Genomic DNA, 47,131 nt, shown 5'->3' with positions numbered 1-47,131 from the left:
AGCTGCCGTTCTTGACGGGCGATTGACTGTCGCTCACAGGAAACTGGCCGCCTGACCACCAGGTTTTGCCCACTCCCGAATTAAAGGCAAAATCTCATGTTTAAGGGCAAAGCACAGCCGTTGATTTGGTTGGATTTCTCATCTCACAATTAAGGGCTACGCGACAGCTCCGGATGCTCTCGCCCGCGTGCATCATCTCGAAGCCCTTGTTGATCTCTTCCAGCTTCAGAATATGCGTGATCATCGGGTCGATCTCGATCTTGCCGTCCATGTACCAGTCGACGATCTTGGGCACGTCGGTGCGCCCGCGCGCGCCGCCAAAGGCGGTGCCTTTCCATGTGCGGCCCGTGACCAGTTGGAAGGGGCGCGTGGCGATTTCGGCGCCGGCGGGGGCGACGCCGATGATGACGCTCTCGCCCCATCCCTTGTGCGATGCCTCGAGGGCGGTGCGCATGACGCCGACATTGCCGGTGGCATCGAACGTATAGTCGCCGCCGCCGGTCAGCTCGACCAGGTGGCCGAGCAGATCGCCCTTCACCTCATTCGGGTTGACGAAATCGGTCATGCCGAAGCGCTTGGCCATCTCGACCTTTTGCGGGTCGATATCGACGCCGACGATCTGGCTGGCCCCCGCCATGCGCAGGCCCTGGATGACGTTGAGGCCGATCCCGCCGAGACCGAAAACGATGGCGCGGCTGCCGATCTCGACCTTGGCGGTGTTGATGACCGCGCCGATGCCCGTCGTGACACCGCAGCCGATATAGCAGACCTTGTCGAACGGCGCATCCTTGCGGATCTTGGCCAGCGCGATCTCGGGCAGGACGGTGTGGTTCGAGAAGGTCGAGCAGCCCATGTAATGCAGGATCGGCGTGCCATCGAGCATGGAGAAGCGGCTGGTCCCGTCGGGCATAACGCCCTTACCCTGCGTCGCGCGGATCGACTGGCAAAGGTTCGTCTTGGGGTTCAGGCAATACTCGCACTCGTGGCATTCGGGCGTGTAGAGCGGGATCACGTGATCGCCCACTTCCAGCGAGGTGACACCCTCGCCCACCTCGACGACGACGCCCGCGCCCTCATGGCCGAGGATCGCAGGGAACGCGCCCTCGGGATCGGCGCCCGACAGGGTGAAGTTGTCGGTGTGGCACAGGCCCGTCGCCTTGATCTCGACCAGAACCTCGCTCGCCTTGGGGCCGTCCAGGTTCACTTCCATGATTTCCATGGGTTTTCCGGCCTCAACGGCTACGGCGGCGCGTGTTCTCATTGCAGATGTCACTTGAATTTATGTATAGACATATAAGGCGTCACCACGTTGCAGAAAGCGTGACTGGCCCCGTCAAGCATTTGGCGTCATCTGGGATGAAAGGAAGAAATCATGCAGCTGCTGAAGGGCGTCGATCTGGTGGAGGTGCCGTGGAAGAACGGCGGCGGCATCACCCGCAATATCGCAGAAGGCAAGACGGCGCTTGGCCCGACATGGCGACTGAGCCGGGCTGATGTGGCCGGGGATGGGCCTTTCTCGAATTTCGCGGGGCTGCGGCGGGTACTTACCGTTATCTCCGGCGCTGGCATGGACCTTTTGCACACGGATGGCACCTTGCGCGCCGATCCGCTAAAGCCGGTGGCGTTCGATGGGGGCCTGCCCGTCACGGCGCGCCTGCTGGACGGGCCGCTGACCGATCTGAACCTGATGTTCGACCCGGCCCATTGCGACGGTGCCGTGCGCCTGTTGCGCGGCGCGGCCGTGCAGGACGTGGACCCCCCGTCTGGCGGGCTCACGGCAATCCACGTCGTTCAGGGCCGCCCGCGGATCGCGGGCGACGCGCTGGCTGTCGCGGATACCGCGTTCTTGACCGGGCCTGCTGATTTGCAACTGGCCGAGAGCGACGCTCTGCTGGAGATATCCTTGCGGTATCTCGATCAGAGTGCTGCCATCACACTGTCCATTGCGGCCCGATAGCGCGCGACGATACCCTCGCGCGCGACATGCCTGCCGCCCTGAACCATGTGGCGCCCGGCGGACCAGACATCGGTCACGGCGGCGTCCGTCGCGGCAAAGACCAGACCATCGAGCAACTGGTGGCGCGGCAGCGCCATCAACGCGGTATCATGGCTGTCGATCGCAACCAGATCGGCCAGCTGGCCCACCGCGATCGTGCCCGCCTTGCGGCCCAGGGCCTGCGCCCCGCCGCGCGCCGCGCCGGTATAGAGCATGTGACCGACCGACCCTTCCTCGACGACCATGACATTGCGCGCCATGTCGCGCAGGCGCTGCGAATATTCCAGGGTGCGCAACTCCTCGGTCAGTGAGATCCGCACGTTGGAGTCCGACCCGATGCCGAAGGCCCCGTGCGCCTGCAGATAGGCGGGCCCGTTGAACGGGCCATCGCCCAGATTGGCCTCGGTGATCGGGCAGAGGCCCGCAACCGCGCCTGAATGGGCCATCGCCCGCGTTTCGGCATCGGTCATGTGGGTGGCGTGGATCAGGCACCATTCCGGCGTGACATCGGCATTCGCCAACAGCCAGTCCACAGGGCGCGCGCCCAACCACGCCTCGATATCGGTGACCTCCTTGGGCTGCTCGGCGATGTGGATATGGACGGGGCCGCCCTCATGCGCGACCAGCGCGGCCGCCAGATCATCCGGCGAGGTGGCGCGCAGAGAATGGGGCGCGATGCCGACGCGGCAATCCTCGGGCAGATCTGCCACCGCTCGGCGCGCATGCGCGACCAGATCGCCGAAACGATCCACCGAATTGCCGAACCGCGCCTGCCCCTTCTGCAAGGGCATCTGCCCGGCGCCGCCATAAGTATAAAGCACCGGCAGATGTGTCAGGCCGATACCCGATACCTGCGCGGCGGCAGCGATACGCGCCGAAAGCTCCGCCAGATCGTCGTAAGGCGCTCCGTCCGGCTGGTGGTGCAGGTAATGAAACTCGCCGACGCTGGCATATCCCGCCTCTTGCATTTCGAGGAAAACGAAAGCCGCGATCGCCTCGATGTGCTCGGGCGTCAGATGCGCGGTAAAGCGATACATCAGATCACGCCACGTCCAGAAACTGTCCTTTCCGGCTGCGCGATACTCGGTCATGCCTGCGATCGCTCGCTGGAAGCTGTGGCTGTGAAGGTTGGCGAGCGCGGGCAGAAGCGTGTCGACGCACTGGTCATCCGGCGCCGCGCTGGCACCCACGCTCAGCCCAGTGATCGCCCCCCCATCGACGCTCAGCCGGACATCGCTGGCCCATCCATCCGCCAAGAGTGCCTGTTTTGCGAAAATCATTTGACTGCCTTTCCAAAGTTTATGTATAGACATATATAGCGCTTCATCCGGTTGGAAAAGCGAAACCTCAGCCATATCGGACAGATTATGACAGATAGCAAAACTCTCTACGTCGATTTGACCGCCGCGACGATGAGGCAGACCGATGAGGCCTACGGCCTGATCCCGAATGCCGCCATCGCGGTCGAAGCGGGACGAATCGCATGGACGGGGCCGCTGGACGATCTGCCCGGCGAATATGAGGCTACCTCGCGCACACCGCTCGGCGGCCGCCTTGTCACGCCGGGCCTGATCGATTGCCACACGCATATCGTGCATGGCGGGGACCGCGCGGGCGAGTTCGAGATGCGCCTCAACGGTGCCAGCTACGAAGAAGTCGCGCGCGCCGGGGGCGGCATCGTCTCGACCGTGACCGCGACCCGCGCGGCGGATGAAGCGGCGCTGATCGCGAGCGCCCTGCCCCGTGTCGACACGCTTCTGGCCGAGGGGATCTGCACGCTCGAGATCAAGTCGGGCTACGGGCTCGACGTCGAGACCGAGCTTCGGATGCTGCGCGCCGCGCGGGCGATCGAGCGCGAGCGCCCTGTGCGCGTGCGCACCTCCTTTTTGGGCGCGCATGCCGTGCCGGCGGAATATGCGGGCCGCGCCGATGCCTATCTGGACGAGGTCTGCATCCCGGCGCTACGCGCCGCGCATGAGGAAGGTCTGGTCGATGCGGTCGACGGTTTCTGCGAAGGCATCGCCTTCTCGCCCGAGCAGATCGCCCGCGTCTTCGATGTGGCTCAGGAGCTGGGCCTGCCGCTCAAGCTGCATGCCGAGCAGCTGTCGAATCTCGGCGGTGCGAAGATGGCGGCAAGCTATGGGGCGATGTCCGCCGATCATATCGAGTATCTGGACGAAGACGGCGTCATTGCGATGGCTAATGCCGGAACCGTCGCCGTCATCCTGCCCGGCGCCTTCTACACCATCCGCGAGACGCAAACGCCGCCCATCGAGAGCCTGCGTAAGCATGGCGTGCCGATGGCCCTGTCCACCGACAACAATCCCGGCTCGTCGCCGCTGACGTCGCTTCTGCTGACGATGAACATGGCCTGCACGCTGTTCCGCATGACCCCCGAAGAGGCGCTGGCCGGCGCGACCCGCAATGCGGCCGCCGCGCTGGGGCTGGATGATTGCGGAACCATCGCCGAGGGCATGCGCGCCGATCTGGCCGTATGGGACATCAAGGCACCGGCCGAACTGAGCTATCGCATCGGGTTCAACCCGCTTCATTCCCGCATCTTCGGAGGCAATTCGTGACCACGCTCACCCTGACACCCGGCGCCGTGACGCTAAACCACCTGGCACAGATCTATTGGGACGAATGCGCCGTGCGCCTCGATCCCGCGAGCCATCCGGATATCGAGCGCGCCCATGCGCGCATCGCCCGCGCCGTCGCGGGGACGGATGCCGTCTATGGCGTCAATACCGGCTTTGGCAAGCTGGCCTCCGTCAAGATCGCGTCCGAGGACACGGCTACGCTGCAGCGCAACCTGATCCTTTCGCATTGCTGCGGCGTCGGCCCCGCCATTCCGCGCCGCATGGCGCGGATGCTGATGGCGCTCAAGCTGCTCAGCCTCGGGCGGGGCGCCTCGGGCGTCCGGCTGGAGCTGGTCGCCCTGATCGAGGCGATGCTGGACAAGGGCGTGACGCCCGTGATCCCGGCGCAAGGCTCGGTTGGGGCCTCTGGCGATCTGGCGCCGCTGGCACATATGGCAGCCGTGATGATGGGGCATGGCGAGGCCGAATTCGGTGGTGATGTGATGCCCGGCGGCAAGGCGCTGGCCGCGGCCGGTCTCAGCCCGATCGAGCTTGGCCCGAAGGAAGGCCTCGCGCTGATCAACGGCACGCAATTCTCCACCGCATTCGCGCTGGCGGGCCTTTTCGGCGCATGGCGCGCGGCACATTCCGCGCTGGCCACATCGGCGCTGTCGACCGACGCCATCATGGGCTCGACCGCGCCGCTGCAGCCCGAGATCCACAGCCTGCGCGGCCATCGCGGCCAGATCGAGGCAGGCGAGACGATGCGCGCGCTTCTGGAGGGCTCCGAGATCCGAGAGAGCCACAGGGACGGCGATGCGCGCGTACAGGATCCCTATTGCATCCGCTGCCAGCCGCAGGTGACCGGCGCCGCGATGGATGTGCTGCGGCAGGCCGCGCAAACCCTCGAGATCGAGGCAAACGCGGCGACGGACAATCCGCTGGTCCTGACCGAAGCCGATCTCATTGTATCGGGCGGAAACTTCCACGCCGAGCCGGTCGGCTTTGCCGCCGACATGATCGCGCTAGCGATTGCCGAGATGGGTGCCATTGCGCAACGCCGTGTCGCGCTGATCGTCGATCCCGTGCTCAGCCACGATCTTCCGCCCTTCCTGACGCCGCGCCCCGGCCTCAACTCGGGCTACATGATCGCCGAGGTCACGACAGCGGCATTGATGAGCGAGAACAAGCATCTGGCAAATCCCTGCGTCACCGACAGCACGCCCACCTCCGCCAACCAGGAGGACCATGTCAGCATGGCCGCGCATGGCGCGCGACGCCTCACGCAGATGCTGGAGAACCTCAATCGCATCCTCGGGGTCGAGCTTCTCTGCGCGGCGCAAGGTGTCGATTTCCGCGCGCCGCTTGCCACCAGCAGCGCCCTGCAACGCATCGTGACGCGTGTGAGGCAAGAGGTCGAGACGCTGGGCGATGACCGCTACATGGCCCCCGATTTGGAGCGCGCGGCGCAGCTGATCGCCACGGGCGCCATCATCGACGCGGCAGGCACCCCGATGCCGGAGTTGGGCGCATGAGTCCGGTCGAAATCACCCGCGGCGATAGCCCCATTGTTCTCGGACTGCCGCATACCGGCACCTACGTGCCGGATGCCATCGCGGCAGATTTGAATGACCGCGGCCGCGGCCTCGACGATACCGACTGGCATATTCACCGGCTTTACGAGGGACTGCTGCCGGATGCCACGATCGTGCGGGCAACCTTCCACCGCTATGTGATCGACGCCAATCGCGATCCGTCGGGCGCGTCCCTCTATCCCGGTCAGAACACTACCGGTCTCGTGCCGCTGACGGATTTCGACGGGCATGACATCTGGAACCGCGCGCCTGACGAGACCGAGATCGAGGAGCGGCGCATTGCCTACCACGCGCCTTATCATGCGGCGCTCAAGGCCGAGCTGGACCGCGTCAAGGAGATCCACGGCGTCGCGATTCTTTACGACTGCCACTCGATCCGTTCGGAAATCCCGTTCCTCTTCGATGGCGTGCTACCCGATTTCAGCATCGGCACGAATATGGGTGAGACCTGTGATCCGGCCATCGAGCGCGCCGTGCGCGAGGTCTGCGGGGCCGCAGACGGCTATACCAGCGTGCTGAACGGGCGGTTCAAGGGCGGCTGGACCACGCGCCATTATGGCCAGCCGCCGACCGGCATTCACGCAATCCAGATGGAGCTGGCGCAGTCCGCATATCTCGGGGCCGAGGCCGCGCCCTGGCCCTATGACGATGCCAAGGCCGCGCGCCTGCGCGCCCATCTGACAGACATCCTGACCAAACTGGCTGACCTGGCCCCCACACTGAAAGGCAAAGCATGAGCGATCCCCGCAAGAACACGCGCGACATCTACCCCGCCACCGGCACCGACATCACGGCGAAAAGCTGGATGACCGAAGCGCCGATGCGCATGCTGATGAACAACCTGCATCCCGATGTGGCCGAGAACCCGCATGAGCTTGTCGTTTATGGCGGCATCGGGCGCGCCGCGCGCACATGGGACGATTTCGACACCATCGTGGCCAGCCTCAAGGATCTCGAAGAGGAACAAACGCTGTTGGTGCAATCGGGCAAGCCCGTGGGCGTATTTCAGACGCACAAGGACGCGCCGCGGGTGCTGATCGCCAACTCGAACATCGTGCCGCATTGGGCGACTTGGGATCATTTCAACGAGCTCGATAAAAAGGGTCTGGCGATGTATGGCCAGATGACCGCCGGCAGCTGGATCTATATCGGCAGCCAGGGCATCGTGCAGGGTACATACGAGACCTTTGTCGAGGCAGGCCGCCAGCATTACGATGGCAACCTCAAGGGACGCTGGATTCTGACCGGCGGCCTCGGCGGCATGGGCGGCGCGCAGCCTCTGGCGGCCGTGATGGCCGGCGCCTGCTGCCTCGCGGTCGAATGCAACCCCGACAGCATCGATTTCCGCCTGCGCACCCGCTATGTCGATGAAAAGGCCGAGACGCTGGACGAGGCGCTGGAGATGATCGAGCGCTGGACCAAGGCGGGCGAGGCCAAGTCGGTCGCCCTTCTGGGCAATGCCGCCGATGTCTTCCCCGAGCTGGTCCGCCGCGGCGTGCATCCCGATATCGTCACCGATCAGACCAGCGCGCATGACCCCGTGAACGGCTATCTGCCGCAGGGCTGGACGATGGCCCAATGGCGCGACAAGCGCGAGAGCGATCCCAAGGCCGTCGAGAAAGCCGCCCGCGCCAGCATGAAGGTGCATGTCGCCGCGATGGTCGATTTCTGGAACGCGGGCGTGCCCACGCTCGACTATGGCAACAACATCCGCCAGGTCGCGCTGGAAGAGGGGCTGGAAAACGCCTTTGCCTTCCCCGGTTTCGTGCCCGCCTATATCCGCCCGCTTTTCTGCCGCGGCATCGGCCCCTTCCGCTGGGCCGCCCTGTCGGGCGATCCGGAGGATATTTACAAAACCGACGCCAAGGTGAAGGAGATCCTCTCGGAGGACACGCATCTGCACAACTGGCTGGACATGGCGCGCGAGCGGATCAGCTTCCAGGGCCTGCCGGCGCGCATCTGCTGGGTCGGCCTCGGCGTGCGTCACAAGCTGGGCCTCGCCTTCAACGAGATGGTCCGCAATGGCGAGCTGAAGGCGCCCATCGTTATCGGCCGCGATCACCTCGATTCCGGCTCGGTCGCCTCGCCGAACCGCGAGACCGAGGCGATGAAGGACGGCTCGGACGCCGTGTCCGACTGGCCGCTGCTCAACGCGCTGCTCAATACAGCGTCGGGCGCCACCTGGGTATCGCTGCATCACGGCGGCGGGGTCGGCATGGGCTTCAGCCAGCATTCGGGCATGGTGATCTGCTGTGACGGCTCCGAAGATGCGGATCGCCGCATCGCGCGCGTTCTCTGGAACGATCCGGCCACCGGCGTCATGCGCCACGCCGATGCCGGCTACGACGAGGCGCTGGACTGCGCCCGCGAACAGGGCCTGAACCTGCCCGGCATCCTCTGAGCCAATGCGCCGCCGGGGCCCTCCCCGGCGGCGGTCCCGCTACCAGCCCCCGAAGCGCTCCCATTGCATGAGCGGACCGCCCTTGGCGGGAATGACATTATAGTGCCCATGCTGCGACGCGGTCGCGCAGGCATGGTTGGGCAGGATGCGCAGGCGCGTGCCGATGGGAAGAGCCGGCATCGCTGCGCTTGATCCGGGCCGCAGTGCGATCGTCCCATGCTCCTGACTTGTCTGGGTGACGATCAGATCGGGGATCGGGCGCCCCGCCTCGTCGCAGACCAGACCATAGCCTTGATCCACCTCCTGTGCCGCCGTGCCGCGATCGCGCGACATGGCCATCCATCCCGCATCGACCATGATCGAGCCGCGCGCGGGCTGATGGCCGATCACCGTGGTCAACACCGACAGCGCGATATCATCCACCGCGCAGGCGCCGATACCCGCCATCACCAGGTCGAAAAAGACATAGACGCCTGCGCGCAGCTCGGTCACGCCGGTCAGATCCTGCGCCGCATGGGCCGTGGGCGTCGATCCTGCGCTGACAATGGGGCATGGCAGGCCCGCCGCGCGCAGCGCCTCGGCGGCCCGCACCAATGCGGCGCGCTCGACCTCGGCAAATTCGGCCTGCGCGGCATGGCCCAGGGCACCATAGCTCTGGCCCGCATGACAAAGGACGCCCGCCAACTCGGCGCCGCCCTGATGCAGGATGCGCCCGATCTCGATGATCTCGGGATCGTCTGGCACCAGCCCGCTGCGATGGCCGTCGCTGTCGATCTCGATCAGCGCGGGAATGGCGATGTCCGCCTGCGCCGACGCCTCCGCAACCGCGCGCGCCTGCATGGCGGAATCCACCAGGACAGTCAGGCGGCATCCGGCGCGGTGCAGGTCCAGAACCCGGTCCAGCTTGTTCAGCGCGATGCCCACGCCATAGGTGATGTCGCGGATCCCGGCCGCGGCGAACACCTCGGCCTCGGCGAGGGTCGAGACCATGGCAGACCCTGTGCCGCCGGCCAGCATCCGGCGGGCCACCTCTATCGACTTGCCAGTCTTGAGGTGCGGGCGCAGCGGCACTTCAAGGCTGGCTGCGTGACCCTCAAGCCTCTTGATGTTGCGCATCATCCTGGCCTCGTCGACGATCAGACAGGGCGTCATCAAGGGCGCGAGCGGCTGAATGCTCATGGCGGATCCTTTCGTTTCAAGGAGTGCGTTCAATAGCGCGTGGTCATGCGATGGCCGGGGCGATAGGCCAGCTTGACGAAGGTGTTCGCGCTGCCTTCAAACCATGTGGCCCGCTCGACCGTAAAGAGCGGATCGCCCGGCTGGCAGCCGAGATGCCCGGCCATACCGGCATCGGCCAGCGTGGCGGAAAAGCTGATCTCGGCCGTCGAGAAGGGAATGGTCGAAACCAGCCATTCATTGGGCCCGACCTGCGAGAAGTCGGCATCTCGCGCCTGCGGCAGAACCTCGAGATTGATCCAGCGATCCTCGTGCTGGAACGGATCGCCATCGGCGTAATGCATGCAGACGAGGTGCAGCGCGTCGGCCCCCTGCCCCAGCTGAAGCCGCGTGCGCAGCCAGTCGGGCGCAGTCTCGATGCTGCGCGACGCAAGGCTGTAGCGATATTCGGCGCCCTTGTCCTCGATCTCGCGGCGCACAAGCGGAATGTCGAAACGCGCCTGCCGGATCGGACTTGCGCGGACTCGCGTGCCTGCCTTGCGCCGCCGCTCGATCAGGCCGTCATCCGCCAGCTCGCGCATAGCGCGGTTCACGGTCGCGCGGACGCAGCCATAGGTTTCCGCAAGCTCGATCTCGTTCGGGATAAGGCTGCCGGGCTGCCAATGGCCGCTGGTGATCTTGGACAGGATGTCCGATTTCACATCCTTGTAAGTGGTATTCATCGGGCAAGCCTTCGCATAAGTTCGCGCTATTGCACTTATAGTCTATATCTTATCCCACACCAAGCCTGCGGCGCGACCTTGTAGATATTCTAAACGACGGCGCTTCAAGCCTGCGCTTGCGGGGCTAGGCGACCTCAATCACCCTATATATAGTCTAGACATAAACGGAATCCCTTGGACAAGAAGCGGTTTAGATGCGGACTATCCTGTCGATCATTCTGAAAAGACTGCTGGTCGGATGCATGACGCTTTTCGTCGTGACGATCATCATCTTCGGCGCCATCGAAATGCTGCCCGGCGACATCGCGACCGAGGTTCTTGGCCAGGCCGCGACCGAAGAAAGCCTGAACGCCTTTCGCGAGAAATACGATCTGAACCGGTCCCTGCCCGCGCGCTACCTGTCATGGCTTGGCGGCGCCGTCACGGGCGATTTCGGCATCAGCCTCGCCAATCAGCGCCCCATCTCCGAACTGATCGGCCAGCGCGCGGCCAACACGTTTTTCCTTGCAGGCTATGCCGCCGCGATCGCGGTTCCGATCGCCGTGGTGTCGGGCATGCTGGCCGCGCTCTATAACGGATCTGTCTTCGACCGGATGCTCAGCAGCTCGACTTTGGCCGCGATCTCGTTCCCCGAGTTCTTCATCGCCTATATCCTGATCCTGATCTTTTCGGTGGCACTCGGCTGGTTTCCCAGCCTCGCCAATGTCGATCCCGGCACGGGCCTCGGCGAGCGGCTTTACCTGACGTTTCTGCCCGCGATGACGCTGACGCTGATCGTGCTGGCCTACATGATGCGCATGACTCGGGCGGCGATTCTGAACCTCTTGGCTCTGCCTTATATCGAGATGGCGCATCTGAAGGGGATGAAGCGCTGGCGCGTGATCGCGGTTCATGCCCTGCCCAATGCGCTCGCGCCGATCATAAACGTGATCGCGCTGAACCTTGCCTATCTGATCGTCGGGGTGGTGCTGGTCGAGGTGGTCTTCGTCTATCCCGGCCTGGGTCAGATCCTGGTCGATGCGGTGTCGAATCGCGATGTGACCGTGGTGCAGGCCGCCTGCCTGATATTCGCGGCCACCTACATCATTTTGAACCTCGCGGCGGATATCCTGTCGATCATCGCCAATCCCCGCCTTCTGCACCCGAGGTAGCGCCGTGAACGAAATACTATACACCTTGCGCGGCGCGCCGGTTTCGGCTTGGATCGGCATCGCGATCATCGGTCTCTACGCCGTCCTGGCCATTGCCGCGCCGCTGCTGGCCCCCTATCCCGAGGCGGCCTCGGTGGGTGCGCAATATCAGCCCTGGGCCGCGCCACATTACCTTGGCACCGATGCGCTGGGGCGCGACGTGCTCTCGCGTCTGATCTACGGCGCGCGCAATACGGTTGGCATCGCGCTGGCCACAACGGCGCTGGCCTTCCTTCTAGGCGCGACCATGGGCCTTCTGGCCGCTACCCTCGGCGGATGGTTCGACGCGATCAGTGCGCGCGTGGTCGATGTGCTGATGGCGATCCCGGCGCTGATCTTCGCGCTGCTCATCCTGACCATCACCGGTACATCGGTCCTGGCCCTGATCTTCGTCATCGCCATCCTGGACAGCACCCGTGTCTACCGCCTGTCGCGCGCCGTTGCCCAAGGCATTCTGACAATGGATTATATCGAGGTGGCGCGGATGCGCGGCGAGGGCCTGTGGTGGCTGATCCGCAAGGAGGTGCTGCCCAATGCCGCGGCGCCCCTGATCGCGGAATTCGGCCTGCGCTTCTGCTTTGTCTTCCTCTTCATCTCGGCGCTGTCATTCCTCGGCCTCGGCATCCAGCCGCCCACCGCCGACTGGGGCGGCATGGTCCGCGAAAGCGCCAAGCTGATCGGCTTTGCCGATTTCTCGACCTGGCAGACGGCGACATTCGGCCTTGCGCCGCTGCTACCTGCCGGGGCCATCGCGCTGCTGACCATCGGGGTCAACCTGATCGTCGACTGGGTGCTGCACATGTCCTCGGGCCTCAAGGAGTAACGCATGAGCGATCTGCTGCTGGAGATGACCGATATCCGTATCGAGGGACGCTCCGACCGGGCATGGAAGCCCATCATCAAGGGTGTCGATCTGGCGCTGAGGCGCGGCGAGATCCTGGGCCTCATCGGCGAGAGCGGCGCCGGCAAATCGACGCTGGGCCTCGCCGCCATGGGCTATACCAAGGGCGGCTGCCGGATCAGCGGCGGCTCGATCAGGTTCGACGGGCAGGAGCTGGTAGGTGCGAATGCCAATACCCTGCGCAAGCTGCGCGGCAAGCGCATTGCCTATGTCGCGCAATCCGCGGCCGCAGCCTTCAACCCAGCCTACAAGCTGATCGACCAGTATTCCGAAGGCCCGGTCAAGCATGGCGTCATGAGCCGCGCCGAGGCGCAGCGCGATGCGGTCGAGCTCTATCGCAAGATCCGCCTGCCGGACCCCGATCAAATCGGCTTTCGCTATCCGCATCAGGTCTCGGGCGGGCAGCTTCAGCGCGCGATGACGGCGATGGCCATGTCCTGCCGCCCCGATCTGATCGTCTTCGACGAGCCGACGACCGCGTTGGACGTGACCACCCAGATCGAGGTTCTGGCCGCGATCCGTGACATCGTGCACGAATACAATACCGCCGCGATCTACATCACGCATGATCTGGCGGTCGTCGCGCAGATGGCCGACCGGATCAAGGTGCTGCTACGCGGCGAAGAGGTCGAGGATGCGCCCGCACGCGACATGCTGGCCGATCCCCAAGAGGACTACACCAAGTCCCTCTGGGCCGTTCGCGAATTCCGCCGCGATCCCCTGCCCCCGCAGGAGGAAGGCATCGCGCCGCTGCTGGAAATCGAGCGGGTCACGGCAGGCTATGGCGCAGTCACGGTCCTCAAGGATATCGACCTGACGATCACGCGCGGATCGACCGTCGCGATCGTCGGCGAAAGCGGATCGGGCAAGTCCACCCTCGCGCGTGTCGTGATGGGCCTCTTGCCGCCGTGGCAGGGCTCGATCGAATTCGACGGCACGCCCCTGCCCGCCTCGAGCCGGGATCGCACGCCTGATCTGCAACGCCATGTGCAGATGATCCACCAGATGGCCGATACCGCGCTGAACCCCAAGCAGCGCATCCGCGAGGTGCTTGGCCGGCCGCTGGAGTTTTTTCTCGGCCTCAAGGGCGCCGCCAAGGAGGCGCGCATCCGCGAGCTGCTCACCCTGATCGAGCTCGATCCGGACGAATTCATCGACCGCTTGCCCGGCGAGCTGTCAGGAGGGCAGAAACAGCGCGTCTGCATCGCCCGCGCACTGGCGGCCGAGCCCGAATTCATCATCTGCGACGAGGTGACTTCCGCACTCGATCAGCTGGTCGCCGAGGGCATCCTGCGCCTTCTGGACCGGCTGCAGCGCGAGATGAACCTGACCTACATGTTCATCACGCATGATCTGGCGACGGTTCGCTCCATCGCGGATACCGTGGTGGTGATGCAACGCGGCGTCATCGTCGAGCAGGGCACCAAGGACGACATCTTTACGCCGCCCCACGCCCCCTATACCGAGCTTCTTCTGTCATCGGTGCCTGAAATGGATCCCGAGTGGCTGACCCGGCTTCTGGCCGCCCGGGGCGAAAGCGGGCAAGGCGCGTCATGATGGGTCTTGCGTTCGGCACCTTGTCATCGCCCCTCGATCTCGATGCCGCTGGCAAGCGGGCGGGGCAATACGGCCTGACGCATTCGGGCAACCGGCACGCCTTTTCGGCAATCCGCGCACCGCTGGGCGTGATACGCGGCGAGGATGGCCCCACCGCCCTGATCTGCGGCGGCAACCATGGCGACGAATATGAAGGGCAGATCATCGCCCGCCGGCTCTTCGAGCGGCTCGAGCCCGAAGATCTGCACGGCCGCCTCATCCTCGCGCCCGCGCTCAACATGCCTGCGATCGAGGCCGTCAGCCGCACATCGCCGCTGGATGGCGGCAACCTGAACCGCTCCTTCCCCGGAGAGGCCCATGCCGGCCCCACCCGCGAGATTGCAGGTTTCGTGGCCACGCAGCTCATGCCGCTGGCCGATATCGCCATCGACCTGCATTCGGGCGGGACGGGCACCGCCTATCTCGACGCCGCCTATCTTTGCCTTTCGGGCGATGCGGCCCGCGATGCGCAAACCCGCGCCATGGCCACGACAATGGGCCTGCCTTTCGCGATGGTCGTGCCGCCCGGCGACACACCCGGAGATTTCGACGGTGCCGCGCATGCGGCGGGCTGCGCCATGCTGTCCTGCGAGCTGGGCGGTGAGGGCAAGGTGTCACGGCGCGCGCTCGAGGCAGGCTGGCAGGGTGTCTTGCGCGTGCTGGTTGACGCGGGCATCCTGCACGAGGCGGCAGCGACGCGTCTGGGGGCGGGACCCGCGCCGCAGACGCGGTTTCTGGATCTCGGCGCCGCTTCGGCGGCTGTCACATCGGATCACCACGCGCTTGCCGAGCCGCTGGTTGCGTTGGGCGAGGCGGTCAGCGCTGGTCAGCCTATCGCCCGCCTGCGCGATCTGCATCGTCTGGACGTTTCGGCCATTGACCTGACCGCGCCCGTCGCAGGCATTGTCGCCATTCAGCGTGCGGGCGCGATTGTCGCGCCCGGCGATCATCTTTGCGTTATCTGCCCGGAACTCTCCGGCACGGCACTGGATGCCCTGCTGGAGCAGACCGCGCGCGGCGCGCCCTAGATATCCAGCACTACGGCCCCCTTGGGGCGGGCGCAGCAGATCAGCACCTCGCCCGGCGCGGGCGGGTTCAGCGGATCCTCGAAATATTCGACCTCGCCCGACACAAGCGCGCATTTGCACGAGTTGCAGATCCCGGCGCGACAGCTGAATTCAGGATTGAGGCCGGCATTCTCGGCCAGCTCCAACAAGGAGGCCGCACTGCCATCCCATGTCGCTGCCTTGCCGGATTTACGGAAGGTCACATCGCCCACGGCCGCAACGGGCGCAGCCTTTGGGGCCAGCTCGACCGCGGTTTCGTCGCTGGCCCAAGCATCGGGATTGGTCAGAAAGGTCAGCGAGCGGATGGAGGCCGCCGCCTTCGACGCCGCTTTAGACGGCTTTTCTGCAGGCGTGGCACTCATCTGGTCCAGCGACATGGCCTTGCCAAAGAACTCATAGGCAATCCGGTCCTTCGGCAGGCCCAGTTCCTGCAGCAACTGATACATCGCCGCCATGAACGGAGCGGGGCCGCACAAATATGCCTCATAGTCGCCGATGGGGACGTGATCTTGCAGAAACGCCTTGTGGATCATGCCCTCGGCATGATGGCGCGCGGCGCTGCGGTCCTCATCCGTGGGCGTGCGATAGACAAAGAGAGTGCGGATGTTGCCACCTGCAAGCGCCTCGACTTCATCGCGCAGCGCGTGGACCGCGCCATTCTCGCAGGCGTGGATGAAATAGACATCCCGATCTCTCTCTTTCAGGCTGTGCAGCATCGACACCAGCGGCGTCAGGCCGACACCGCCCGATAGGAGCAGGACGGGGCGGCGGCTTGTCTCGTCGAGAACGAAACCGCCGCGCGGGGCCGCGATCTCGAGCTCGTCCCCTTCTTTCACCCCGTCATGAAGCCAGCACGATCCGACCCCATCGGGCGCGCCGCCCTGCCCCGCCTCGCGCTTGACAGTGATGCGGTGGGCCTGCCCGTCGGCAACATGGTTCGAGACCGAATAGGTCTTGAGCACCGGAGCATCCGCACCCGGCACGCGCAGCGTCAGGTATTGACCGGGCAGCGGAGACCAGAGCGGCGCCCCATCCGCGGGCTCGAGATAAAAGGAGGTGATGATGTCGCTCTCGCGCACCTTGCGAGCGACACGAAACGCGCGGAAACCAGTGGCCATGTCACTGGCTCATCTTGGCGTCGACCATCGCCTCTTCGGCGATCATCGCCTCGAGCTGTCGGCGGAAGCGCAGCTGGCCCGCGTCGATGTGAAGGTCGATATGCGGCGAGGTCTTTTCGGTCATGCCGATCTGCACCTCGTTCAAGACGGCGCGATCCTCTTCGAATGCACCGCGCACGTCCTCGCTCATCATCCTGGACAGCTCTTCGTCATCCGGGCGGATGTTGCGCAGCTGGAACCAGTAATAGCGAGTCTCGCTTTCGGTCGTGGGCGTCATGAAGTTGTAGCTGTCCATGACAAAAGTCTTTTCATGCAACGTGCCGTCCACGCCGCCGGTGCCGGCGGGGGTAAAGACGGCGCGGATCAGCGCGTGGCTGGGATAGCGCACCTCGTAATGCTGCAGACGGTCGCAATTGCCCTCGAACTCGATCACCTTCTTGTAGAAGGGCGCGGGCTCGTGATCCATCATCCAGCGATGGACGATGACGCCCGTGTCGGTCTTGGTGACGCGCAGCGGCGTGTCCTTGGTCGCGGCGGCGGCAAAGGACGACTCATGCACCCAGGCCACATGCGTGGGATCCAGCAGGTTGTCGCACATCAGCAGGTAGTTGCAGTTCAGCTCCATCGCCGCGCCGCGGTTGATGCCCCACTCGGGATTGTCGAAATTCGGGATGTCGATGATGTCCTCGGGGTCCGCGATCGCCGCATTGCCCATCCAGATCCAGACCAGCCCGTATTTCTCATGCACCGGATAGGGACGCACCTTGGCGGCCGAGGGGATGCGCCCGCCTCCCGGCGCCCAGACGCATTGGCCCGCGCAATCGAAGGTCAGGCCATGGTAGCCGCATTCGACATTGTCATCCTTGATCCGGCCCTTGCTGAGCGGCAGCTTGCGATGCGGGCAGGCATCCTCCATCGCGATGACTTCGCCGTGGCTGTTGCGGAACATACAGATCTTCTCGCCCAGCACCTTGACCTGCTGCAGCTCGCCCTTGATCTCGTCGCTCCATGCGGCGACATACCATGCGTTCTTCAAAAACATACCTGGACTCCTGACTGGCTTGGGTGTGGCTGGACCTCTCCGATCTATATTGAAGACATGGCAAAATTAAACGTCGTTCTGCAGGGTGATTGTTTAGTTTTCCTGCCTTATGGAAAATCGGTCGGCGCCCTGGCCAGAGCGCGCCTCGGCCAGGATCCAGTTCAGGAACCTGCGCGAGACATCATTCTCCAGCAGCATGGGCGACCAACAGATGTAATAGGGTTCGGGCATGGGGATGGACTGCTCGGACAAACGCACCAGCCGTCCCAGCTTCAGATCCATCGAAGCAAATGAATGCTGCGCCAGGGCAACGCCCTGCCCGCTTGCCACAGCTTCCAGCGCCGAGCCGGAAAGAGAATGGATCGAGACGGGTTTCTGCCTGGGGCGCGGCTGATCTTGGGCCGCAAGCCAGTCGCCAAGGCGCGGCACGCTGGCATAGCCCGGACCCCAGTCGATATCGACCCACGGCAGCGATCCCAGCGCTTCAGGGTCCGACGCCTCGGGGTGGCGCGCCAGGAATTCGGGCGCGCAGACCGGAAAGCAGACATCATGGAAGAGCGCGCGCCGATGCGGATGCACCTCGGATGCCGCGCCATAGGTCAGGCGGAACATGTGGTTCAGGAATTGCGGTTCCGGCTCTACATGGGTGGCCTCAAGCCGGAAAGAGGCCGAGCCGTGAGCCGCCTCGAAACGGTGAAGGCGCGGATTGAGCCATTTGAGCAGCAAGGTCGGCAGCCCCGAGATACTCACGTCCCGGTCGGCCATCCGCTCGGCAAGTAGCCCCTGCGCCTGCTGGAGCTTGGCGAAGCCGGCCGACAGCAAGTCGTGATACGACCGCGCGGCAGGGGCCAGTGATGCGCGCCGGCCATCCTTCATGATCAGCGGGATCTTGAGTTGCGTCTCGAGGATCTTGATCTGCTGGCTGATCGCGCCGGGCGTCACGCCCAGCTCCTTGGCCGCCGCCGTGACAGAACCGAGCCGCCCGAAGCTTTCGAAGGCCTGAAGCGCACGGAGGGGAGGAAGAGTGGATTGCATAGCCTGCCTATAACATGAGGTCGCACCGGTTACACTTAGAAAGCCTAAAGAGTGTCTGCGCAATTCTCATTTGTCAGAAGATCAGCGGTAGACCTATTCTAATAACAATAGACATAATAACACGCAAACGGCCGCCCGCTCAACGGGTGTTCAATCATCTGGCGATGATCGGTGTCGGCCCATAACAGGGATATCTTTCAATGACGATTTCAATGAACCGACGCAGTCTCCTGATCGGTGCGGGCGCCATGGGCGGCGCCGCCGTTCTGGGCCTCTCGGGCCAGCCTTTGCGCGCGGCGACGCCGCAGCCGGGCGGAACTCTCCGCCTCGGGGTCGGCAGTTTCGACTCGGGCGAGACGCTGGATCCGCAGGTGAATGAGACCAAGTTCATGCAGAACCTGCAATGGCAGATCCGTAACAACCTGATCGAGATCGGGGCGGGCGGCGTTCTGGTGCCCGAGCTTGCCACCAGCTGGGAATCCAATGACGATCTGACCGTCTGGGTGTTCAAGCTTCGCCAAGGGGTCGAATTCCACAACGGCAAGACGATGGATGCCGATGACGTGGTCTTTTCGATCAACCTGCATCGCGGACCGGACACGATCAGCCAGACCAAGAGCCTTGTCGCCGTGATCAAGGACGTTCAGGCCACTGCCCCCGACGAGGTGACGATCACCCTGAACGAGCCGAATGCAGGCTTCCCCCCTGTCATGGCGCTGACCACGATGGTCATCGTGCCCAAGGATGACATGAATTTCGATGCCGGGATCGGCACCGGCGGCTATATCCTCGAAACCTACGAGCCGGGCATCAAATCCATCGTCCGCAAGAATCCCAACTACTGGAAATCCGATCGCGCCCATTTCGACGAAATCGAGATGCTGGCGATCCGAGATGTCAATGCGCGCACGACCGCGCTGCAGACCGGGCAGATCGACGTGATGAACTCGGTCGATCCGACAACGGCCAATCTGATGGCCGTCATGCCAGGCGTCGATCTGGTCCAGACGCAGGGCAAGGTGCATTACTGCTTCAGCATGATGACCACCGATCCGCTGTTCCAGGACGTGCGCGTGCGCAAGGCGATGAAACTGGCGATCGACCGTCAGGACATGGTCGACAAGATTCTCAATGGCTATGGCTCGATCGCCAATGACCAGCCGATTTCCAACGCCTATCGCTATCACAACCCCGATCTGCCCCAGCACAGCTATGACCCCGAGCAGGCCAAAGCGCTACTGAAGGACGCGGGCGCCGAGGGTCTGACGACGACGCTGCACGCCTCGAACACGCCCTTTACCGGCGCCGTGGAGGCCGCGCAGCTCTTTGCCGAGCATGCCGCGCAGGCAGGCGTCACCATCAATGTCGCGCGCGAGCCCGAGGATGGCTACTGGTCGAACATCTGGGGCAAGAAGCCGTTCTTCGCCTCGCGCTGGTCCGGCCGTGCCAACGAGGATCTGATGCTCAGCCTCGCCTACTCCAAGGAGGCGTTAGGCGGCTACAACGCGACCAACTGGGACAACGAGGCATTCAACACCGCACTGATCGCCGCCCGTTCGGAAAAGGACGACGCCAAGCGCCGCGAGCTCTATAACGAATGCCAGCGCATCCTGTCGGATGAGGGCGGGCTGATCGCACCGGTCTGGGCCGACTTCCTCGATGCCAAGGCATCCAAGGTGGGCACGCCCGAAGAGATCTCGGGCGACTGGGACCTTGACGGCAACCGCTGCGGCGAACGCTGGTGGTTCAACGCCTGATCGGGCAGAATTGCAATATGGCGGGCCGCCCGGAACGGCGGCCCGTTGTCACATCCGATCCCGAGGTCGACACATCCCATGGACACCCCCGCCGCAACCGACAGCCTCACCGCCGCCTTGGAAGAACTTCGCCATCGGTTCGGCGAGCGCCTGCTGACCTCGGACGCCGCACGCGAGCACCACGGGAGTGGCGAGTCGCATCTTCCGCCCCAATGGCCTGACGCCGTGATCATGGCGACATCCACCGAAGATATCGCGGACATCCTGCGCGCCGCTCATACGCACGGCGTGCCGGTCATTCCCTTCGGCGCCGGATCGTCGCTCGAGGGGCAGATCCATGCACCGCGCGGCGGCATCAGCATCGACATGTCCGGCATGGACCAAATCATCGCGGTCAATCCCGAGGATATGGATTGCCGCGTCGCCTGCGGCGTCACCCGGCAGGCGCTGAACGAGCATCTGCGCGACACCGGGCTTTTCTTTCCCGTCGATCTGGGCGCGCATGCAACCCTTGGCGGCATGGCGGCAACGCGCGCCTCAGGCACGACGACCGTGCGCTACGGCTCGATGCGGGATCTGGTGCTGGGGCTGACCGTGGTCATGCCGGACGGGCAGATCATCAAGACCGGCGGTCGGGCGCGCAAATCTTCGGCCGGTTATGATCTCACGCGGCTTATGGTCGGCTCCGAAGGCACGCTCGGCATCATCACCGAGCTGACCTTGCGGCTTTTCGGAATCCCCGAGGCGGCGCAAAGCGCGATGTGCAGTTTCGCCAGCATCGGGAAGGCGACCGAAACGGTCGTGGCCGCCTTGCAATGCGGCCTTTGCCTGAACCGGATCGAGCTGGCCGATACCGTCCAGATGCGCGCGATCAATGCCTATTCGGGCTCCGATCTTCCCGAGCATCCGACTCTCTGGATCGAACTGACCGGATCCGAAACGGCCGTGGCGCATGACATGGCGATCCTGCGCGATCTGGCGGAGGGCGCGCTGCGCTTCGAGGCGGCCCAGACGGCGGAGGCCGCATCGAAGCTGTGGCGCATCCGGCACGACGCGCTTTATGCCGCGCGTGCGCTGCGGCCCGGCATCAAGGGGATCTCCACGGATGTCTGCGTGCCTGTCTCGCAACTGCCCGCTTGCATCAGCGGAATCATGGACGTGATCGCCACCACCTCGATCATCGCGCCGCTGGTCGGGCATGTCGGGGATGGCAACTTCCATCTGGTGCTGCTTTATGATCCGGCCGATGCGGATGAGGTGCGCGAGGCGCGGCATATCAACAGCAGCCTGATCGAGATGGCCCTCGCCATGGGCGGCACCTGCACGGGCGAGCATGGGGTCGGCCTCGGCAAGAAGGCGTATCTCGACGCCGAACACGGCCCCGCCCTCGATGTGATGCGCCGGATCAAACGCGCGCTTGATCCGGGCGGCATCATGAACCCCGGCAAGATTTTCGACCTTTGACGCCAAGGACAGCAACCATGACACACCCGCTTCCCGATGATCTGATCCGCAAGGATGTGCGCGATCTGCCGGAGTATAATGCCGGCTTGGCACTGGATCGTTTTCGCGACGCATACGGCATCGATTGCGTGGCCAAGCTGGACAGCAACGAGAGCCCGCTTGGCCCGTCGCCACGCGCGATCGAGGTGATGCGGGAGGCGGCAAAGGGTGTCGCGCGCTATCCCGATGCCGCCAACACCGCACTGCGCAGCGCCATTGCGCGAAGCACCGGGGCCGAGGCGGACCGGATCATCGTCGGCAATGGTTCGGAAGATCTGATCGGGGCGCTCTTTCGGGCCACGATCCGCGCAGGCGATCACGTGGTCACGATCTGCCCCAGTTTCGGCCTGCATGAGTTCGGCGCGCTGACCTTCGGCGCGCGGGTGACCAAGCTGCCTTTCGAGGCCGACTGGTCCTTTCCGGTCGAGACGATCAAAGCCGAATTGCGCAGCGCGCCGCGCATCCTGATCTTCTCGTCGCCCAGCAACCCGGCCGGCCCCGCAATCTGCGAAAACGCCTTCCGCGCCATCGTGGAGGCCGCTGACCCCGCGACGCTGATCTGCTTCGACGAGGCCTATGTCGAATTCATCGACCCGCAGCACCGCTTTGACGCGCTCGGGATACTGGCCGCATCCGGCAAGCCCCATATCGTGCTGCGCACCTTCTCCAAGGCCTACGGCCTGGCTGGCGCGCGGGTGGGATACGGCATCGCCAGCGCACCCGCGATGATCCGGGCGCTGATGAAGACGCGCAATCCCTTCGGCGTCAACGCGATGGCCGCCGCAGGCGCGATCGAGGCGCTGGCCGACACCGCCCATCTGGACCGCGTGCTGCAGTGCGCCGCGGCCGAGCGCGACAGGGTGGCCGCCGCGCTGACCGCCAAGGGCTATCCCTGCGCGCCCAGCCAGACCAATTTCGTCTTTTTCGACACAGGCCAGCCCGCCAATGAGTTTGCCGAGGGCCTGCGCCGCGCCGGGATCCTGATCAAGGCATGGCAGGAGGCGCCGTTTCAGACATGCGCGCGCGTCACCATGGGCACAGCGGCCGAGAATGACGCGTTTCTGGCTGCCGTGCCGCAGATCAGCGGCAAGGTGGCCTGACCGCCTCGCCGCCGTCCTGCGTAGTGTGGCGCACCTATAGGCCGGTACTGCAGCGAAATCCCGTGCTCCTCGGCGCCCCGCTTCATCGCTTTTGAGCGGAACTCCTTGGCATTGTCGACGTGAATGGTATCCGGCAATCCCTCGGCGGGCCAGTCTGCGTCGATCCCCAAGCTCTCCAGCCAGTCGAATTTGGGCTGCACCAGGTGCTGAATGGCCAGTGCCACCGACAAGGTCGATGGCGGCTCCAGCGTCAGGTAAAACCCTGCCACCATGCGGCTGGCGACGTCGATGGCGAGCGTCAGCCAGGGCCGTTGCAAAGGCTTCCGATGAATTCGATCTACGACGATGACATCCACCAGCGTATGGTCGATCTGAACCACCTCATAGGTCCGTTGGACCTGATAGCTGCCTGGCACCGGGTGATGGCGCTGGCGAGAGGCTCTGGCGCCCTCACGCGCCGCTGTGAGTTCGACCGGATCTATCGCCGCCACACGGTCCCGCAGCGTGGTCCAGCACGGGGGACGCAAACCCCTCTGACTGCACCGCATGCGCACCTCCTTTTGCAGGGCGTTGATGCTCGGCTTCTGGAGGGACTTGTAAAACTCCTCGATCGCCCCCGAAATCACCGTTTCGATCTCGTCAGGCAGCCGACGGCTGCCCGTCGGTGTTCCGACTTGAGCCGCCAGCAAGGAACTGGCGACCGGGCGCGCCTTGTACGCTGAGATCAACTCGTACAGGCGGGAGCGCTTGAGACCAAGATCGCGGCAGTCCTTGAGAAACTCGGCACGGTTCGGCGGTGACTTGTTTGCCAGCCGACGGATCACAGTTTCCCGCGCGACCGCCTGTTCCCACGCAGCATCGTCGACGGCGTTGATGTCTGCTCGATCCACCATGGCCAAACCCGGAAAATAAGTGTCTTATTGTCGCGTTGCCCTTTAATCTGAGACGGGACGTGTTTGGCGACAATTTTTGCCCTTAATTGTGAGATGCGGCTGTCATGGGGCCGGCGCTTTTCGCGCGCCTTTGCGCGATGTGATCAACCGCGGCAAGCAATCGAGGCTCCTTCTCGAAGGCGCGCAAGAGAGCAACCCTTGCATAGTCGTCGATGCTTTTGCTGACGATGGCTGTCTTAGCCAAGGGCTGAGATCGAGCGGCGGCGATTGCGGCGAGGCAGAACAGCCTAACTTCCGATCTGGGGTTCTGGACAGCGAACGACGGATCCCCGCGGAAGGTTTTGAGTGACATGGCAAAGATGACTGCGCGCATTTCGCGCCGAAGTTGCTTGGGGCCGCGCGATCGCGCGGCGCACTCAAGCATCCCTGCCCCGCGGCGCGCTCGGAATATCAGTTTTCCGGATATTTGTTCCTCACAGGGTTTGCCAAGGGTCTGCACAAGTCTCGTCCCGCAAACTTGGCAGTCAAATGCCCAGGCCCGCCTCCAATGCCTGAGCGAAAGACCCTCTCTGGAGCATTGCACGCAATGCTGGAATGGCATCTGAGCCGTCAGCGAGGCTTCTCGTGGGGTCATTGCCGGAAAGGTCAACGATCGCACAACATCTGGGTCGACTCGTGCGGCGTTGGCAATCCTCTCCGCCGTGGCCGCGTCGACACTGAAGTCCAAGGCGGTGCCATGCGCGGTATCAATTTTGATATGAGCCAACAGTTCCGCGTCATCGCAGTAGTTGGCCGCCGCCAGCCGAGATAACCAACCTGACAACAACTCGTCTGGCAGCGGCGCGACAGTTTTCGGCAGCGTGTGCGGCTTCACACCCCGGACTTCTCGAGTCGCCGATAGGCGTTCGCATGGCGCGACCAAACCGGCGTCCATTTTGCGATCGCGTCATCAGTAATTCATTCATCACCTGTGACGATGGCGTAGATGGAAAGATCCTTGATCAGGGCGAAGATGCGCGAGGTCACCCCACCGGTTAGCGCAAGTATCTGCTTAAATGACTTGACCTTCAGATTGGATTTCTTCTCGAGGGGCATTGCCGCGATGAGTGTCTGGATCATGTCCGAGAACTCGGCATCGTCGCGCCAGTTTGGCAGGTGATGTTCGTCCAGCCGCCTGGCAAGCTGGATATCACCACGGATGGCATCAACGGCCTCGCTGACCCCGAGGCAGACCAGCGACACCTCGAGTTCATTGCTAAGATACCGCAGAACATTGAGAAAGCGGCGCTGTTCGCGGTGGGTCCCGGCCAAGAGGTTGTGAACCTCGTCGATCATGATCATCCGAAGGCCAAGGTCGCGCAGGAGCGCGATGACGCGGACCTCGAGGGAAGCCACATTTTGCGCGCGGGCGCTCAGTGCCGTCGCCGGGGCGCCGAGGGCGGCCAAGATGTGCAGGTAGAACCGCCGTTCGTCTGGTGCGGGCGGCGCTTGCAACAGCAGCAGCGGTGTGCGGGTGATGCCTGACGCTGGATCGTATTCTGGTGCGTATTTGCGCGACAGGTTTCGGGCGATCATCGTCTTGCCGATCCCGGAGGCACCATGCACAAGAAGCGAGGCATACGGGTTTGCCGTGGCGCTTCGATCATAACCTGCAAGCGGTCCAACACCGGCTGGACCGCTGCCCAAAGGGCACGGTCTCGCGGCAACCAGACTGCCCGCGCGCATATCGAAACACTCATGTCCGCGCTGCCCGCTCATTGCAAAATCATCACGGCGATCGACGGCCACCCCGCCACACTTTCATGGCTCGGATCGGTCGCCGGGCACCAGACCATCCCGATGGGCGTCGAGCACTTCGGCCAGACCGGCACCATCGGCGAGCTTTACCGCCATCACGGCATTGATGCCGTCGCCATCGTGGAAAAGGTGAATGGACTGACGGCGGGGAAACATGTGAGCCAGGGCGTTCTGGGGTCGCTGATCTACAACTGACAGCCGACGTCCTGGCCTGCTCGGAGGGTCCTAAGCATCTTTGGGTTACACCAGACCGGTGATTGGCACTGTAGACCGCGAACCACCGCAATCCTCTCTTCGGCTTACCTCGTGGTCCGGCTGAAGCGCGACTGGGCGGCCGCGACGGTCTCGATCGTATCGGCGGCCTGCTGGCCCAAGGCTCCGGCAACGTCATGTGTCAGCAGATTTGTCAGGATGCTGAGTGCCCCCTTGGAGCGGAAGACGAGGCCGGTGTTCGTCGTCGCCGACAGGACGTGCTGGCTGTATTTCAAGGCCCAATGGCAGGATTCATCACAGATCACGATCATGTCGATCCCGGCCTCAACTGACAGCCCGGCGAGGGTCTCTGCCTGTACACTGTAGGGGTAAGTATCAACGATCACCAGTGTTTTTTTCTCCGCCGGATCGGTGAAGAGCGCACCGTAGGCTTCGTCCTGCCCGTCGAGATAGGATACTCTCGGTCGCACGTTTTCGAGCATCGCCGCAAAGCCGATGGCGATGTGCCGGATGATCTGGAAGCTGGTCATATAGACCGCCTCGGAGGCGGCCAAAAGTTCGACGCACTGATGCCAGTTCGGATCGTTGCGCAACCCGTGCACTTGCTCAATGGCGGCGATCTCAAGCCGCAAGTTCTGGCTGGCCCATTCCTCCAACCGGCCGGACTGACCGTAGCGTTCGAGGCGCTGACCAAGGCTGCCCTCCTCCGACAGGGCAGTCACGAATATTCGGCTTTGCTCGAACGACTTGGCTTCGGAAAAATCTCGGAAGCCGATCTTGCGGACAAATCGGCTGACCGTCATCGCGCTGACGCCGACCTTGGCGGCAAGAGAGGCATTGGTTTCGACCATCAGACCTTCGGGGTTGGTTTTCAGATAGTTCGCCAGCGACCGCTCTGCCTTCGAGAGGCTGGGCAAATGCTCCTGAATTCGTTGCGTTAATGAGGCGCTCATCCGATTATCTTACTGCGGTGCTGATCTTCGGAGTTCCCGGTGGCCAAGGCCGTCCGAACCGTGACCCGCCGCAAACGCCTGTGCAATAACGGGGTATGTTATGTCTAACCATGTTATTCTTGTAACTAGAACTCTATGGCGTTACAAGCGTAACCACAGGTTCTGGGGAGGAGCGGCGATCTATGGCAAGTACACACATAACTCGCTCGGGAAAACCGAGGGCCCGCGCACTGGGCTTGAACTTCGAGGGAAAACCAGGTCCAAGCAACAACATCACGGATGTTGACGGCGTATCAGTTGGGTACTCCACGATCGTCGAGGGTGATGGTGCGCTGCGCGTTGGTGACGGTCCCGTTCGAACCGGAGTAACTGCGATTCTACCGAGACGCCCCAAAAACCTCTCTATCCCGGTTTTCGCCGGCTACCACAATTTCAACGGCAACGGCGAAATGTCTGGCGCGCACTACCTCGACGAAGTTGGCCAACTGACCTTTCCGGTCACCATCACGAACACACATTCCTGCGGCGTCACCCGCGACGCCACGCTGAAATGGGCGAGCCGTGCGCATCCGGGCTCTCTGACTGATGCCTTCGGTTTGCCCGTTTCGGCGGAAACCTATGACGGGTTTCTCAATGACATCAACGGGTTTCATGTCACCGAAGATCATGTGTTCGAAGCCATCGAAACGGCTTCTTCCGGGGCTATCGAAGAAGGCAGCGTCGGCGGTGGGACGGGCATGAAGTGTTTTGGATTCAAGGCTGGGTCCGGGAGCGCCTCGCGGGTGGTCCGCTATGGCGACGAAAGCTACATGGTTGGTGTTTTCGTCCAGGCGAATTTCGGCACGCGCGAGCATCTGACTATCTGCGGCATAAACATCGGTGCCGGGCTGCCGGAACCCGCGATCGTGACGCACACACCGCCGACAGATCTGAGTTCGATCATCGTGGTGATTGCCACTGACGCGCCGCTGATGCCGCATCAGCTGAAACGCCTGTCGCGTCGCGCGACCTTGGGGATGGGGCGGCTTGGTACAATCGGAAACCACTCTTCAGGCGATCTTTTTCTCGCCTTCTCCACCGCAAACGAAACAGCACTGGCGGCGAAGGAAGCCAGCGCGCAACGTGCGGCATTCATCCCGGACCCGCATCTCGACCAGCTTTTCGAAGCGGTGGTTCAAGGGGTTGAAGAGGCGATCATAAACAGCATGGTGGCCGCTGAAACAATGGTCGGACGCGACGGTAACACCGTCCCCGCCATCCCGCATAACGTCCTGCGGCAATTGGCCGATACCGCCGAACCGGCGCGGGCAGAGGAGTGATTTCGAGAGGAAGGCAGAGAAGATCGAGATGAGCGCCGAAACTATTGCTCCAACCCCGGTCGTGTACGGCTTGCAAAAGCGTTTCGGACAACTCGAGGTTTTGAAGGGCCTCTCGCTGACCGTCCGCGAAGGCGAGCTCTGCCCAAAACGGACATCACAAATGTTGTGCAACTGTCTCCAGGATTTCCCTGAACTGCGAGTCCTCTTCGCGCAAAGCCGACCAGAGTAGAATGATGCCGGCCGTTGCATTGGGCGTCGAAACAGGAATTGTCACCAATGGTTTCCCGTCATAGCTGATATTGCCTGGTGGGCGCGAGTAGCTGATACCGACGCCGCTTCCATGCGCGGCCAGGGAGCGCATCATCTCCAAAGACGTCGCCCGATGGGCTACCTGGGGCAACACGCGAAGCTCATTGAACAGGTTTCGCAAATACCCTTCCGACAAATCTTCGGCGAAGAGGATAATCGGATGATCGACCAACTGTGCTAGATCGACAGAGCGTTGTTTCGCCAAGGGGTGATCGCACGAGAGAAATGCGACCGGGGCAACCTCTCGCAGTTTCTTGCGCCTAAATCTCCCTTCAAATCCAATGTCATAGGTTATCGCCACGTCCACGCGCCCCTCAGCGACATCGGATGCAAGGCCAGAAAAACGTCCCTCAAGGCCTTGGAAGGTGATTGCAGGGAAGCGTGATTTCAGCTTTTCCATCACTGGCGCAAGATACCAAGGCGCGATGTCCTCGAAACAACCCAACACAAAGGGGCGCGTTGTGTCGCGCCCCAACTCGATATCGCTCGCCATGCCAAGAAGTGCATGCGCTTTTTCCACGAACCGGTGCCCGAACGGCGTCATCATAATGCCGGCACCTTTGCGCCGGTCGAAGATCTTTCGTCCGATCCGCTCTTCCACGCGGGTAATCGCAACCGATAATGAGGGTTGCGAGACATGCAAACGGGCAGCTGCGTCGGTCAGGCTGCATGTTTCGGCAACGGTCACGATGTATTCGTACTGGCGTAGGGTAATGTATAGCATGAAACTATACATACTATGACTAGACATTATTGGGAATTAATTATGAGGGGATTTACATTACACTGAGACAGAGGAGAAACGTGATGCACACACTTTTGACCCAAGACGACATTGACACCTTTCAGCGCGATGGAGTCGTCCTGATCAAAGGGCTTTTCAAGGACCATGTTGAGAAAATCCGCAAAGGAATCGAGCGCAACATGGCAGAGCCAGGCCCCTATGCTGCCGAAAATCTCAAGGAGGGCGAAGGTGGGCGCTTTTTTGACGATTACTGCAACTGGACCCGTATCCCCGAGTTCGAAGATGCCATTCGCAATTCGCCAGCAGCCGAGGTGGCGGCGGATCTGATGCAGTCAAATAAGGTGCAGGTGTTTCACGATCATGTGCTGGTGAAAGAGCCTGGAACATCAAAACCGACGCCATGGCATCAGGACGGCCCCTATTACTTCGTTGGCGGAAAGCAGAATGTCAGCTTCTGGTCGCCGATGGATGTGGTTAAAGGGGCAAGCCTTCGGTGCGTTGCCGGCAGCCACGCCTGGGAAAAACCCGTTCTACCGACCCGTTGGCTCGCCGAAACCAACTTCTATCCCGACGAGGACACCTATATGCCGGTACCCGATCCGGATGTCGAGGGCATGGATGTCAGGGAATGGGAGATGGAGCCCGGTGACGCCGTCGCTTTCAACTACGACACCCTGCATGGTGCGCGCGGAAATACGACAGATGTGCGCCGCCGCGCGTTCTCATTGAGACTGGTTGGTGATGACGCCCGCTTTGTGGAGCGTCCCGGCCCGACCTCGCCTCCCTTTCCTGGCCACAACATGCAACCCGGACAAATGTTGAGAGAGGACTGGTTCCCGATCATCTATCAACGCTGATCTGCGGGAACGCAGAGGATCATTCGACAACTACTGTTCGCGGCCTCCTGATGGCATCAGGAGACCGCGAAAGTTCCACAACAACCGCGAAGTACAGAATAGCGGTCACTGGTGCCACTGAGGTGAATTCTCGCTATGTCCCGGGCCGGCCATGACAATCGTCGATTTCGCTGCGGCTCGCATGAAGGGGTCGCTTCCGGTATGGGGCAGAATGACACCCTAAGGTCCTGACGTCACCTTTTTGGCCACCTGTATTCTCCTGTGATGAGGATATGGGCCCATCCGAGGGGCGAGATGTGGCTGAGCAGCTCTGGCGGGCAATCGAGGCCCGCGTGTTTTCTCTGCGCCGCGGCCTGTCCGAGATGCTTTGTATTCCAGTAGATGATGATGGCGGCAAGAAGGTTGAGGCCTGCCATGCGGTAGTGCTGGCCTTCGGTGGTGTGGTCGCGAATTTCTCCCTGTCGGCCGATACGCAGGGCGTTCTTGAGGGCGTGATGGGCCTCGCCCTTGTTGAGTCCGATCTGCGCGCGGCGTTGCATGTCGGCATCAAGCAGCCAGTCGATGATGAAGAGCGTGCGCTCGACTCGTCCGATTTCGCGCAGAGCGATGGCCAGCTCGTGCTGGCGTGGATATGCCGCAAACTTTCGCAACAGGTGGCTCGGCGGCATGACACCGGCGACCATAGTGGCCGCGCTGCGCAGGATATCCGGCCAGTTGATCGTGATGGTGCCTTCCCGGATCTTGCCGCCAATCAGCCCCTTCAGCTCTTTCGGGGCATTAGCAGGGTCGAAGACATGGAGCCGCTTTGAAGGCAGGTCCCGGATGCGGGGAATGAACTGAAAGCCCAGAAGAGCGGTGACGGCGAAGACATGATCTGTGAACCCGCCGGTATCGGCGTATTGCTCGCGGATCTTGCGGCCGGTCTCGTTCATCAGCAGGCCATCGAGGATATAGGGGGCCTCACTGACCGTGGCCGGAATGGTCTGTGTGGCGAAAGGTCCGAATTGGTCGGAGATATGGGTGTAGGCTTTCAATCCCGGCTCGTGGCCATATTTGGCGTTGATCAGGTTCATGGCTTCGCCCTGGCGCGTGGTCGGGAAGAACTGCCCGTCGCCGGAGGCGGTGAGGCCTGCCCCCCAGAACCGGGCCATGGGCAAGGCGGATTGGCTTTCGATGACCATGGCCAGTGCCCGGTTCATCGCCTCGCTTTCGACATGCCAGCGAGACAGCCGCGAGAGCTGGAAGTAATCATGGGTGTTGGTGGCTTCCGCCATCTTGCTGAGGCCGAGATTGAGGCCCTCGGCCAGCAACACGCTCAGCAGACCTATTTTGTCCCTGCAGGGCGCTCCGGTACGGATATGGGTGAAGGCATCGGTAAACCCGGTCGCCTTTTCCACCTCCAGCAGCAAATCGGTGATCCGAACCTCGGGCAGGCGCTGATAGAGGTCCAGAACCAGCTCATCAGCTTCTGCCGGAACGGCTGCCGTCAGTCGCTCGACGGTCAGCACACCGTTTTCGATCGACCCGCCCGGAATGGCCCCGCGCCGGGCGGCCCGTGCAAGACGGTCCAGCCCGTCGGCCATGCGTGCTTTTCGGCCTGCAATCCATTCGGCCGGTTCAAACGGCATGACGAGCCGGGATGTCGCCCGCGCCGCAGCCATCGGGACTAGGGTCTGGGTCAGATCGGCATAGCGCCGGGATTGTGTCAGCCAGATGTCGCCGGATCGGAAGGCATCGCGAAGATGAAACAAGACCGCCACCTCCCAAAGCCGATGATCACCAAGGGGCTGAGCAAGGAGAGGGCGGTGCCATTTGGAACTGCGGGGCAGGAAGCTTGTTGGCCTGTCTGGCCCGTGTTCGCCATGGATGATCAGCTGCGTGGCAGCGATCAGGGGTGCGGCCACCGGGGCTGCCTGAATGTTGAGCGCGCGTAGCATGCGCGGGGCATAACGCCGGAACCGGTGGTAGCCTTGCGTGACGTGCGCCAGGGGATCCGCCGCCATCGTGCCGGTCAGGTCTGTGGCCGTGGCCACCAGACCCTCGAGGTGATGCCAGCCACAGGTCGTTTCCACGGCACATCGAGGTGCACCATCGCCTCGCGCTTCGAGCAGGGCGGAGCCCAGGCCGGAAAATGCGCGCAACGTGTCATGCAATGCCGCCTTGGCGTCAGCGATCCGATGATCGCACAGCCGTTTCGCATCCCGCCAGGTCTTGCCCACGATCCGGTCATGTGTCTCGACCACAGCGTCGGCAATGGCGGCGCGCCATTCCACGGCACAAACCGCCAAGATAGCCAACCGCCGGTCACTGGAAATATCGCGCAGCCCGTCTGTGAAATAACGCTCGCCCTGTCGGCGAAGGCGGATGATTCGATGGGGTGGTTCGCCGTCGAGAACAGCCGACTCCAGACCCATGCCTTGCAGGAATTCCAGCCGGTCCAGCAGACGGCTCATATCGGCCGAGTTCTTGCCCAGTTCGAACTGCCGCAGCCAGATGAACCGGCTGATCCGGCCATCGACATCTTCAGTCAGCAAGGCGTCGAGGCAATCCCTCATCGTATTGTCCAGGCGACTGGAAATGCGCGTCTCAACCCGACGCTCGGCGGCGACAAGCGCATCAGCACAGAGCCTCTCGATGACCGAGACCCCCGGGAGGATGATCTGAGTGCGGCGGCATTTCTCTACGAAGCGTCGCGCAAGATCTTCGTTGGATCGTGCGGCCTCCGCCTCCCCGTCGAGCCAGGCTTTCAGATCACGGGCGCCACGACCCGAAAACATCTTGTAGCCGTAAATGGCACGAAGCGCTTCGAGATGTTGCTGCCGCGTTTGGCGGCGGGCGGCATAGGTAAGCAGTGCATTTCCTGTGATGCCCAGTTGCGCCCCGATGAATCGTAGGGTGGCTTCCGGAATGGTCTCGCCTTGTGTGAGAAGGCGCCCTGGATAGCGCAAGGCGCAGAGTTGGAGCGCGAACCCGATCCGGTTCTCGGGCCTGCGCCGTTCCCGAATATGTTCGAGATCATCATCGGCCAGGGTGTAATGGCGTAGCATCGCCGCCTCGTCGGTCGGCATATCGAACAGAGCTGCCCGTTGGCGATCAGTCAGGATATGGCGTCTTGGCATGCTGTGCTGTCCTTGTTAGTCATAAGTCTGTTCAGGACAGTTTCCGCATCAGTAAAATCAACGGCTTGCAAGGGCGAAATCCGAGGGAGTTCAATTGGGACAGACCGCTGTCATCTATGCCCGCGTATCCACTGCGGACCAGTCCTGCGACCGTCAAGTCAATGAACTGACCGCCTTCGCCGAACGCGGCGGCTATGACATCGTCGGCGTCTTCAAGGAAACCGCACGTGGGGCATCCGCCAATCGCATCGCCCGCAATCAGGTCATGAACCTGGCACAGGCCCGCAAGTTCAATGCCGTTCTCGTCTCAGAGCTTTCCCGATGGGGCCGATCCACGCAGGATCTGCTGGATACGCTCAATCAACTGGCGGGTTGGAAAGTCTCTGTCGTCGCCATGAGCGGCATGACATTCGAATTGGACACCCCGCATGGCCGGATGATGGCCACCATGCTGGCCGGAATCGCCCAGTTCGAACGCGATCTGCTCAGCGAGCGCGTCAAATCCGGGCTCGCTGCTGCACGTGCGCGTGGGAAAAAGCTCGGCCGACAGCCAGGGCAACGGCCAAAATCCGACAAACTCGCACCAGATGTCATCCAGGCCGTTGCCGAGGGACGATCATACCGATGGATCGCACGAGACCTCGGTATCAGCAAAAACACCGTCCTCGACATCATGAAGCGATATCGCGAAAATCCTTAGGGTGTCATTCTGCCCCATACCGGAAGCGACCCCTTTTATCGATGGTATGATCTCTATGTCGAAGGCGGGTTTGATGCGTTGGCGGATCGCGCGTCTCGGCCGAAGTCGGTCTGGAACCGCATCCCTGATGCCCGCCGTGACGATCTCATTGAGTTCGCGCTGGAGCATGAGGCGCTGACCACACGGGAACTGGCGGTCAAATATACTGACGAGAAGCGGTATTTTATCTCTGAATCATCAGCTTATCGTATCTTGAAAGCAGCTGATCTGATCACAGCACCAGACTATGTGGTGATCAAGGCCGCCGATGAGTTCACGGACAAGACCACCGCCATTAACCAGATGTGGCAGACCGACTTCACCTACTTCAAGATCATTGGCTGGGGCTGGTATTATCTCAGCACCATCCTCGACGATTACAGCCGCTACATCATCGCCTGGAAGCTCTGCACAAACATGCGCGCCGAAGATGTGACCGACACGATCGAGTTGGCTCTGACTGCATCAGGCTGCGGGCAGGCTGTGGTCCGACACAAACCGCGCCTGCTGAGTGACAATGGGTCCTGCTATATCTCTGGAGATCTGGCCAAGTGGCTGGGAGACAGGAAGATGGACCACGTGCGTGGGGCGCCATTCCACCCGCAAACCCAAGGCAAGATCGAACGCTGGCACCAAACCATGAAAAACCGTGTTCTGCTGGAGAACTACTACCTGCCCGGTGATCTCGAGCGCCAGATCGGGGCCTTCGTCCACTACTACAACAACCAGCGCTACCATGAGAGCCTGAACAATGTCACACCCGCCGACGTCTACTTTGGCCGGGACAAGGCCATTCTGAGAGAAAGGGAGAAGATCAAGAAACTGACGATCCGACAGCGCCGCTTGCAACATCAAAAACAAGCAGCATAATCAATCACACAACCGAACCAGAGCCTCCAATGTTCAAGCCGCTCTGATGTCCCATTTTATATGACGACGGACACTCCATATATGGCTACGTTCCCGTTTGCTGAGTTCGACGGCCGCGGCTTGCTCCGCTTTGGTCAGATTGTCCTTAATCTCGCATGGAGAACGCCGCAGGAAAGTTTCCACCAGATTCCAGGCACAACCTCAATGAGACATGAACAACGGAACATGCGCATCGCGCATCACGTCGGTCGTCACGCCGCCCCACAGATCCTGCGAGAACTTGCTGTGTTCGAATGCTCCCATGACGATGGCCTTGGCTCCTTCGGAATCGGCGGTCTCCAATATCATGCGCCCCACCGAGCGTGTTTTCGGCTGATGCACATGCCGCGCATCCACATCGTGATGGCGCAGGTTCGCGATCAACTGATCGGTTCCCGGCGCCGGTTTGCTGCCGATGGTCAGAACCGTCACGCGCCCACGCTCGCGCAGCAGGGGCATCGCATCGCCAACGGCGCGCGCGGCGGCGCGTTTGCCGTCCCAGGCCAGCAGCATGTTTTCTGCCAGTCCAGGCGCGTCGAAATTTCGGGGAACTACCAGCACCGGACGACCACTGTGCAGCGCCATCAGGTCGGGGTTGGCGGCCATATGGGTATCGGCCGATCCGGGCCGGTGCATCCCCATCACGACCAGATCGAAGGTGCGCGCGAAATCCGCTAGAGGTGCGCCGTGCTCGACATCCAGATCGACAAAAGACGCCTTGTCCGACCGCCCGTGTTCGACGACTGCCGCCTCGAACACGGTGCGCGCCTCCTCGATCTGCTTACGGTCGAACTCACGCAGGGAAACCAGCATGTCGCGGGGCAGATGGGTCGCCATGCGCCGTTCCATCGGCGGCTGCCCGTATCCCAACACTGCGGTCAGCCATCCGTCGTGGTGGTCGGCGATCTTGATCGCGTGTCGCAGCGCGGACATGCTGGAATCATGGCCGGTATAGGCAACCAATACGTTCTTAATCGTCATTCGCTGATCTCCTTGTCGGGATGCAAGAGCCTACCGTCCGGTCAAACCGTAGCACCCGTTCCAGGTCCAACGCGTCAGTTACTGGCATTGGTCTGGCTCTCGGTAAGCAGCCAATCGATCACGCGATGGACCCGCGCTTCCGGTGGACGCCGTGACGGCCACGCGAGATAGTAGGAATATTCGCCGAGGGTCAGATCGAAAGGCCGGATCAGTTCGCCGCAACCCACCAGTTCTGACAGCAGCGCGGGATCGCTGAGCATGATGCCTTGACCGTTCAAGACCTGTTGCAACCGGACGTTGGTATCGTCCACCAGAACGGAGCCGGTCGTTTTAAGATTGGGCACGCCCGCCTTCTCCAGCCAAGTAGACCAATGTGTCCGGTTCTCCTCGTGCAGCAGGGTATAACGGGACAAATCATTCGGTGTCTCCGGAATGCCCGCTGCCCGCGCCAGTCGTCGGCCCATGATTGGGGTTAACGTGCCCTTGACCAGCCGTTCGCATTTCATATCCGGCCAACCTCCCTGGCCCCAGAGGATAGCGAGATCCACAGTTTCCGCATCGGCCAGAGTAAAGGTTGTCTTGTGAATCAGATTCAGGTCGATCCCGGGTAAGGTCGTCCACAAGCTGCGCAACCGCGGTGCCAGCCACAAGCTGGAAAAGAACGGGCGACACAACAGACTGACACTCTTGGTGCTGAGAGGAGTCCGCATCTGTTCGATCGCCAGCCCGATCTTCTGAAACGGATCATCTAGGCGACGATACAGGAAATCTCCTTCAGCCGTCAGGGACAATTGTCGCGCCGTCCGGTCGAATAGGCGGGTGGCCAGGTACTCCTCCAACTGACGGATCTGATGACTGACCGCTGATGGCGATACATTCAATTCCGCCGCCGCAGTCGTGAAGTTCAAATGCCGAGCGGCGACCGAAAACGTGCGCAATCCGTTCAGATGAGGGATATATGTCACATCGATAAGCACCGGACCGCAGTTTCCTGTTGAAGTTAGCATAGTGATAGTCACAGGTTCAGTAAAGTGATCTCTCGCCCCATGCCGAGCAGGTTCCCGTCGTGCCAGCGCTGGCCAATCAACTGTGCTCCCAATGGTCGGCCCTGCGCATCCGTGCCCGCCGGCCAACTGACCACCGGCAGCCCGAGCGCCTGCCATGGGCGGCTCATGTGCGGCGCACCTGTTGCCGCATGCCCTTCCGGCGCGCTTCCGGGAGCTGCCGGGGCCAGAATGGCGGCGCTGCCTGTGCGAGCGACGTCCAGCCATTGGCCCAACTGCGCGATTTCCGCCTGCGCGGCGGCGTAATCGGCAAGCGTGATCGCACGACCGGTTTCAAGCAATCCAGCGAATTGCGGGCTGAGCGCGTCAGGCCGGGTGCCTTCTGCGGCAAGATTGCGGGCAGCCTCGAACGCCATGACCGCGCCATGCAAATCGACAAGACGTTTGATGCGCCCTTCGTCCGCCAGATGCGTTACTGTTGCACCGGCCTCGCGCAGTTGTGCGGCCACATCGTCGATCGCCGCCTCCATATCGGCTGAGACTGCGCCGATCGCCGCGCCTTGTATCCGCATAATATGCAATCCCCTCAGCGGTTCGGCGGTACTCTGCAAGGTGCCGGGGCCTGCCAAAATGTCCGCTATCAGCCGGATATCTTCGAAATTTCGTCCCAGGACACCCAGCGAATCGTGCGATTGAGCCAATGGCTGCACACCGCGCAACGACATCAGCCCGCGGGTCGCGACATAGCCCATGATGCCGCAATAGGCAGCCGGACGAATTACGGAAGCCGCAGTCTGCGACCCCAGTGCAACCGGCACCATGCCGTCCGCCACTGCGGCAGCCGACCCGCTGGATGATCCTCCCGGCGTGCAGCGCAAATCACGGGGGTTGGCAGTCTTACCCGGCGAGAAATAGGCGAATTCGGTAGTCACCGTCTTGCCCATGATCAGCGCGCCTGCCGCCCGCAGCGCCGCCACACAGGCTGCGTCATCGACCGGTTGCCGGTTCGCGTATAGGCCGGAGCCCATGGTCGTGGGCATGTCGGCGGTGTCAATAATATCCTTGATCGCGACGGGCAGCCCGCGCAGCGGTGTTCCGGTCAGCCAGTCGGCATTGTCGTCAAGCCAGCGATGGCAAGCGTCGCGCGGGCACAGCCATTGCCATGCGCCGACCTGCGGTTCGCGCGCGGCGATCCGATCATGGCAGGCATCGAGACAGGCATGCGCATCGGTGATACCCTCCTGCAGCAGGGTCAAGGTCTCGATCAGCCCCGCTGGTATCCGGGCGCTCATGCCGGTATCAGGCTTTCAGCCATTACCGATCCGTCCACAGCGGCGCAACCACCACCGATCCGTCCGGCCTCGCCGGAAGCATCGATCATGCCCAGCAGGACCATGGGACCGACACCGGCCGCTGCTGCGCGGGCGGCATTGGTGACGCCCGGCCGCCCGAAACCTTCGATCCAGCCCTGCAAAATGGCACCTGGACGATCAGCGGCATCGACCGGCAGCAACTCTTTCATCGCCTGGGCGACCTGCGGGGCCGCATCCAGAGCCTGACCACCCAAGCCCATGAAATCGACCAGTGCGCTATCCCCCAGCGCCGGAGCTGCATGGCGCCCCTCATGCGCCGGTTCAATGCGACCGTTAATCGCTGGTGCTGGCACGATAATCCAGTGCCCGGGCTGGGATGCAACCTGATAGCCGAAACTGTGACCGTTGCCGCCGGCGCGGGTCACAAGCATGCTGCCTTCGCAGCCTTCGGCGGCGGCGGCCATCAATCCGCACATAGCCATCCAGACATTCAGAGCAAAGGCGGGTGATGCCTTCAGGAAAGCACGAACTTCACCGTCGGGATCATGCGGACCATCACGTTCAGCCAGCAACGCGATCAGCGCGGCAGACCCGGCTACGGTGCGCGAATGGCAATCGTCGCCTTGGGCCAAGGCCTCCCGCAACACCGGGTATAAATCGATCGGCTGTTCCAGCGCCTCGCCGATCCAATCCGCAACTGGACCATCCAGCCAGCGCAGGTGATCCGGCAGGTCCGGGTGAAGGATGCCCAGACGGGTGCAGAGCGTCATGCCCTCGTTGATCGGGCTGAATCGCTGCTGCGTCGAGTCGTTCGCATCCGACACTACCAGAAGCGCCGTTGAGGGGCCGACCGCTCCGGCCAGCGGAACCAGCACACCGTAATCTTGCGCCGGACCAAGGCGAATTGCTCCCGACCGGATCATCTGTGTTGCCTCGGCACCATCTGTGGCCCAGCCTTCGCGCAGCGCGACTATAGCCAGTGCGTTCATGACCGGCACTGGAATCTCCCCCGCCGCCGCAAAGGGTGGTCCCGCATGCAGCAACAAACGGCCCTCCGTTCCAGGCAGGTCGCGCAGTCGGACAATGCCCGACAATTGCGGCCGGACGGCATTGATTTTGGCGAATGCAGTAGTATCGGCGGGGGTGGTGGTCACGTCATGGCTCCTTTATCGCCGGGTTCATGCCCGGATCCAGCTTTCGCTATGGGCAAGGGCGGCGGATTGGGTGCGACGGTCGAAAAAATCGCGCTCAACAGTCTGTCCGGGCAGCTGTTTTCCGTCCACCGTCACCGAGGCCGATCCGGCAGGCTGGAACACGCTGAACATCTCGTGCGCGCCGGTCTGACTGTCCTGCGGCGGTTGCGCGACAGCGAACATCTCCCCCAGATCGCTCCAGCGCAAGGCGACGCTTCGGCCATCGAAGCTGGCTATCTCGGTCACATGTTTGGGATAATCCGCTTCGGTCGAGAATTCCGCGCCGCCGATGATTTCAAGCGTATCCAGCGCCTTGCCCGCCGGGCGGAACAGAGCGAACTTTCGAATGAAATCATCCAGCAGATAGCGCGCCAGCGGCTTGTTATCGGTCACGCAGAGCCGCACTGAATTGCCAGCCTTGTCGGCATAGGGGTCCTGCACCACCAGAGTCATGTTGCCGCGCCCGTAATCCGAGCCATTGATGCGGAAAAACACTGCGAGCGTGCTCCAGTCACCGTCGGGATCGGTCTTGAGGTAGAGCGGAGGATTATCCCCGGTCCAGTCAACCTTGCCCTTGCGCACGTAATCCATGATCTGTCCTTTCGTTTCCAGTTTCTATTGTTGCGCAATTTCCAGAATCCGGCTGGATTCATGGGTGGCGCGCATAGCGTCAAAGTCCGATGTCGGCGCCCAACCGAGCCGGGCCTTGGCTCGGTCGTTGCCGAACACCGCGGCACGTGGATTGGTGCGGAATCGTTCGCTATCCACATTGGCAGGCAGCGGCCCGACGATGCGCTGGTACCATTCCAGCGTCGGTTCGGGATGCGAGGTGTCGTCCGCCCCGATGTAAAAGCTGTCGAAGGTAATGCCGGTGACCTCGACCGCCGCCTTGAAGGCGCGGGCCAGATCCTCGGCGGTGATGTAATAGAATAGCCAGTGCCGGTCCGGGGCATCGACAAATTTGATGTACTGGTCTAGCGTTTCCGGTAGGATCACCGCCAGCGGGCGGATGCAGATCACATCCAAATGGCCCTTGCGCGCAAAACTCTCTCCCATCACCTCGGCCAGTTGCTTGCTGACGCCATATGGATAGACGGGGCGGTTTTCATGGGTCTCGTCGATCGGCAGCGATTGCGGTGCCCAGTCCGGGCGCATTTCCTGCAACCCGCAGATCGAGATTGACGAGCACAGCACGACCTTTTTCAGGCCCTGTTCCTCGGCCGCCTGCAAGACATGCCAGCTGCCCCGGGCGTTGACGTCGATATAACGTTCGGGCTCGCAGCCCCAGTCGTAATCCAAACCGGCCAGATGCACCACCGCATCCGCCCCTTCCAGCGCGGCGCGCACCGACGCCAGATCCATCACGTCCGTTTCGATGAACGTCGCGCCTTGGTCTTGACCGCTACGGGGCGGCGCGAGGTCGGCATTGATCACCTCATGATCGACCGCCAGAGCAGCGATGACATAGCGACCCACCCGGCCGGAGCCGCCGGTGACGACAACACGTTTCCTGGTCATGCAGTGTTCCTTCAGATATCTAATTCGATTTCGCTGTCCTGCGCCCGTGAGACACAGATCATCATATAGTCGTTTTCGGCGCGCTCCTCGTCGGTCAAAACGCTATCTCGATGATCCGGAAGCCCGCGCAGCACGCGGGTTTCGCAGGTGCCGCAGATGCCGTCTTTGCACGAGCTTTCAATCTTGTAACCGGCAGCTCGGACCACCTCGAGGATGGTTTGACCCTCGCCCACATGTAGCCGCTCGCCGCTTGATGCGCAGATTACGTCGAACCCCTTGCCCGCCGTATCCACCGGTTCGGAGACGGCAAAGCGTTCTATCCGTAACTGCCAGAGCGCATCAGCGCTACGCTCGGTCAGTGCATCCAGCAACCCGGTCGGGCCGCAGGAATAGACGGTGGTTTCCGCCCCCAGAGGCTTTAGCAGCGTGTCGAGATCTAGCAGCCCCTTTTCGGCGTCGAAATGCAGCGCCACCCGCGCCGGATCGAGCCCCGCGAAATCCTCATCGAAAGCCAGACGCGAGCGGTCACGCATCGCCACCACCAACTGCCAATCGCGGCCCTCTGCGGCCGCCTGTCGCACCATTGGCAGGATCGGTGTGATCCCAATGCCGCCAGCGATGAACAAAGTTCGTGCTGTCGGCTCGAACGGAAAATGGTTACGCGGCGGATTGATCCGGACGATATCACCGCAGGTGAGCCGGTCATGCACATAGGCCGACCCGCCCCGCCCGGCAGATTCCCGCAGGATACCGATCCGATAACAACTGCGGTCCGCCGGATCGCCGCACAACGAATACTGCCGGATCATCTCTTCGCCATCATCGGCCTTCAGCGGCAGCTTCAGATCAAGATGCGCCCCCGGTGTCCATTCGGGTAATTGCCCGCCATTGATCGGAGCAAGCGTCAGACCGACAATCCCGTCGGCCAGCGCATCGCGGGCGCAGACCCGCACCATGATGTCCTGATGCTGTTCCATTACTCCGCCGCAACGGCGTCACGCGCGCGCGCATCTTCGGCCCGATACTTGTTCACCAGCCAAGTCTGCAACCGCTTGATCACCTCCTCTTCCGGGGCCAGCGGACCGCGGTTGGCGAAGTTGGAATTGTAACCGGTCTGGCAGCTGCTCCAAGCGTACAGATCCTCTTCCATGACGGGTGCCAGATCTTTGACTTCGCGGTCATAGTTCTCGCGGAAATCCTCGCGGGCCAGGGTGCTTTCGGGATACATCCAGCCAACACCATAGAGCGATTTCTGTGCTGTGACTGGCAACCACATGAAATACTTCACTTTGTCGGGCATTGCCACAATCAGCAGGTTCGGTGCCACCGTCACATAGCTGAGCTGGGTGCGTTCCTGATCGGTCAGACCCTCGATCGCCGGTTGCAGAACCGACTTGGTATAGGTTGGCGCCGCGTCCTTGTGCGGGCTGCACAGATTGTAGGAGGTGATGCCGCGCTCGGTGTCGTTGAATTCGACTGCCTCATCCAGAGTGGTGCCCCGGTTGAGTTCATACATATCGCCCCATGAATTGGAGTGCAGATACATGCAATGATAGCATTCGTCGTTGAAGATCTTCCAGTTCCAGTTGAACTCCTCAAACTCCATCCGATCAGGTGCCCGCAGTTCAGCCATGTTGTAGTTGGCCAATTGCCGCGACAATTTGCCCAGACGCTCGCTGACCGGCGGCAGGCTTTCGTCCATCGTGATCATGATGAACCCTTCCCAGATCTCGGTGCGGATCTTGGGCAAGCAAATATCCGACAGATCGACAGTCGAGTCGGGATCGTCGCTGAGGCCCGGGGCAGCGATCAGATGGCCGTTGAGATCATAGGTCCACGCGTGCAGCGGGCAGCGCAGGCGGCGGACATTGCCCTGTTTTTCGGCCACGATCATGCCTCGGTGCTGGCAGACATTGGCCATGACGCTGACGTCACCGTCGCGGTTGCGGATCACGATCAACGGATCTTTGCCGACCTGAATGGTATAGAAATCGCCCTTTTTAGGAATGTCGTTGGCACGACCGACACAGAACCATTCATGGCCCCATACGGCATTCATCTCGAAGTCGAAAAACTCATCGGTGGAAAAGACTTCCGCAGGCAAGGCAATGACCTTGTCAGCCTCGAGCGTGCTACTATCGAAATCGCGGATGGCAATGGGGGATTTGCGCAAGGGTTTGTTCATGTCCAGTATCCTTGATAGGTGCATTCATGCGTCTGAATTCTGAGCCTAAAGTAGCCCCCGGCCTCTCATAGAGGAACCGATCCGTTCTCATGGGAGGATGAGTTTTACTCATTTATACGCATGAAAAATATGCGCACAGTTCCACAGTTCGCATGGAAACGAGGACGCATTCTTTACAAATTTTGCTCAAGATTGGTCCAGTGGTTCTACCAATTCGATCAGGTGGTCATCCGGGTCTAAGACGAAGCCGATCATCCGGCTTCCGTGCGCCATCTTGCGGGGGGGGTGTCCTTATGCGCACATTCTTGGTCGCGAGATAATTCATGGCCTCAATCAAGTCGGGCACGACCAGCGCTAGATGTCCCCAGGCGTTGCCAGACTCGTAGGGGCTGTCCCGATCCCAGTTCCACGTCAGTTCCAGCGCGGTCTGTTCCTCCTGCCCATCGAACGCTAGAAAGGTGTTGGTGAACCGTCCGCCAGCATATTCGGCTTGGCGGATCACCTTCATACCCAAAATATCCCGGTAAAAGCCGAGTGCGCTGTCGAGGTTCTTGACGCGGACCATCACGTGATCCAGTCGGAATTGGGGGGTGGTTTGGTGTGTCATCCGTCACCCTTTCGTCACACAAAAGCGGTCAGCCAGAGAACGATGGCCGGAAACACACTGATCAGTACCACGCCCAGAACCATCAGCAGAAAGAATGGCAATGCCGCACGGGCCACCCTGCCGATCGGCTGCCGGGTCAGCGCCTGGATGATGAACAGGTTGAAACCGACAGGCGGTGTCATCGTCGCCAATTCGACCATCAGCACCAGAAAGACGCCATACCAGATCGGATCGAACCCGGCCTGCACGATCAGCGGCAGGGTGATCGGAAGGGTCATCACGATGATCGAAATGCCGTCGAGGAAACAGCCCAGCAGCATGTAGAATACCGCAAGAAGCAGCAGCAGCGCATAAGGATGCAGCGCCATCTTCTGAATTATCGCGACCAGTTCCTGCGGGATGTGGGCATATCCAATCGCGGTGGACAGAACTGCCGCAGCGACCAAAATGGTGCAGACCATGGCCGAGGTACGCACTGCGCTCATCGCCGCATCCACCATGACCTCAACCGTCAGCTTGCCCATCACTAGAACCAGCAACACTGTCGCCAGCACTCCGACGGCGGCGGCTTCGGACGGAGTCGCGATGCCGGTATAGATGCTGCCCAGAACGATCACGATAAGGATCACCACGGGCATTAGATCCCAGATCCCGCGCAGAATATCGCCCACCTGCACCTTGCTGCCTGTATCGGGAGCCAGTGCCGGATTCAGTTTGCACCGGATCATGATGTAGGAGGAATACAGGAATGAGATCATCAGGCCAGGCAGGACCCCCGCGATGAACAGCTTGGAAATCGACACTTCTGCCATGACACCATAGATAATCATGACGATCGAGGGCGGGATCAGCAGACCGAGGCTGCCAGCCCCGGCCAAGGATCCGATCGACAGAGAGTTGTCGTATTTGCGTTCAGCCAACGCCCCGGTGGTGATCCGCCCCACCGTCGCAGTGGTGGCCGAGGTCGATCCGCTGACCGCCGCAAACAGGGTGCAACCCATCACGTTGGTGTGCAGCAACCGTCCGGGCAGCCATTGCACAAGGGGAGACAGCCCGCGGAACAGCCGGTCTGACATGTCGGTGCGAAAAATGATCTCGCCCATCCAGATGAATAGCGGGATCGCCGACAATTCCCACGCGCTGGCGCTGCGCCAAGTGATCGAGCGAGCAATCGTGCCAATCTGGGTCAGCGGCATATCGACGACGAAATACATTCCGCCGATGGCGACCATGAAGAGGCCGGCAAAGACCCAGACCCCCATAGTCAGAAAAAGCGCGATCAACGCAAGAAAAATGCCCATGCTGGGTAGAACTTCCATGTCTGCCTCGCTTTCATATCGGTCGGGTCAGAACCGGTTTTCAGGTTTTTCAAACAATCCCAGCGCATCGGCCAGAAGCTGCACCGCAAAGATCACCAGCCCGACCAACAACAGGCTTTCGGGAATCCACAGCGGCACTTGGGCCATCGTTTCGCTGGTCGCGCCACGGGTAAAGTTTCGCGATATGGTTTTCCAGAACTGCAGCGATAGGAATGTCACCAGTCCAAATGTCAGCACGATACATGTGAGCCGCAGTATCAATTTTGCCGCCGGCAACCGAACCCAGTCGATCAGGAACGTCACCTGAATCAGCGCACGTTTTGAGACCGCATCGCCCAGAGCCAGAAAAGTCATCGCGGCCACGCCATAGCCGACAAATTCATCCAGTACATAGGTCGAGCTGCTGAAGAAGCTGCGTAGGATGATTTCATAGAGGATATGGCCGGTCATGAAGGCCATGATCAAGGCCGCAAGGATACCACCGACGGTCGAGAGACCACCGGCGAAGGCACGGAAATACCGGATCGGGGTCAGGCGCGTCATGGCTGCGGGTTTGGCGGTGGGGACGGCTGTGCCGCTGTCCCGCTGATCTTGGAGCATATCGATCGCAGCCATCAATCCGCCTCAGCCTGTTCAGTTGTTCCCTGGTATTCCTTCAGGATCTGCGTTCCGACATCGCCTGCCGCCTCCAGCCAAGCGTCGATCACCGGCTGGGCTCCTTCGGCCAGTGCGGCGCGATAGGCTGGATCGGGGGTTTCGATAATCGTCATCCCGGATTCCTGTCCCTGGGCATAGGCCTTGGCCACCTCGGCATCGATACTGGACCAAGCATGCGCCTCGGTCTCGTCAGCCGCCTGCTGAACCAGCGCGCGCTGCTCATCGGTCATGCCGTTCCAGACATCTAGGTTGATGGTCACCATATTGATGGTGCTGTCGTAATTCAGAGCGTTGAAATATGGCGTATATTCATTGAAGCTCGCGCTCAGTCCCGACTCGATCGAGGTCAGCACACCATCGATTCCTCCAGCACTGAGCTGCGGCACGATATCGGCCCAGCTCAGTTGCACCGGTGAGGCACCATTGTTGAGGAACACCTTGGTGGAATTCGCGTCATAGCTGCGCATCTTGAGGCCTCGTAGCGCCTCAATGCTGTCGATCTCCTCGCGGCTCCACAATCCGCTCGACGCCCACGGCGATGAATACAGCAGACGCTGGTTGTAGTTCGCGAGCAGCTCATCGTAATACGGCGCGGCTATGTCGAACAGTCGCTTGGCCTCGACCGGATTGGAGGTCAGGAACGGCAGCGACATCAGCAGGAACAGCGGGTCCAGACCACCAAGCGGAGGGATGAAGGTATTGGCGATCGGTACCGCACCGTCGCCCACGGCGTCCAGTTGGTCGCGCGAGCGAAAACCGAGCGCACCGCCGAAATGGTGGGTAATCGCGATGTCGCCATCGCTCAATTCCGCCAGCCGTGTTGAAAAGAACGTGTCTGTCTCGCCCTGCAGCGAGGTCGCCGGGTATTCGTTCGGCATGTCCCAGACAAGACTTTGCGCCTGAGCCGCAACCGATATCAGGGCTGCACTGCCTGCAACCGCCATGACATGTAGAATATTCATTGACTTACTTCCTCCACGATGCTCCACGTCCCTGACCCCAGCGATGCCGGATGCACCGCCCAATGCGGGAACGACAGATTTTAATGGATGGCAGCTAGCGGCAAACTGGCGCCTGCAGCCAGAAATGAAAATTCACAACAGGATGAGTTTTTTTCATCGTCCGATGCGAGTGGCCATTCTCGATATCCCTTGCGCCGGGGCTGGCTGAATTCAGCACATCTCCTGTTGGATCTGTTATATTGTATAGTTTGGATCCCGATAGCGCGCTGTTTTCACGTAAGTTCTGCGCGTGGGCTAAGATATCCACCGCGAGAAAATCGGTTTGAATATCATTTATTTCCACATCGGCTGGATTGGGACGTGGTCGCGACGCTCAAGGCGACAAAGCCGGGCTGGCAAAGCCGGATAAACAATGTTTTTGCGCGGCTAGATTGGGTTGACCTTGGGTTTGCCGGAAAACAGCCAGCCCTCTGGACGCGAATCCAGCCAGGAATCCCGCAACAGGTCGAGCAATCTTGGTGACAACATCACCTTGCGATCCTTCCGCCCTTTGCCCTGCACGACATGGATAAGCAACCGGTCGCTGTCGATATCACCGGCCGTGAGATTGCAGACCTCGGAGGATGCTGATTGCGGCGCGGCATTTGAGCCCGGCACCAGGGACGACTGCCGAAAGTTCGGAAAGGGAGTGGGCAAAACCTGGTGGTCAGGCGGCCAGTTTCCTGTGAGCGACAGTCAATCGCCCGTCAAGAACGGCAGCT

The 47,131-nt window shown here is 61.8% G+C and carries 41 protein-coding genes and 3 pseudogenes; 18 read left to right on the top strand and 26 right to left on the bottom strand.

Annotation, left to right across the window (positions count from 1 at the left end; genetic code table 11):
- Positions 1–100: 100 nt before the first annotated feature.
- Positions 101–1,261: an S-(hydroxymethyl)glutathione dehydrogenase/class III alcohol dehydrogenase gene (locus tag ACN0WV_RS17650; RefSeq protein WP_417607534.1), complete on the bottom strand. Its 1,161-nt coding sequence runs from the start codon at positions 1,259–1,261 to the stop codon at positions 101–103.
- 111 nt (positions 1,262–1,372) lie between these two features.
- Between ACN0WV_RS17650 and ACN0WV_RS17645 the strand changes: the two genes are divergently transcribed.
- Positions 1,373–1,957, top strand: coding sequence for a HutD/Ves family protein (locus ACN0WV_RS17645; RefSeq protein WP_067548310.1), 585 nt, complete (start codon positions 1,373–1,375; stop codon positions 1,955–1,957).
- On the opposite strand, the gene ACN0WV_RS17640 is transcribed toward ACN0WV_RS17645, so the two are convergent.
- Positions 1,918–3,276, bottom strand: a complete 1,359-nt coding sequence (locus ACN0WV_RS17640; protein WP_417607532.1) for a formimidoylglutamate deiminase — start codon at positions 3,274–3,276, stop codon at positions 1,918–1,920. The genes ACN0WV_RS17645 and ACN0WV_RS17640 overlap by 40 nt on opposite strands.
- Before the next feature lie 87 nt (positions 3,277–3,363).
- On the opposite strand from ACN0WV_RS17640, the gene hutI reads away from it, so the two are divergent.
- From hutI to hutU, 4 genes are read left to right on the top strand one after another with little or no spacing between them, the layout of a single operon-like run.
- Positions 3,364–4,575, top strand: a complete 1,212-nt coding sequence (gene hutI, locus ACN0WV_RS17635) for an imidazolonepropionase (RefSeq protein WP_417607530.1) — start codon at positions 3,364–3,366, stop codon at positions 4,573–4,575.
- Positions 4,572–6,110, top strand: a complete 1,539-nt coding sequence (gene hutH, locus ACN0WV_RS17630) for a histidine ammonia-lyase (RefSeq protein ID WP_276155331.1) — start codon at positions 4,572–4,574, stop codon at positions 6,108–6,110. Before hutI ends, hutH begins: the two co-directional genes overlap by 4 nt.
- A complete protein-coding gene (hutG, locus tag ACN0WV_RS17625; RefSeq protein WP_417607528.1) occupies positions 6,107–6,907 on the top strand; it encodes an N-formylglutamate deformylase in 801 nt (266 codons plus the stop codon). The genes hutH and hutG overlap by 4 nt, the downstream gene beginning before the upstream one ends.
- A complete protein-coding gene (gene hutU, locus ACN0WV_RS17620) occupies positions 6,904–8,571 on the top strand; it encodes a urocanate hydratase (RefSeq protein WP_417607526.1) in 1,668 nt (555 codons plus the stop codon). Before hutG ends, hutU begins: the two co-directional genes overlap by 4 nt.
- A gap of 39 nt (positions 8,572–8,610) precedes the next feature.
- Here hutU and ACN0WV_RS17615 read toward each other — a convergent pair whose 3' ends face one another.
- Together ACN0WV_RS17615 and ACN0WV_RS17610 are read right to left on the bottom strand one after the other, a co-directional pair.
- Positions 8,611–9,750 carry a DSD1 family PLP-dependent enzyme gene (locus ACN0WV_RS17615; protein ID WP_417607524.1) on the bottom strand — a complete coding sequence of 380 codons (1,140 nt, stop codon included), beginning with the start codon at positions 9,748–9,750 and terminating at the stop codon, positions 8,611–8,613.
- A gap of 29 nt (positions 9,751–9,779) precedes the next feature.
- Entirely contained in the window at positions 9,780–10,469 is a 690-nt protein-coding gene (locus tag ACN0WV_RS17610) for a UTRA domain-containing protein (protein WP_417607522.1), read from the bottom strand.
- 194 nt (positions 10,470–10,663) lie between these two features.
- Between ACN0WV_RS17610 and ACN0WV_RS17605 the strand changes: the two genes are divergently transcribed.
- The 4 genes from ACN0WV_RS17605 to ACN0WV_RS17590 are packed head-to-tail and all read left to right on the top strand — an operon-like array spanning position 10,664 to position 15,184.
- A complete protein-coding gene (locus ACN0WV_RS17605) occupies positions 10,664–11,620 on the top strand; it encodes an ABC transporter permease (protein WP_027260343.1) in 957 nt (318 codons plus the stop codon).
- 13 nt (positions 11,621–11,633) lie between these two features.
- The gene (locus ACN0WV_RS17600) at positions 11,634–12,482 is read left to right on the top strand and encodes an ABC transporter permease (protein ID WP_036049131.1); all 849 of its coding nucleotides are present in this window, start codon (positions 11,634–11,636) and stop codon (positions 12,480–12,482) included.
- 3 nt (positions 12,483–12,485) lie between these two features.
- Positions 12,486–14,117 carry an ABC transporter ATP-binding protein gene (locus ACN0WV_RS17595; RefSeq protein WP_417607520.1) on the top strand — a complete coding sequence of 544 codons (1,632 nt, stop codon included), beginning with the start codon at positions 12,486–12,488 and terminating at the stop codon, positions 14,115–14,117.
- The gene (locus ACN0WV_RS17590; protein ID WP_417607518.1) at positions 14,114–15,184 is read left to right on the top strand and encodes a succinylglutamate desuccinylase/aspartoacylase domain-containing protein; all 1,071 of its coding nucleotides are present in this window, start codon (positions 14,114–14,116) and stop codon (positions 15,182–15,184) included. Before ACN0WV_RS17595 ends, ACN0WV_RS17590 begins: the two co-directional genes overlap by 4 nt.
- Here the strand turns inward: ACN0WV_RS17590 and ACN0WV_RS17585 are convergent.
- The 3 genes from ACN0WV_RS17585 to ACN0WV_RS17575 all read right to left on the bottom strand — a co-directional run bounded on the left by ACN0WV_RS17585 (position 15,181) and on the right by ACN0WV_RS17575 (position 18,418).
- Positions 15,181–16,341: a 2Fe-2S iron-sulfur cluster-binding protein gene (locus ACN0WV_RS17585; RefSeq protein WP_417607516.1), complete on the bottom strand. Its 1,161-nt coding sequence runs from the start codon at positions 16,339–16,341 to the stop codon at positions 15,181–15,183. The genes ACN0WV_RS17590 and ACN0WV_RS17585 overlap by 4 nt on opposite strands.
- Position 16,342: 1 nt before the next feature.
- Complete coding sequence (locus ACN0WV_RS17580; protein WP_165198564.1) at positions 16,343–17,383, bottom strand: aromatic ring-hydroxylating dioxygenase subunit alpha; 1,041 nt, start codon at positions 17,381–17,383, stop codon at positions 16,343–16,345.
- Between the two features lie 93 nt (positions 17,384–17,476).
- The gene (locus ACN0WV_RS17575) at positions 17,477–18,418 is read right to left on the bottom strand and encodes a LysR substrate-binding domain-containing protein (protein ID WP_417607514.1); all 942 of its coding nucleotides are present in this window, start codon (positions 18,416–18,418) and stop codon (positions 17,477–17,479) included.
- A 200-nt stretch (positions 18,419–18,618) separates the two neighbouring features.
- Between ACN0WV_RS17575 and ACN0WV_RS17570 the strand changes: the two genes are divergently transcribed.
- The 3 genes from ACN0WV_RS17570 to ACN0WV_RS17560 all read left to right on the top strand — a co-directional run bounded on the left by ACN0WV_RS17570 (position 18,619) and on the right by ACN0WV_RS17560 (position 22,778).
- Complete coding sequence (locus tag ACN0WV_RS17570; RefSeq protein WP_027260338.1) at positions 18,619–20,175, top strand: ABC transporter substrate-binding protein; 1,557 nt, start codon at positions 18,619–18,621, stop codon at positions 20,173–20,175.
- 78 nt (positions 20,176–20,253) lie between these two features.
- Positions 20,254–21,639, top strand: a complete 1,386-nt coding sequence (locus tag ACN0WV_RS17565) for an FAD-binding oxidoreductase (RefSeq protein ID WP_027260337.1) — start codon at positions 20,254–20,256, stop codon at positions 21,637–21,639.
- Positions 21,640–21,656: 17 nt separating this feature from the next.
- Positions 21,657–22,778 carry an aminotransferase class I/II-fold pyridoxal phosphate-dependent enzyme gene (locus tag ACN0WV_RS17560; protein ID WP_417607512.1) on the top strand — a complete coding sequence of 374 codons (1,122 nt, stop codon included), beginning with the start codon at positions 21,657–21,659 and terminating at the stop codon, positions 22,776–22,778.
- On the opposite strand, the gene ACN0WV_RS17555 is transcribed toward ACN0WV_RS17560, so the two are convergent.
- The 3 genes from ACN0WV_RS17555 to ACN0WV_RS17545 all read right to left on the bottom strand — a co-directional run bounded on the left by ACN0WV_RS17555 (position 22,688) and on the right by ACN0WV_RS17545 (position 25,246).
- A complete protein-coding gene (locus tag ACN0WV_RS17555; protein ID WP_417607510.1) occupies positions 22,688–23,671 on the bottom strand; it encodes an integrase catalytic domain-containing protein in 984 nt (327 codons plus the stop codon). The two genes, ACN0WV_RS17560 and ACN0WV_RS17555, sit on opposite strands and share 91 nt — an antisense overlap.
- Before the next feature lie 82 nt (positions 23,672–23,753).
- Entirely contained in the window at positions 23,754–24,545 is a 792-nt protein-coding gene (locus tag ACN0WV_RS17550; RefSeq protein WP_040183014.1) for a TniQ family protein, read from the bottom strand.
- An 83-nt stretch (positions 24,546–24,628) separates the two neighbouring features.
- Complete coding sequence (locus ACN0WV_RS17545) at positions 24,629–25,246, bottom strand: TniB family NTP-binding protein (protein WP_417607508.1); 618 nt, start codon at positions 25,244–25,246, stop codon at positions 24,629–24,631.
- Positions 25,247–25,327: 81 nt separating this feature from the next.
- Here ACN0WV_RS17545 and ACN0WV_RS17540 point away from each other — a divergent pair.
- Positions 25,328–25,663: pseudogene (locus ACN0WV_RS17540) on the top strand (transketolase); the annotation flags it as partial.
- A 104-nt stretch (positions 25,664–25,767) separates the two neighbouring features.
- On the opposite strand, the gene ACN0WV_RS17535 reads toward ACN0WV_RS17540, so the two are convergent.
- A complete protein-coding gene (locus tag ACN0WV_RS17535) occupies positions 25,768–26,634 on the bottom strand; it encodes a MurR/RpiR family transcriptional regulator (protein WP_082035343.1) in 867 nt (288 codons plus the stop codon).
- A 182-nt stretch (positions 26,635–26,816) separates the two neighbouring features.
- Here ACN0WV_RS17535 and ACN0WV_RS17530 point away from each other — a divergent pair, with 182 nt between their 5' ends.
- Positions 26,817–27,953, top strand: coding sequence for a DmpA family aminopeptidase (locus ACN0WV_RS17530; protein ID WP_040181251.1), 1,137 nt, complete (start codon positions 26,817–26,819; stop codon positions 27,951–27,953).
- A gap of 154 nt (positions 27,954–28,107) precedes the next feature.
- Here ACN0WV_RS17530 and ACN0WV_RS17525 read toward each other — a convergent pair whose 3' ends face one another.
- Positions 28,108–28,986, bottom strand: coding sequence for a LysR family transcriptional regulator (locus ACN0WV_RS17525; RefSeq protein ID WP_040181364.1), 879 nt, complete (start codon positions 28,984–28,986; stop codon positions 28,108–28,110).
- Positions 28,987–29,066: 80 nt separating this feature from the next.
- On the opposite strand from ACN0WV_RS17525, the gene ACN0WV_RS17520 reads away from it, so the two are divergent.
- On the top strand, positions 29,067–29,864 hold the full coding sequence (locus tag ACN0WV_RS17520; RefSeq protein ID WP_071233286.1) for a phytanoyl-CoA dioxygenase family protein: 798 nt from the start codon (positions 29,067–29,069) through the stop codon (positions 29,862–29,864).
- A 233-nt stretch (positions 29,865–30,097) separates the two neighbouring features.
- Here the strand turns inward: ACN0WV_RS17520 and ACN0WV_RS17515 are convergent, their stop codons facing one another.
- The gene (locus tag ACN0WV_RS17515; protein ID WP_417607504.1) at positions 30,098–32,983 is read right to left on the bottom strand and encodes a Tn3 family transposase; all 2,886 of its coding nucleotides are present in this window, start codon (positions 32,981–32,983) and stop codon (positions 30,098–30,100) included.
- A 94-nt stretch (positions 32,984–33,077) separates the two neighbouring features.
- Between ACN0WV_RS17515 and ACN0WV_RS17510 the strand changes: the two genes are divergently transcribed.
- Together ACN0WV_RS17510 and ACN0WV_RS17505 are read left to right on the top strand one after the other, a co-directional pair.
- Entirely contained in the window at positions 33,078–33,683 is a 606-nt protein-coding gene (locus ACN0WV_RS17510) for a recombinase family protein (protein WP_417607502.1), read from the top strand.
- A gap of 33 nt (positions 33,684–33,716) precedes the next feature.
- Positions 33,717–34,592 (top strand): annotated as a pseudogene (locus ACN0WV_RS17505) (transposase); the annotation flags it as partial.
- A gap of 201 nt (positions 34,593–34,793) precedes the next feature.
- On the opposite strand, the gene ACN0WV_RS17500 reads toward ACN0WV_RS17505, so the two are convergent.
- From ACN0WV_RS17500 to ACN0WV_RS17445, 12 genes are all read right to left on the bottom strand, one after another.
- The gene (locus tag ACN0WV_RS17500; protein WP_417607500.1) at positions 34,794–35,612 is read right to left on the bottom strand and encodes a universal stress protein; all 819 of its coding nucleotides are present in this window, start codon (positions 35,610–35,612) and stop codon (positions 34,794–34,796) included.
- Between the two features lie 74 nt (positions 35,613–35,686).
- On the bottom strand, positions 35,687–36,589 hold the full coding sequence (locus ACN0WV_RS17495) for a LysR substrate-binding domain-containing protein (RefSeq protein ID WP_417607498.1): 903 nt from the start codon (positions 36,587–36,589) through the stop codon (positions 35,687–35,689).
- 38 nt (positions 36,590–36,627) lie between these two features.
- On the bottom strand, positions 36,628–37,908 hold the full coding sequence (locus ACN0WV_RS17490) for an amidase (protein WP_417607496.1): 1,281 nt from the start codon (positions 37,906–37,908) through the stop codon (positions 36,628–36,630).
- Positions 37,905–39,083 carry an oxamate carbamoyltransferase subunit AllG family protein gene (locus tag ACN0WV_RS17485; protein ID WP_417607494.1) on the bottom strand — a complete coding sequence of 393 codons (1,179 nt, stop codon included), beginning with the start codon at positions 39,081–39,083 and terminating at the stop codon, positions 37,905–37,907. The genes ACN0WV_RS17490 and ACN0WV_RS17485 overlap by 4 nt, the downstream gene beginning before the upstream one ends.
- A 24-nt stretch (positions 39,084–39,107) precedes the next feature.
- A complete protein-coding gene (locus tag ACN0WV_RS17480; protein ID WP_417607492.1) occupies positions 39,108–39,713 on the bottom strand; it encodes a hypothetical protein in 606 nt (201 codons plus the stop codon).
- 24 nt (positions 39,714–39,737) lie between these two features.
- On the bottom strand, positions 39,738–40,640 hold the full coding sequence (locus ACN0WV_RS17475; RefSeq protein WP_417607490.1) for an NAD-dependent epimerase/dehydratase family protein: 903 nt from the start codon (positions 40,638–40,640) through the stop codon (positions 39,738–39,740).
- Positions 40,641–40,651: 11 nt separating this feature from the next.
- Positions 40,652–41,617, bottom strand: a complete 966-nt coding sequence (locus ACN0WV_RS17470; RefSeq protein WP_417607488.1) for a PDR/VanB family oxidoreductase — start codon at positions 41,615–41,617, stop codon at positions 40,652–40,654.
- Positions 41,617–42,825: an aromatic ring-hydroxylating oxygenase subunit alpha gene (locus ACN0WV_RS17465; protein ID WP_417607486.1), complete on the bottom strand. Its 1,209-nt coding sequence runs from the start codon at positions 42,823–42,825 to the stop codon at positions 41,617–41,619. The genes ACN0WV_RS17470 and ACN0WV_RS17465 overlap by 1 nt, the downstream gene beginning before the upstream one ends.
- A 226-nt stretch (positions 42,826–43,051) precedes the next feature.
- Positions 43,052–43,432: a VOC family protein gene (locus ACN0WV_RS17460; RefSeq protein ID WP_417607484.1), complete on the bottom strand. Its 381-nt coding sequence runs from the start codon at positions 43,430–43,432 to the stop codon at positions 43,052–43,054.
- A gap of 14 nt (positions 43,433–43,446) precedes the next feature.
- Entirely contained in the window at positions 43,447–44,733 is a 1,287-nt protein-coding gene (locus ACN0WV_RS17455; RefSeq protein WP_417607482.1) for a TRAP transporter large permease, read from the bottom strand.
- A 45-nt stretch (positions 44,734–44,778) separates the two neighbouring features.
- Positions 44,779–45,366 (bottom strand): TRAP transporter small permease, encoded by a 588-nt coding sequence (locus tag ACN0WV_RS17450; RefSeq protein WP_417607480.1) that lies wholly within the window; start codon positions 45,364–45,366, stop codon positions 44,779–44,781.
- On the bottom strand, positions 45,366–46,370 hold the full coding sequence (locus tag ACN0WV_RS17445; protein WP_417607478.1) for a TRAP transporter substrate-binding protein: 1,005 nt from the start codon (positions 46,368–46,370) through the stop codon (positions 45,366–45,368). The genes ACN0WV_RS17450 and ACN0WV_RS17445 overlap by 1 nt, the downstream gene beginning before the upstream one ends.
- An 87-nt stretch (positions 46,371–46,457) precedes the next feature.
- Here ACN0WV_RS17445 and ACN0WV_RS17440 point away from each other — a divergent pair, with 87 nt between their 5' ends.
- Positions 46,458–46,892 (top strand): BrnA antitoxin family protein, encoded by a 435-nt coding sequence (locus tag ACN0WV_RS17440; RefSeq protein ID WP_417607476.1) that lies wholly within the window; start codon positions 46,458–46,460, stop codon positions 46,890–46,892.
- Here the strand turns inward: ACN0WV_RS17440 and ACN0WV_RS17435 are convergent.
- Positions 46,797–47,055: pseudogene (locus ACN0WV_RS17435) on the bottom strand (tyrosine-type recombinase/integrase); the annotation flags it as partial. The gene ACN0WV_RS17440 and the pseudogene ACN0WV_RS17435 sit on opposite strands and share 96 nt — an antisense overlap.
- Positions 47,056–47,131: the final 76 nt, after the last annotated feature.

This window comes from Primorskyibacter flagellatus, from assembly GCF_048268605.1.
GTDB lineage: Bacteria > Pseudomonadota > Alphaproteobacteria > Rhodobacterales > Rhodobacteraceae > Primorskyibacter > Primorskyibacter flagellatus.
Note: the sequence above shows the minus strand (reverse complement) of the source record. Positions and strands in the feature narration are given on the sequence as shown.

Coding starts and splice junctions, on each gene's coding strand:
- ACN0WV_RS17650 (WP_417607534.1), bottom strand. CDS start 1,261: ATGAGAACACGCGCCGCCGTAGCCGTTGAGGCCGGAAAACCCATGGAA.
- ACN0WV_RS17645 (WP_067548310.1), top strand. CDS start 1,373: ATGCAGCTGCTGAAGGGCGTCGATCTGGTGGAGGTGCCGTGGAAGAAC.
- ACN0WV_RS17640 (WP_417607532.1), bottom strand. CDS start 3,276: ATGATTTTCGCAAAACAGGCACTCTTGGCGGATGGATGGGCCAGCGAT.
- hutI (WP_417607530.1), top strand. CDS start 3,364: ATGACAGATAGCAAAACTCTCTACGTCGATTTGACCGCCGCGACGATG.
- hutG (WP_417607528.1), top strand. CDS start 6,107: ATGAGTCCGGTCGAAATCACCCGCGGCGATAGCCCCATTGTTCTCGGA.
- hutU (WP_417607526.1), top strand. CDS start 6,904: ATGAGCGATCCCCGCAAGAACACGCGCGACATCTACCCCGCCACCGGC.
- ACN0WV_RS17615 (WP_417607524.1), bottom strand. CDS start 9,750: ATGAGCATTCAGCCGCTCGCGCCCTTGATGACGCCCTGTCTGATCGTC.
- ACN0WV_RS17610 (WP_417607522.1), bottom strand. CDS start 10,469: ATGAATACCACTTACAAGGATGTGAAATCGGACATCCTGTCCAAGATC.
- ACN0WV_RS17605 (WP_027260343.1), top strand. CDS start 10,664: ATGCGGACTATCCTGTCGATCATTCTGAAAAGACTGCTGGTCGGATGC.
- ACN0WV_RS17595 (WP_417607520.1), top strand. CDS start 12,486: ATGAGCGATCTGCTGCTGGAGATGACCGATATCCGTATCGAGGGACGC.
- ACN0WV_RS17590 (WP_417607518.1), top strand. CDS start 14,114: ATGATGGGTCTTGCGTTCGGCACCTTGTCATCGCCCCTCGATCTCGAT.
- ACN0WV_RS17585 (WP_417607516.1), bottom strand. CDS start 16,341: ATGGCCACTGGTTTCCGCGCGTTTCGTGTCGCTCGCAAGGTGCGCGAG.
- ACN0WV_RS17580 (WP_165198564.1), bottom strand. CDS start 17,383: ATGTTTTTGAAGAACGCATGGTATGTCGCCGCATGGAGCGACGAGATC.
- ACN0WV_RS17575 (WP_417607514.1), bottom strand. CDS start 18,418: ATGCAATCCACTCTTCCTCCCCTCCGTGCGCTTCAGGCCTTCGAAAGC.
- ACN0WV_RS17570 (WP_027260338.1), top strand. CDS start 18,619: ATGACGATTTCAATGAACCGACGCAGTCTCCTGATCGGTGCGGGCGCC.
- ACN0WV_RS17565 (WP_027260337.1), top strand. CDS start 20,254: ATGGACACCCCCGCCGCAACCGACAGCCTCACCGCCGCCTTGGAAGAA.
- ACN0WV_RS17560 (WP_417607512.1), top strand. CDS start 21,657: ATGACACACCCGCTTCCCGATGATCTGATCCGCAAGGATGTGCGCGAT.
- ACN0WV_RS17555 (WP_417607510.1), bottom strand. CDS start 23,671: ATGGTGGATCGAGCAGACATCAACGCCGTCGACGATGCTGCGTGGGAA.
- ACN0WV_RS17545 (WP_417607508.1), bottom strand. CDS start 25,246: ATGATCGCCCGAAACCTGTCGCGCAAATACGCACCAGAATACGATCCA.
- ACN0WV_RS17535 (WP_082035343.1), bottom strand. CDS start 26,634: ATGAGCGCCTCATTAACGCAACGAATTCAGGAGCATTTGCCCAGCCTC.
- ACN0WV_RS17530 (WP_040181251.1), top strand. CDS start 26,817: ATGGCAAGTACACACATAACTCGCTCGGGAAAACCGAGGGCCCGCGCA.
- ACN0WV_RS17525 (WP_040181364.1), bottom strand. CDS start 28,986: ATGCTATACATTACCCTACGCCAGTACGAATACATCGTGACCGTTGCC.
- ACN0WV_RS17515 (WP_417607504.1), bottom strand. CDS start 32,983: ATGCCAAGACGCCATATCCTGACTGATCGCCAACGGGCAGCTCTGTTC.
- ACN0WV_RS17500 (WP_417607500.1), bottom strand. CDS start 35,612: ATGACGATTAAGAACGTATTGGTTGCCTATACCGGCCATGATTCCAGC.
- ACN0WV_RS17490 (WP_417607496.1), bottom strand. CDS start 37,908: ATGAGCGCCCGGATACCAGCGGGGCTGATCGAGACCTTGACCCTGCTG.
- ACN0WV_RS17480 (WP_417607492.1), bottom strand. CDS start 39,713: ATGGATTACGTGCGCAAGGGCAAGGTTGACTGGACCGGGGATAATCCT.
- ACN0WV_RS17475 (WP_417607490.1), bottom strand. CDS start 40,640: ATGACCAGGAAACGTGTTGTCGTCACCGGCGGCTCCGGCCGGGTGGGT.
- ACN0WV_RS17470 (WP_417607488.1), bottom strand. CDS start 41,617: ATGGAACAGCATCAGGACATCATGGTGCGGGTCTGCGCCCGCGATGCG.
- ACN0WV_RS17465 (WP_417607486.1), bottom strand. CDS start 42,825: ATGAACAAACCCTTGCGCAAATCCCCCATTGCCATCCGCGATTTCGAT.
- ACN0WV_RS17460 (WP_417607484.1), bottom strand. CDS start 43,432: ATGACACACCAAACCACCCCCCAATTCCGACTGGATCACGTGATGGTC.
- ACN0WV_RS17455 (WP_417607482.1), bottom strand. CDS start 44,733: ATGGGCATTTTTCTTGCGTTGATCGCGCTTTTTCTGACTATGGGGGTC.
- ACN0WV_RS17450 (WP_417607480.1), bottom strand. CDS start 45,366: ATGGCTGCGATCGATATGCTCCAAGATCAGCGGGACAGCGGCACAGCC.
- ACN0WV_RS17445 (WP_417607478.1), bottom strand. CDS start 46,370: ATGAATATTCTACATGTCATGGCGGTTGCAGGCAGTGCAGCCCTGATA.
- ACN0WV_RS17440 (WP_417607476.1), top strand. CDS start 46,458: ATGGCAGCTAGCGGCAAACTGGCGCCTGCAGCCAGAAATGAAAATTCA.